Raw genomic sequence first — 55675 nt, 5'->3', positions numbered from 1 at the left:
GACATCGGCACGTCGGGGTCGAGTTGCTGTGCGTAGTAGATGCCGCGCTGCGCGGCGGTCATGCTCAGTCGGATGGCGTTGTCGATGGTCACGCGTCCCTCCCTCGTCTCGGCGTCGTGCCGGCCGGGTGGCCGGCGCAGGGCCGTCTGTGGGGTGCTTCGCGTGAGATCTGGCTGCAGATGGGTGCAGATCGTCGCCGGGTCGCGGATTTGGTTCCGACCTGCGCATTCGCCTACACTTGAACGGTTGCCTGCGGCATTGACGTGCCGCAAATCGGCTCACGAACCCACTGGGATGGCCGTCTTCCGACGAAAACCCCAGGCAGGCGTGTGTTCGGTGGCGACAGACCGTGTGCGTCGGGTCGGAAATCCGGCGTACATCTTTAAGCCAGGTCAAGGAGACTACGCACAGTGATTCAGCAGGAATCGCGCCTGCGCGTGGCCGACAACACCGGTGCCAAGGAGATCTTGTGCATCCGCGTGCTGGGCGGCTCGTCGCGGCGCTACGCCGGCATTGGTGACGTCATCGTCGCCACTGTCAAGGACGCCATCCCCGGCGGCAACGTCAAGAAGGGCGAGGTCGTCAAGGCGGTTGTCGTGCGCACCACCAAGGAGCGCCGCCGTCCGGACGGAAGCTACATCCGTTTCGACGAGAACGCCGCCGTCATCCTCAAGGGTGACAGTGACCCGCGCGGTACCCGCATCTTCGGCCCGGTCGGCCGTGAGCTGCGTGAGAAGCGCTTCATGAAGATCGTGTCGCTCGCACCGGAGGTGATCTGACATGAAGGTCCACAAGGGTGACACCGTGATCGTCATCTCGGGCAAGGACAAGGGCGCCAAGGGCAAGGTCATCCAGGCCTTCCCGAAGGAGCAGCGAGTTCTCGTCGAGGGCGTCAACCGCATCAAGAAGCACACCGCCGCATCGGCCAACGAGCGCGGCGCATCCTCCGGCGGCATCGTGACCCAGGAGGCCTCCATCCACGTCTCGAACGTGATGGTTGTCGACTCCGACGGAAATCCGACTCGCGTGGGCTACCGCGTCGACGAGGAGACCGGCAAGAAGGTCCGGATTTCCCGCAAGAACGGGAAGGACATCTGACATGACCACCACTGAAACCGCAGTGTCGGGCGGCTCCGCAAGCTCCGCCGCTGCTCAGCCGCGCCTGAAGACTCGCTACCGCGAGGAGATCAAGGACGCGCTCAACAAAGAGTTCGCCTACGACAACGTCATGCAGATCCCTGGCGTCGTCAAGGTCGTCGTCAACATGGGTGTCGGTGACGCCGCCCGCGACTCCAAGCTGATCAACGGCGCCGTCGAGGATCTCTCGAAGATCACCGGTCAGCGTCCGGAGATCCGTCGCGCCCGCAAGTCCATCGCACAGTTCAAGCTGCGCGAGGGCATGCCGATCGGTGCCCGCGCCACGCTGCGCGGCGACCGCATGTGGGAGTTCCTGGACCGCCTCGTGTCCATCGCCCTCCCGCGTATCCGCGACTTCCGCGGACTCTCGGACCGTCAGTTCGACGGCAACGGCAACTACACGTTCGGCCTGAACGAGCAGTCGATGTTCCACGAGATCAACATCGACAAGATCGACCGGCCGCGCGGTATGGACATCACCGTCGTCACCTCGGCCACCACCGACGAGGAAGGCCGCGCGCTGCTGCGTGCCCTGGGCTTCCCGTTCAAAGACAACTCCGTGAAGGACAACTGACATGGCAAAGAAGGCTCTGGTCAACAAGGCCAACAAGAAGCCCAAGTTCGCCGTGCGTGGCTACACCCGGTGCAACAAGTGCGGTCGCCCGCACTCGGTGTTCCGCAAGTTCGGCCTGTGCCGTGTGTGCCTGCGCGAGATGGCGCACGCCGGCGAGCTGCCGGGCGTGCAGAAGTCGAGCTGGTGACACTCAGCCTCGCTGGTTGAGTTCGACAGGCTCGATCCGCCGGAGCCGCCCATGGCGATAGCGAAGGGCGGGTCGAAACCACCTGAGGCGCAACAGCTTCACCCGAACAGCCCCACCTCCCACCTCGGGAGGTGGGGCTGTTCGCCATTGCGCCCGTGACACCGGCCGGTTCACACTATGGAGTTCTCAAGGTTCGTGCGCAGCCCCGACGAATCGGGGTGCGCGGAATGTGCTGCGCGTCAAAGGTTTTCTGGCTGCCTATGGTCTACCACGAGGCTCCGACAGTCGGATTCGAGTGATTCACGCGGCGATGCGGTCGTCCAGGGTCATGGTGCGCCGGTTGTACGCCGGTAGGGGTCTGCGACGGGGGTCGACGGATGCCGGCGGAACGAGCCACGGGTGACCGTCGGCGCCCATGGTGATGTCCCAGTCGGTGTTGTGGATCTGGGTGTGGCACGACGTGCAGAGCAGACACCCGTTGTCCAGATCCGTGAGGCCGCCCTCGCTCCACCAGACGATGTGGTGACACTGGGTGTGTCCCGCGGGGGCACCGCACTTGATGCAGCACACATCCCGGATGATGATCGCGCGGCGCTGAGCCGGGGTGAACAGGCGTTCTTTGGTGCCCATCTGCAGTGGCACGGTCTCCCCGTCGATGACGACCTCCGTGACGGTCGAGTCACACGCCAGCAGCTTGGCCGTCGTCGCCGTGATCGGTCCCAACCAGTCGAGGCCGGCCTTCTCCGGTGCGGTCGCCGGCAACGTCAGATAGACAAACGTCTTGGGTGGCGTGACCAGGCTGCTGTCGGCGACCGCGGCGGCGTCGAGAATGATCTCGAGGGCATCGGCGTTGCGGGCGCCGGCGGTGCGCGCGTCCGGGGAGCCGTCGGGCTCCGGACGTGGCATGTTCAGCGATTCGATTGCAGCGGTGAGCTTTTCCCCGATGACCGCGTCCAGATCGGCCTTCACCGACAGCCGTCCGTCCGGGGTCTTCGTCAGGGCGAGCTCGTTGATGCCGCGGTCTTCTGCGGCCGGTAGGCCACCGGTTTCGGCGGCGTACTCGTTGCCCAGGTCGCGCGCCTTCTTGCCGATCTCGGCAGGGGTGGCGCCGGACATGGCCTGGCCGATCAACATACGTTCGACCTCCAGTTCTTCTTCCCGACAGAGTCCGTCCGGCGCCCGATGCTCGACGTGACCGATCCCGGTCACGATGGCGTCCGCGTGCTCACCCGAGACCGCCCCGTCGGCGGTGTAGCCGGGAAGGCGCTGCAACCTCGGCAGTGCGGTGCCTATGCGGAGCCAGCGATGTGCGACCGCCGGCGCAGCGCCCATGGTCATCAACAGCTTCGCGGTCCTGCCGGCCGATTCGCGGGCGACACCCAACCGGTCGAGGGTCGCCGCACCGACGGCGGCGTGATGGTCGAGGATGGCGCGCAGCTCGATGATCAGTCCCATCGCGGACTGTGCTTGCAGGCCGCTCGGATCTGCAACCGGTGAGAGGTCCCACAGGGCGGCGCGGATCGCGGTCAACACCGCGACATAGTCCGCCGCGGCGTCGGGTGCGGGAGGTTCGGTCACCCCGGAGGTGGCCAAAGCAGTTGTGGTCATGACGAACACCTTCCGATCGACATCGTGAATCACGGTGCAGGGATTCTCGTCGTCGTTGGGCCGGCCGGTTCCAAACCTGTTGCCGGTGTTCGTCTTTCATCAGCCTGTCCTGCTATGAAGAACAGTACCCGGGGCCACCGACAAGATTCGTCGGGTCGTGCCCGAGAGGTCTACCCCTTCCGCGGGACGTGCGGGTCGGTCGTCGGCGGTCGGGAACCGATCGGTCACCCAGGATTCCGCGTCACTCAGTTGGGGCCGCAGGCCACCGCTCCGATGTGCCCGACGAGGCCGGGCGCATCGGCGTATGGCCCGCAGACACGGTCCTGGTTGACACAGAAGGGAATTGACCACACGGCTCCGAGCAGACCAGTGGCGCCGGATCACTCCCTGACGCGTCGGCGCCGGGCCGCTCGATTGGGTCCGTCGTTGCGCAGGATCATCCGCCGTCCCCGAATCCGCTCGCTGCCAGTCCCCGCGATGCCCTTGATCAGCTGGTCGCCCTGCTCGAGCGAATACTCCTCATCCCAGGGATACGACCCCGCGTCGTCGGGCCAGACCGCTTGCAGCGCAGGTGCATTCGGGAACAACTCGTTGGTGATCAGGAGATCGTCCTTGTCGATCACCTCGATCAGCCGGACCGGTGCCGTCAACGACTCGAGCGGCAGCGCCACCGCGCGATCGACGATATCGTGCCAGTCATAGCGGTGCAGGAGGTCCACGAGCTCGTTGAGCACGCCCCAACTCGTGCGCGCGTCGAGTCCGTAGACCACGAGTTCGGGAAGCGAGTGCAGGGTGGCACCGGTCGTGTAGGCGAACGAACAGTCCGGCGGCTCGCATTCGGCCGACCCGCACGTGCACAGTTCGCTGATCGCCGTCACCGCCCAGCCGCAGCGGCGGATGGTGGCGATCGTCTCCTGCACCAACGGATCGGGATGCCAGCGTCGAAGTCCCCGGATGGCGGAGTCGTGGTCCGACATGATTCGCTCCTTTGTTCGAAGGTGGCCTCAGTAGATCATCCGGGTCCGACAAGGTCCGTCCCCCGATCGGGGGATGCGCGACTCCACCCCTGCACCCACCGGATGGCGGATGGGGTGATGCCCTCGATCGCGGAAAACTCGAGTCATCGCAGACACAGCGCGACCAACCGGGTCGCCGGCGACGCAGGAAGGCACCACCATGGACACACGCACATCCGCAGAGAATCGCTACACCGTCGCCGACTATCTCCTCGACCGGCTCGTCGAGCTCGATGTCGGCACCGTCTTCGGCGTGCCCGGCGATTTCACCCTGGGTTTCCTCGACCATGTCGACGCGCACCCAGACCTCGAGTGGGTGGGCACCACCAACGAACTCGACGCAGGGTATGCCGCCGATGGATACGCCCGGATGCGGGGATTCGGCGTCGTCTGCACCACCTTCGGCGTCGGCGAACTCAGTGCGATCAACGCCATTGCCGGTGCCTATGCCGAGCATGTGCCGGTGCTGCACCTCGTCGGATCGCCCACCGAACGCGTCCAGGTCGCCGGACGACCGACCCACCACACGCTCGGCGACGGCGATTTCGACCACACGATCCGGATGGCCGCCGAGGTCACGGTGGCCCAGTCGATGCTCACCGCCGGTACCGCGACCGTGGAGATCGATCGCGTGCTCGCCATGATGATCGCGCGGAGCCAGCCCGGCTATCTGTCGCTGCCGGCCGATGTGGCCGAGGCGCCCTGTAGCCCGCCCGACGGGCCGCTGGCCGTGCAGACGGTGCGAACCGATCCCATGGTCCTGCGCCGGTTCGCCGGTGCGGCCCGTCGCCTCCTGGCCGGACGCTCCCCGGTGGTGCTGGCCGACATCTTCGTGCACCGGGCCGGCGCGCAGGAGGACCTCGACCGGCTGATCAAGGTCGGCGGCCTGAGGTACGCGTCGCTGCTCTGGGGTCGTCGGGTCGTCGACGAGTCGGGCCCGGGCTACCTCGGTGTCTATCTCGGTGCGGCCGGGAGTGACGACGTCCGGGCGGCCGTCGAGCAGGCGCCGGTGCTGGTCACCGTCGGCGTCTACTTCACGGACCTGATCTCCGGTCAGTTCAGCCAGCACCTCGATGCGAACGTGCGCATCGACATCCAGCCGCACACCGCGGTGGTCGGCGGAGAAGTCTTCACGCACATCGAGATGCGCGACGCGCTTGCCGCACTTGCCGATCTCGTACCGAACGGCGATCTCGTCGGACCATTCGTCCCGACACGGACGGCCCCCGCGATCGTCGACAACGACGGTCCCCTCACCCAGGAGGCGCTGTGGGGAAGCGTTGCGGCGTCGCTGACCTCGTCCGACACCGTGCTCGCCGATCAGGGCACGAGCTACTACGGGATGGCCGCTCACCGGCTGCCGCACGGCGCGGTCTTCATCGGCCAACCGCTGTGGGCGTCGATCGGGTACACGCTGCCCGCCATGCTCGGTGCCGCGCTCGCCGCACCACAACGACGCCCGGTCCTGCTCATCGGCGACGGAGCCGCCCAGATGACGGCCGCCGAACTCGGCACGATCATTCGACTCGGCATCCCGGCGGTGATCGTCGTGGTGAACAACAGCGGCTACACGGTCGAGCGCGCCATCCACGGTCCCGACAAGTCGTACAACGACATTGCTCCGTGGCGGTGGACCTTGCTGCCCTATGCGCTCGGCGGCACCGGGGCCACCGTGCGGGCCCACCGCGCGGCGACGGGCGCCGAACTCGCCGGCGCTCTGGCCGAGACGGTCACCCATCCCGACGCCCTGGTGATCATCGAGGCCCTCACCGCGGAGCAGGATGTGCCACCGGTCCTGGAGTCGGTGGCAAAGGCTGCGGCGCGGGCGAACTCGGCAGCCTAGCGCGTCATGAGCCCCTCGGAGGTGGGTCGGGACTCACCTCCGAGAGCTCCCTGCGGTGCGAGGCGCCGGCCGAGCCGGAAAAGGATCCCCGGCCGGGGTCAGTCGTGACGCTCACCTGGTGGACGGCCGGCGCTCGTCAGTTCACCGATCCAGTTCACCGGGTCGGAGAGTTCCCGCCCGCGATCGCGACGACCTCGCCCTCGGTCGGCGGGGGCTGTTCAGTTCACCGATTCAGTTTCGCCGGGTGCAGGGAGTTCCCGCCCGCGATCGCGACGACCTCGTCCTCGGTCGGCGGGCTCTTGGGGTGATACGACAGACAGAGCGGACTCTGCATCTTCGCGAAGGTGCCACCGTCGAGCGCCGCGTAGAAGACGCCGGTCGGCAGCCGACCGATGTCGGGGACCGAACTGCCCTTGGACCTCGCGATGTCGGTTGCCGCCGCGATCTGCGCCGGACTGTGCAACAACCCGTAGAACTGCGACGCCGCGTTGCCGGGGATCTTGTTGTCGAGCCCCTTCGGCGCCTGCGTGGCGAAGATCAGGCCGAGCCCGTACTTGCGCGCCTGCGAGGCGAGGGCGAGTGTGCTCTGGGTGCAGGCGGTGGTGCGGCCGGCCGGGGCGAAGTTCTGCGCCTCGTCAATGACGAACAGGCCACCGAGCGGACGGTCGCCGGCCGGATGGCGTTTGATCCACGCGAACAGCGCCATCTGCAGCTCGTTGACGAAGTTGTTCCGTTTGTCCTCGCTGCCCAACGCGGCGAGATTGATGACCGAGACCCGTGCACGGAACCCGGGCGACGGAGTCAGCAGTGCTCCCGGATCGGCCGGGGTGCCGTCGCCGCCGAACAGCGGGTCGTTGGCCTGGGCGGCCTTGAGGTTCTCGGCGATCTCCCGGGCGAACCTGCGTGCGTTCGTCAGGTCGCTGACACCGTCGGGCAGATCGGACAACAGGTCGATGAACTCGCCGATCGAGGTGCCGGCGCTCCGGCCGAAGTGCCGCAGCGCGTCGAGCAGCACTGCGCGTGACTGCACCGACTTCGCGGTCTTGCCTTCCACCATGGCGCGCGGGGCCAGACCGGCCGCCGCTGATTCGACTGCGGCGGTGAACTCGTCGGGGTCACCCGCGACCCCGACGAAGTCGGGGAGAGGTGGGAAGCTCAGGGGCCGCCCGTTGCTGCGACCCGGCGTGTAGACGACGACCTCGGTTTCGGCCAGGTAGGTGACCGCCTTGCGTTCGTCGCTGTCCGGCCAGTCCCGTGCACCCGACGGCCACGAAGTTCCGAGTCGCGCCAGGTCATTGTTCACGTCCAGCACGATCGACGAAACACCTTGTAACGCACACTCTTCGACGATTCGACGGATCAACACCGTCTTGCCGGAGCCGGATCCGGCAAAGATCGCGACGTGTTTGCGCAGCGCCTCGAGGCCGACGGTCACCGGCCGCTGCGAACCGGATGCCGTGCCGAGCGGGATCGATGTGGCGACCGGCGTCCGCGACGCGCCGAACATGACATCGGTCGCGGTCTTGCTCAGTCCGGGAACCGCGAAGCGGTCGCCGGCGCGAGCAGATCCGTTGGCGGGGTCGCGAGCGGTTCCAGTGGCGGGGTGAGCGTGCGGAGCGGGTGACAACGGTGGGGGCGCCGGTGGCGCGGTGAGCGCGGGTTCGAGGATGTCCTTGATGAAACCGACTCGGGCGGCAGGATTTCGGCGGGCGGTCCACTCGCTGAGGAACTCCGACCGCTCTGCACGCAGCCGGTCGAGCGCGGTCAGCACCCGGATGTCCGCATCGGTCCAGGCGACGACCTGACCGCCCCGCTCCTTCAGCTCGGTGACCATGTCCTGGGTTTTCGCGCCCGACGGCCACGGATCGCGGCGCAGGATGATCAGCGACCGGGAGGCGCTCCCGAGCGACAACCCGGCCGCCGTCGTCGCGTTCTTGAGCCGCGCCTGCACCGATCGCGCGTGCGTGGCAGATATGGCCCGGAAACTCCACGACTGCTCGGTGTCGGTGTCGGGATTCAGGATTCGTGTGACCCGGCCGTGCAGAACCGCTTTCGGGCTGGGCTTGGGGTCCTGGGCGACGGCGGCACCGGCGTCGCCGAGCGCCTCGATCCACGACGCGAAGCCGGCAGCCAGCAGCGGCGGCACCACGCGGTCCTCGTCCCCGGGCGTCAGTGCGGCCGCCGGATCCGCGGCGGCCGTCAGCTCGGCGAAACGTCGATCGAGTTGTGCCAGTTCGGGTTTCTCGCCACTGATCGGCTTCGGTTCGGCCTGTTGGTTGCCGGTCAACGATGTCATCTCGGTGAACACGTCGGACCGCAGGCATCCACCGATGTGGCGATCCACCGTCCGCATCAGTTCGCGCGGCGTGAAGTCGACCGCGGCGTCCAGCGCGTCGTCGGTAACCGGCCAGGTCGGGTACGGCGGTGTGAACCCGGCCTCGGCGAAGCACGGCGCGAAACGCTTGGCCAGCAAGGCCCGGCCGAAGTCGGCGGATGGCGGCCGTTCCAGTCGCGGGGGCTGGCGGAACCGGTCCATCGCCGACGCCATGACATTGGCTTCCAGGTATTCCCACGCCGCGGTGATGGACGACACCACCGCGGCCGTGCGGCTCATCGTCTCGCGGATCGACATCAGTCCGTGCGCGACCTTCTCGACCGAGTTCTCGTCGTGGCGGTTCTCCGACTTCGCCGCCTCGATCAGGGTGTCGATCTGGTCGACGGCGAGCACCGTCGCGTTGTCGAAAGCGATGATGCGAGAGATGTTCTCGACGATCTCCTGATATCCCAGACGCGCATTGCGGATACCCCAGGCGGCCAGCTCCTCGCCGTCGTCGACGTCGAGATGCAGGAAGGCCTCGCCGAGGTCCTTGGTCGCGAAATCGTCCGCTTCGGTCAGCACCAGCGCTCGCAGGATGTGCTGCGATCGACGGCGATGTCGGGAGTGTCTCGTGTACACCGCGGTCACGTAGCGGTCGAGAATCTCCGGCGTCACCGACACCTCGCCGGTGACGGCGGTCAGGTCGTCGGAGCCGACACCGGTTGCGCGGCCGAGCCGGTCGAGCAGCTGGGCGAGTTGGGATCGGTGTGTCGGCGTCGGGCGGCTGAGATCCTCGAGCATCGCGACGAGCACCGAACGCCAGAAGTCCTCGCCGTCGAGGAGCTTGACCAGAAAGAAGTAACCACCTCCGGCCTGCACGCGTTCGCGGACCTGACCCAGCAGATGCGTCTTCCCCGCCCCGGCCGGGCCGCGAACCGCGACGCCCAGCGGGCTGGCGGCCGCGCTCCGTTGCGCGTCGCGGAAGGCGCGAAGGATGTCGTCGACGGTGGACTCGTGCAGTCCGGGGACATGCAGGGGCGCCTGCGCACCCCACACATCATCGGGAGTGGCGGCCCAATCCAGCCGGATCGACTCCAGCGCTTGGCGTGTGCGGTCGTCCATCACCGTTCCTCGATTGCGAACAGATGGCATTCCTGAGTACCCACCACCACGGCCGCCGCACGTTCGGCATCATCGAGCAGCGCGCGGTCCTCCTGCGGGATCAGGCTCACGCCGGGGGTGCGTTGCAGCGCCACCAGCGACTCGTCGAGCGTTGCAGGGTCGACGTCGTCGAGCGTGCTGCGCAGTGCGCCGACGGGGACCCACGCGCCTGGCCGGCTTGCCAGTTCGGCGTAGGCGGCACGGATACGGGCGGCGATGTCGGCGACTGCGGCGCCGTCGGCGGCTTGCTGCTCACGCGGCGCCGCGGGGGGCCGGAACACCTCGTACAGGCGCAGGTCCTCGGTGTCGAGGTAGCGGCCGATACCGGCCATGATCGAGTAGAGCGCACGGATCGGCGGCTGCGCGCCTTTCGGTGCATCTGCGGTCAGTTCTTCTGTGCACCAGGCCCATCCGCTGTCGGTCAGGGCGTGCACGTAGCTGTTGCGCGGGCCTCTGGTCGACTCGAGGAGACCGAGGTCGTTCAGTGTTTCGCGGCTGTTCTTTGTGAGCTCGGGGGCGAGCCGTTTCAGTTCCGGGTTGGGCACCTCGCGGGCCTGTGACATCAGGACGAACAGCACCGCGCTCTGCGACGCGGTGAGCGACACGTGTTCCACCGTCACAGGCTCCTCGGAGGGATGGGTAGCGGGTGCCGCGGTGAACCGGGTGCATCAGGTGACACGGGTGCATCGCGATCGCCGGTCGTGACCGTCGGCGGTGGGGGAACAGCGTTCATCGGTGAGGAATATATCGGTAGTCACCGACAGCGGCTCGCCGGCGCGGGCCCGAGCCGAACCCACAATCGGTCAACCTGCCGATTCCGCCACCGCCGCCCGTTCTACCGTCAGCAGACTCTCCGCGTGATGTTCGGCGTGGTATGCCGCGCCGCCACCACGAATGCCGAAGAGTCGTTTGCTCCAGATGAGCCACGCCACCGCCGCGACATTGACGGCCAGGAGTGCCAGGCGCACCACGGTGACCCGCTCGGTCAGCTCGTAGATCTCGATCGGCAGGAACACGCTCGTCACGATCACCGCGAAGTACTCACCCCAGCGCTTCATGAACCACAGTCCCGTCGCTTCGACGAATTGACTTGCCGCGTAGGCGATCACCGCGATACCGATCAACAAGATGGTCGTCGACGACAGGGTGAACGACCGCTCGATCCACTGCACCATCTTGGAATCGTCGATGTTCCAGCCGATCTGGTCGGCCAGCGGTCGCAGCAGCGGCATCTCCGCGTCGAACTTGTCCTGCAGGGACTGCTGTGACGAGCGCAGTCCGATGATGACGATGCCGGCGGCCAACAGGAGCAGGCCGCGGATGAAGCGCTCGGCGGCGAGCAGCCGCATGATGACGAGATCGCGGAGCAGCCGGCCGCGGGGCACCTCGGGCGCATGATCGGCGGGACCCGAGCGGCGTGGGGCGCCGGGCACGAACGTCCCGCAGCGCAGGCACCGCCACGAGTCGCCCGCCGGCGTCGACACGTGCAACCGGTCGGCCAGCTCCGACTCGTCGGGCTCGTAGGTTTCGTGACCGCGCAGCCCGCACGACAGCAGTTCGGCATCCACGACCGAAGGGTAGACCGTACGGTCGGCACTGTGGGACACAAAGTGATGGCGGCGATCTGGGGTGGCGGCGTCCCGACGACCTTGCTCGACGGCGGCCTCGCCGACACTCTCCGCGCGGTCGGCGCCACCCGGGTTCAGGTGAACGTCAGCGACGACGCCGTCGCGGGTGCCATGCGCATCAGCGAACTCGACCCGCCCGTCGACGCCGTCGTGAGCCTGTGGTCGCCGGAGCCGGAAGCGGCGCTGGACGTCCTGGCGGATCGGTTGCCGAGGGTCGCCGTCTGGTCGGTCACCGAACGTGCCCCGCTCGATCCCGCGTTACCCGCGGACCGCGCTCGCATCGATGCCCTGTCCAATATCGCGTTCCTGCGACGTCCGGCCGACCTCGACCGCGACGCGTGGCTGCACATCTGGCTCGACGAGCACACGCAGGTCGCCATCGACACCCAGGCGACGTTCGGCTACTACCAGAACGTCGTCGACGAACCGCTGACCCCGGGTGCGCCGCATGTGGACGCGATCGTCGAGGAACTGTTCCCGATGGCGGCCGTCTCGGATGTGCACGCCTTCTACGGGAGTGGGGGAGACCGGGCCGAGCTGGAGCGCCGGATGAGGGCGATGTTGGCGAGCGTGGCGAGGTTCGGGGCGGACCGGAACCTGGATGTCGTGCCGACGTCGCGGTATGACTTCAGGCTCTGACGCGGTCTCGATACGCCTCCGCCTCGCTGCGCTCGGTGGTGGCTACTCGACCAGCGGGGACGGCGGTGGCTCGAACCAGCGGCGAGGGCGGTGGCTCGGACCAGCGGGGAGGGCGTGGCCGAGACCGGCGGGAGCGATTTGGGTCTGGCCAGCGAATTCTCTACACTTGAACGGTTGCCTGGGCTCATCCGGCTGCTCGTCGGTCGTCCGGGGACATAAGTGAATAGTCTCCCGTGCCGGTGAAAAGCCAAGGGCACGGGCGGCGAGAACCTTACACAACTATCCACTTCGTGGAAGGCCCACCGCAGGTCACGGGGTATTTCCCCGCCGATGTGCGCTGCATGGGAACCACTACGAGAAAGGTTGACGGTCAACCATGACCATGACTGACCCGATCGCAGACTTCTTGACACGTCTGCGTAACGCCAACTCGGCGTTCCATGACGAGGTGACTCTGCCCTCGTCGAAGATCAAGGTGAACATCGCCGAGATCCTCAAGCGTGAGGGCTACATCACCGAGTACCGCGTCGAGGACGCGGAGGTCGGCAAGAACCTCATCGTCACCCTCAAGTACGGCCCGAGCCGTGAGCGCAGCATCGCTGGTCTGCGCCGCGTGTCGAAGCCGGGTCTGCGGGTGTACGCGAAGTCCACCAACCTGCCCAAGGTGCTCGGCGGCCTCGGCGTGGCCATCATCTCCACGTCCTCGGGTCTCCTCACGGACCGCCAGGCAGCCAACCAGGGCGTGGGCGGCGAAGTCCTCGCTTACGTCTGGTAAGGGGAGGAAACAGAACATGTCGCGTATCGGAAAAAACCCGATCGAGATCCCTTCGGGCGTGACCGTCTCCATCGACGGCCAGGACATCACCGTCAAGGGACCCAAGGGTGAGCTCAAGCACACCGTCACCGAGCCCATCGCGGTCGCCCAGGAAGACAACAGCATCGTTGTCACCCGACCCAACGACGAGCGTCGCAGCCGCGCCCTGCACGGCCTGAACCGTTCGCTGGTCAGCAACCTCGTCGAGGGTGTGACCAAGGGCTACACCACCAAGATGGAAATCTTCGGTGTCGGCTACCGCGTCGCAGCGAAGGGCAAGGACCTGGAGTTCGCCCTCGGTTACAGCCATCCCGTGCCGATCGAGGCCCCCGAAGGAATCACCTTCGCCGTGGAGTCCCCGACCAAGTTCTCGGTCTCGGGTATCGACAAGCAGCAAGTCGGCCAGATCTCGGCGAACATCCGCCGCCTGCGTCGTCCGGACCCCTACAAGGGCAAGGGCATTCGCTACGAGGGTGAGCAGATCCGTCGCAAGGTCGGAAAGACGGGTAAGTAAGCCATGAGTGATACAGCAACCAAGAAGGTCCGTAAGCCGATCGGCAAGGACGTCTCGACGCGTCGTCGCACCGCGACCGTCAACCGCCACTTCCGCCTGCGCAAGAAGGTCAGTGGCACCCCGGAGCGTCCGCGTCTCGCGGTCAAGCGCTCCAGCCGCCACATCCACGTGCAGCTCATCGACGACCTGGCCGGCAAGACGCTGGCCGCCGCGTCGTCGATCGAGGCCGATGTGCGCGCCGCCGGTGGCGACAAGTCGGCGCAGGCCGCCAAGGTCGGCGAACTGATCGCCGCCCGCGCCAAGGCTGCCGGCGTCGAGACCGTCGTGTTCGACCGTGGTGGCAAGGACTACCACGGACGTATCGCCGCGCTCGCCGACGCCGCCCGCGAGGGAGGCCTGCAGTTCTGATGATGACCATCTACACCAGCACCAACATGACCGGAGGGAACCTCTGATGCCCGGACGTCAGCGTGACGGCGGAAACGGACCCGCCGGAAACGACAACAACAGCAATGCAGGCGGCAACGACCGCCGCGGCGGCCGCGGCCGTCGCGACGACCGTGGTGGCCGCGACCGCGACCAGGAGCGCAACCAGCTCGAGCGCGTCGTCGCCATCAACCGCGTCTCCAAGGTGGTCAAGGGTGGACGTCGGTTCTCCTTCACCGCTCTCGTGGTGGTCGGCGACGGCCAGGGCATGGTCGGCGTCGGCTACGGCAAGGCCAAGGAAGTTCCCGCGGCGATCCAGAAGGGCGTCGAAGAGGCTCGCAAGAACTTCTTCCGCGTTCCGCTGATCGGCGGCACCGTGACCCACCCGGTTCAGGGTGAGGCCGCCGCCGGTGTCGTGATGCTCCGCCCGGCCAGCCCCGGTACCGGTGTCATCGCCGGTGGCGCGGTGCGTGCCGTGCTGGAGTGTGCGGGCGTCCATGACGTCCTCGCCAAGAGCCTCGGCAGCGACAACGCGATCAACGTGGTGCATGCCACCGTTGCCGCGCTGAAGATGCTGCAGCGTCCGGAAGAGGTCGCCGCACGTCGTGGTCTGCCGATCGAAGATGTCGCACCCGCGGGCATGTTGCGTGCCCGCGCCGGCCAGGGAGTCTGATCGACATGGCAGAACTCAAGATCACCCAGATCAAGGGCACCATCGGTACCAAGCAGAACCAGCGGGACAGCCTGCGGACCCTCGGTCTGCGCGGCATCCGCAAGTCGGTCACCCGTGAGGACAACGCGGTCAACCGCGGCCTCATCAATGTGGTCCGGCACCTCGTGACAGTCGAAGAGGTTTAAGCAATGACCATCAAGCTCCATCACCTTCGCCCCGCTCCGGGCGCGAAGACCGACAAGACCCGCGTGGGTCGCGGTGAGGGCTCCAAGGGTAAGACCGCCGGTCGCGGCACCAAGGGCACCAAGGCACGTAAGAACGTGCCGGCCGCCTTCGAGGGTGGCCAGATGCCGATCCACATGCGGTTGCCGAAGCTCAAGGGCTTCACCAACCCGAACCGGGTCGAGTATCAGGTCGTCAACGTCGGCGACATCGCCAAGCTGTTCCCGCAGGGCGGCACCATCGGCGTCGACGAACTCGTCGCCGCGGGCGCGGTCCGTAAGAACAAGCTGGTGAAGGTCCTCGGCGACGGCGACCTGGGTGTCGCGGTCAACGTCACCGCCAACAAGTTCACGGCTGCGGCCAAGGACAAGATCGCCGCTGCCGGTGGCAGCGTCACCGAACTGTAGATCCATCAGTGTTTGCTCGTCGGCCGGGCAGATAGCAATTCGTCGCTGTCTGCTCGGCCGTCGCGCGCATGGGCTCCGGACAAAGCGGGCGATGCCTGCGGTCCGCGCGCACTGCGCTGACGAGCACCGATGGCGCGACTGTTAGAGTTTGCAGCGTTGTCTTCAAGACGCTTTGATCAACGTCGATTGCCGAGCACGTCGGGGACGGGAGTCCGTGCGCGTGGTCGTTCCTAGGAGGAGTTAGTGTTTTCCCCGCTCGTCGCGGCCTTCAGGACGCCCGATCTGAGGAAGAAGATCCTCTTCGTCATCGGCATCATCATCCTGTACCGCCTGGGCGCGACCATCCCGTCGCCCGGTGTCGACTACAAGGCCGTGCACGCCTGCATCGATGAGGTCTCGCATGGCAGCTCGGCCAACATCTACTCGCTGATCAGCATGTTCTCCGGCGGCGCACTGTTGCAGCTGTCGGTGTTCGCGATCGGCATCATGCCCTACATCACCGCGAGCATCATCGTGCAGCTGCTGACCGTGGTCATCCCGCGGTTCGAGCAGTTGCGCAAGGAGGGTCAGGCCGGCCAGGCCAAGATGACGCAGTACACGCGTTACCTGACGGTGGCGTTGGCACTGCTGCAGTCGACCGGCATCGTGGCACTGGCCAACCAGGGCAACCTGCTGCGGGACTGTTCGACCGGCGACCAGATCCTGTCCGACAAATCGATCTTCGGTCTGTCGGTGATCGTGCTGGTCATGACGGCCGGCGCCTGCGTGGTCATGTGGTTCGGTGAGCTCATCACCGAGCGCGGCATCGGCAACGGTATGTCGCTGCTGATCTTCGCCGGTATCGCCGCCCGCATCCCGTCCGAGGGCAAGATGATCCTCGACACCCGCGGTGGCCTGGTCTTCGGCCTCGTGTGTGTCGCGGCACTGCTGATCGTCGCCGGCGTGGTGTTCATCGAGCAGGGCCAGCGCCGCATCCCGGTGCAGTACGCCAAGCGCATGGTCGGCCGCAAGATGTACGGCGGATCGTCGACCTATCTCCCGTTGAAGGTGAACCAGGCCGGCGTCATCCCGGTGATCTTCGCCTCATCTCTGCTCTATCTGCCGCAGCTGATCCTGCAGTTGACGCAGGGCAGCGGCGAGCAATCAGGGTGGCAGCTGTGGATCAGTCAGAACCTGACCGACCCGTCGAGCCCGGTGTACATCTCGGTGTACTTCCTGATGATCATCTTCTTCACCTACTTCTACGTCGCCATCACCTTCAATCCGGAGGAGCGCGCCGACGACATGAAGAAGTACGGCGGCTTCATCCCGGGCATCCGTCCGGGCCAGCCGACGGCCGACTACCTCGGCTACGTGTTGAGCCGCATCACCCTGCCCGGTTCGATCTACCTGGGTATCATCGCGGTACTGCCAAACCTGTTCCTCGAGATCGGTAACAGCGGTGGTGTGCAGAACTTGCCATTTGGGGGCACGGCCGTGTTGATCATGGTCGGCGTGGGTCTGGACACGATGAAGCAAGTCAACAGTCAATTGATGCAACGCAAGTACGAAGGATTCCTGAAGTGAGACTCGTTCTTCTCGGCCCCCCCGGCGCTGGCAAAGGTACCCAGGCAGAACTGCTGTCGGAGGCCATCGGCATTCCGCACATCTCCACCGGCGACCTGTTCCGCGCCAACATCTCGCAGGGCACCGCCATCGGCATCGAGGCCAAGCGCTATCTCGACGCCGGTGACCTGGTCCCGCCGGAGATCACCATCGACATGGTGCGTGCCCGCGTCAGCGAGCCCGACGCGGTGAAGGGCTTCATCCTCGACGGGTTCCCCCGCTCCGTCGAGCAGGCCGACGCCCTCAAGGAGATCCTCGCCGGTCTCGACGCCCCGCTCGACGCGGTGCTCTCGTTCGTCGTCGACACCGACGTCGTGGTCGAGCGCATGCTCGCCCGCGGTCGCGCCGACGACAACGAAGACGTCATCCGCAACCGCATGGCGGTCTACACCAGCGAAACGGCACCGCTGCTCGAGTACTACGGCGATGCGGTGAAGACCGTCGACGCCGTCGGCGACGTCCAGGACGTGCACCAGCGCGTGCTGAGCGCACTCGGCGCCGGCGTCGCCTGACGCCACCGAGAGATCATCGGTAGCGGTCATGGCCTTTCGAAAACCCAAACCGGTTCCGTTCCGGAGCGCCGGTGAACTCGACGCCATGGCCGCGGCCGGTGCCATCGTCGGCGCCGCCCTCCTCGCGGTCCGCGATGCCGCCAAACCCGGGGTGAGCACCCTGGACCTCGACGAGGTTGCCGAATCGGTGATCCGCGAGGCCGGTGCCGTCCCGTCGTTCAAGGGCTATCACGGCTTCCCCGGCTCCATCTGCTCGTCGGTCAACGACGTCGTGGTGCACGGGATCCCGTCGGCCGACGTGGTCCTCGCCGACGGCGACCTCGTGTCCATCGACTGCGGTGCGATCCTCGACGGCTGGCACGGCGACTCGGCATGGACCTTCGGCGTCGGCGAGCTGTCCGACGCCGACGCCGACCTGTCCGAGGCCACCCGGCTCTCCATGGAGGCCGGCATCGCGGCGATGATCGACGGCGCCCGCCTCACCGACGTCTCCCACGCCATCGAACTCGGAACCCGCGCGGCCGAACAGAAGTTCGGCCGCGACTTCGGCATCGTCGACGGCTACGGCGGACACGGCATCGGTCGCGAGATGCACATGGAACCGTTCCTCCCGAACGAGGGCAAACCCAACCGTGGCCCACGCCTGGTGATCGGGTCGACGCTGGCGATCGAACCGATGCTGACGCTCGGCACCACCCAGACCGGTGTCCTCGACGATGACTGGACCGTGGTCACCGACGACGGCTCGCGGGCCGCCCACTGGGAACACACCGTCGCGGTGACCGCTGACGGGCCACGCGTCCTCACCCCTCGGCCGTCCTGAGGCCGGTAATGTCGGTCCGATGGAGCTGTCCATCGTCGACGGCTGGTTCCCGATCGCGCTGACGATCCTCGGTCTGCTCGCTTTCGGCTGGTTGGTCTTCTACCCACGTCCGCGGTATCTGTTCCTCGTCGTGCCGGTGTCCGTGGTCCTCGCCGTGTTCGGCACCCTGGCCGCCCGTTATGTCATCGAGGATGTGTGGCGGCCGTTCCCGGAACCGATCGAGAACGTCGTCTACGTCGCGGGCGGATTCATCCTGCTCGCCATCCTGCTGACGATCGCGCGTTTCATCGTCGGGCGCGGTGCGCTGCAGAAGGTGGTGACGGTTCTCGCCGGTGTCGTCGCCGTGACGCTCGGTGCCGCACAGATCAACATCTCATTCGCCGCCTATCCGACGGTCGCGGCACTCCTCGGCGACGAGGGTGGTGGCACGATCACGCTCGAGCAACTCGGTGACGCGAATCTGCATGTCGTGCCCATCGACCGATGGCATGCGCCGGCCGGCATGCCCGCCGACGGCAGCATCCTGACCGCACCGATCCCCGGCACCGTCTCGGGATTCGCGGCGCGCCCGGCCAAGATCTACCTGCCGCCGGCCGCGCTGACGTCGCCGGCACCGCGGCTGCCGGTACTCGTGCTGATGGCTGGACAGCCCGGTTCCCCGGAGGACTGGCTGCTCGGCGGACAGCTGGTCACCACCATGGACGACTTCGCCCGCAAACACCACGGGATGACACCGATCGTCGTCGTCGCCGACGCCACCGGAACCGAACTCGCCAACCCACTCTGCGTCGACTCCCACCTCGGTAACGTCGCCACCTACCTGACCAAGGACGTCCCCGCCTGGGTACATCAGAACCTGACCGTTGCCGATACCGCGCGGACGAAGTGGGCGGCCGCGGGCCTGTCCTACGGCGGCACTTGTTCGCTGCAGCTCGCCACCAACCACCCCAAGCTCTATCCGACGTTCCTGGACATCTCCGGGCAGCTCGAACCGACACTCGGTTCGCGGCAACGGACCATCGACATCGCGTTCGGTGGGGATGCCGCCGCATTCCGCGCAGTCAACCCGATGGACCTCATGGCGAGCCGGCAGTATCCCGACTCCGCGGGAGCCTTCGTCGTCGGATCGAGCGACACGGAGTACCGGGCGGGCGTGCGCGCCACCTACGAGGCGGCGAAACGTGCTGGGATGGACGTGCATTACACCGAGGTGCCGGGCGGCCACACCTTCGCGGTGTGGTCGGCCGGACTGCGTAAGGAACTGCCCTGGCTGGCCGAGCGATTGGGAATACCGGAATGAGCGCATCGACCGCTGACGCCGAGGACTCCGCCGAGAGCCCGGTGCAGGCTGCTCTCACGCGCGCGCGTGCCGCGCTTTCGACACTGCTGCGACTCCCGTTCACCGTCGGCCTGTGGCTGCTGGTCCTGGTGCTCGGTCTCGTCACCGGGTCGCTGTGGAGCCACTCGACCCAGAAGTCGTGGTACGTGGACGTCGCGTTCGGTCTGCCCGCGCTGCAGGAGGGGAAGTGGTGGACGATCGTCACGTCGACGGTGTTCGAGCCCAGCCCGGGCAAGTACCTCGTCGCGCTGATCCTGATCCCCATCGGCATCGGATGGGCGGAAACGCGACTGGGCACCGCCCGGGTCGCAACGGTGGCGATCGCCGGGAAGATCGGTGCCGAACTGCTCGCCGTTCTGTTCGTCTGGGTCTTCTCCGGTGGTCTGTTCTCCTGGGACTGGGCCGACCGGATGGCCCAGTCTCGCGGGACGGGCGTGCTCACGATGGTGGTCGCGGCGGTCGCGGTCGCGTCGGCGACCCTGCGCTCACCGTGGCGCCTACGCGTCAGGGCGCTGCTGAGCGCCGTCGTCGCGATCGTGTTCCTGTTCGAGGGCACGTTCGGCACGATTCAGTACGTCCTCGCGACGGTGATCTTGATACCGGTCGGCGAGACCTGGTTCAGCACCACCGAACGCGGATACCTGCCGCGCACCCGACGCGAGGTCCGGATGCTGGCGTCCGTCGGCGTCCTGGTGATCGCGGCGACCGACCTGCTCGTCTTCTTCTTTCCCAGCAGCGGTCCGCTGGGGCCCAGCGACAGCGAGGGCGAGTCGGCGACCGGTCTGCTCGTCGCCGTCGTCATCAACGTGTTGATCGCCAACGCGCTTCGGCACGGACGACGGTGGGCGTGGTGGGTGGCGGTCGTCCTCGGCGTCCTCAACGTCGGCATCACCGTCCTGGGCCTCGCCCTGATCTGGTTCACCGACTTCGACACCCAGGGCAACGTTACCGTCGGCACCACACTGTTGTGGGCGGTGCTCCTGGCGATCGTCATCCCCGGGCGCTTCGCCTTCCGGGTGCGCTGGCGCGTCAAGCAGTCCGGAGACCCGGGCAGCGACCCGGTCGCCCAGGTCAAGGACCTGCTCCACACCCACGGTGGCGGCACCATGTCCTGGATGATCACCTGGCCGGGCAACCGCTACCTGTTCACCGACGGCGGTCGCGGGGTGGTCGCCTACCAGAAGCACATGGGGACGCTGCTCGCGCTCGCCGACCCGGTCTGCGCGCCCGACGATCTGCGGGACGCCGTGCGCACCTTCGTCGACGCCGCCGAGCAGAGCGGGCGGACACCGTGCTGGTTCTCCGTCGGAGCCGAGACCGCCCACCTGGCCGAGCAATTGGGGTGGCGCAGCCTGCAGATCGCCGAGGACACCATCGTGGATCTGCCCGAGCTGGAGTTCAAGGGCAAACCGTGGCAGAACGTCCGGTCGGCGATCAACAAGTCCACGAAGGAGGGCATCACCTTCCGGCTGGTGACACTCGCCGACGAATCGTTCGCCATCCGCTCGCAGGTGCGCGCCATCTCCGAGGAATGGGTGGGGGACAAGGGGTTACCCGAGATGGGCTTCACTCTCGGCACCGTCGACGAGGCGATGGACCCGGAGGTTCGTGTCGCACTCGCCCTCGACGGGGGCGGCAGCGTGCACGGCGTGCTGTCGTGGCTGCCGGTGTATGACCCGACGCCCGACGACGCCCCGAACTCCGCACCCGTCGTCCGTGGTTGGACACTCGACGTGATGCGCAGGCGCACAGACGGATTCGGGCCGGTCATCGAGTATCTGATCGCGTCATCCGCGCTCGCCTTCAAAGAGGAAGGCGCACAGTTCATCTCGCTGTCCGGGGCGCCGCTGGCGCACGGGGACGACAACGTCGACCTCGAACGCATGGACCGCCTGCTCGACAGCCTCGGTGCCGCGATGGAACCGTTCTACGGCTTCCGCTCGCTGCACCACTTCAAGAAGAAGTTCAACCCCCGGTACGAGCCGGTCTACCTGTCGTTCCGTGACGAAAGTGATCTTCCCCGAATCGGATTGGCGATCTCACGGGCATACCTGCCGGACGCGTCGCCCTCTCAGCTGGTGCGGCTCGCGGCGTCCGGCAAGGGGGAGTGAGCCGCCTCGGTGACCCGCTCGGAATGGCTGTAGATCACCATCGAATCGCCCCGCGAGAAGCCGACGAGCGTGATGCCGCGCGCATCGGCGAGATCCGCCGCCAACGACGACGGCGCCGACACGGCCGCCAGCATCGGGATGCCGGCCATCGCCGCCTTCTGCACCAGCTCGAAGCTGGCCCGGCCGGACACCTGGAGAATGGTGTGCCGCAACGGAAGCCGATCGGCCAGCACCGCCCAGCCGATCACCTTGTCCACCGCGTTGTGCCGGCCGACGTCCTCGCGCAGCACCAGCAGCTCACCGGAGTCGCCGTCGAAGATCCCGGCCGCATGCAGTCCACCCGTCTTCGCGAAGACCGCCTGCCCGTCACGCAACCGGTCGGGGAGGGCGAGTACCTCGTCGACGTCGACCGACATGTCGTCGGCGGCCGGGTCGAACGCCGAGCGTGTGACGACGGTGTCGATGCTCGACTTGCCACACACGCCACAGGCGCTCGTGGTGGTGAAGTTGCGCGCGAGTTCGGGGTTCGGGGGCGCCACGTGCGGCGCGAGCGCGACGTCGAGCACGTTGTACGTGTTCGCGCCATCCTCGTCGACAACATCCATTGGGCCCGCTCGCTTCGCTCCCGGCGCCCCGCCATCGATTGGGCCCGCTCGCTTCGCTCCCGGCGCCCCGCCATCGATTGGGCCCGCTCGCTTCGCTCCCGGCGCCCCGCCGCAATACCGGGCCACATCGATGTCCGCCGCCCCGGTGATCACCCCCTCGGACACCAGGAAGCCGGCGGCGAGCTCCACGTCACTGCCGGGGGTGCGCATGGTGACGGCCAGCCGCGCCCCGTTCACCCGGATCTCCAGCGGCTCCTCGACCGCCAGCACATCGGCACGGGTCGACGCCTCGGCACCCCGGCGTACCCGGGTCACCTTGCGTCGCGCGGTGATACGTCCCACGTGCCCAGGGTAGTGCCCGCGGTGCCCCGCGCCGGTGTCAGACGTCGAGGATCAGCGTGACCGGGCCGTCGTTGACCAGCCGCACCTGCATGTGGGCGCCGAAGATCCCGGTCGCGACGGTCGCCCCCAACGCGCGCAGTGCGGCGACGACCTCGTCGACCAGCGGCTCGGCCACCGGCCCCGGGGCCGCGGCGTTCCACGACGGTCGGCGTCCCTTGGCCGTGTTCGCGTGCAGGGTGAACTGGCTGATCACCAGAATCGGGGCATCGACGTCGGCGGCCGAGCGTTCCGGACCGTCGTCGGCCCCGTCGAGAATGCGCAGGCGCCAGATCTTGTCGGCGAGTCTGGCGGCCAGGTCCGCGGTGTCCTCGTGGGTGACCCCGATCAACGCGACGAGACCGTGCGAGCCGGAGGGGATGTCGAGTGCCCCGACGACCTCGCCGTCGACGACGACGGATGCCTCGGTGACCCGCTGGACGACAGCTCGCATGGCGACAAGCCTGCCAAACGGCCGGCGTCAGCCGCGCGCCTGCCCGTAGAAGCGCGACGGGCGGACGGTCAGGACCTGCCGGTGGTCGGCGATCATCGCTCGCGTGTAGTCGTCCCAGTCCTCGTGCTCGCCGTTGATCGTCCGATACAGGTCGATCAATGCGGTCATCGCCGGATCGCCGGGTTCGGACGCGACCGGAGTGAGCTCCGCGGTCCCTTCGAGAACCGCGTAGCTCCAGAAATCCGGGCTGGTCACGTACAACGAGACGCGCGGGTCGCGCAGCGCGTTGCGGGTCTTGGCGCGGTCGGCGGTCACCGAGATCCGCGCCACCTGCTCGTCGGGGTACCAGCCGTGCATCACGTTGGACAACTGTGGTCGGCCGTCACGTTTCACCGTGACCAGCACCGACTTCGTGGTCGAGGCGAACAGGGCGCGCAGGGAATCGTCTGAGGTCATATCTGTAGGCATACACCCGTGCGTCATGTCGGGCCGTTGTGCCCTGTCTGGCGGGCCGCGCCCGGAGGACGATCGAGTCATGAGCAAGATCCTCGTCGCCTATGCGACCAAGCACCATTCCACCGCGGAGATCGCCGAGGCCGTGGCCGCCGAGCTGCGCACACACGGGCTGGAGGTCGACTGCGCCGAGGTCGGCGACGCGACCATCTCCGGCCACGACGCGGTCGTGCTGGGCAGCGCCGTCTACACCGGTCGCTGGCGTCGGGAGGCGGTGTCGTTCCTCAAACACCACCGCGACGAACTGAGCCGAATGCCGTTCTGGGTCTTCAGTTCCGGGCCCGTCGGGGACAACGTCGACCAGGACCTGACCGAGAACTCCAAGTGGCTCGAACCGCGGAAGGTCCTCGACCTCGCCGACTCGCTGGGAATGCGCGGACACACCGTGTTCGGCGGTCGGATGCCGACGGAGCCGCACGGGTTCATCGAGAAGTCGATGGTCAAGAGCACGCCCGAAGAACTGCGTGACGCTCGTGACTGGGACCAGATCCGGCAGTGGGCGGCCGGCGTGGCCGCCGAACTCACGTCAGCGCGTACGTGACGGTCACCGAGAACGTCAGGGTCTGCTGACCGGGTTCGATCGGCACCGGCGCCGCAGCCACTGCGGAGTCTCTTTGCACCGTCGTCGGCTGTTCGGCACCGCTGGTCTGCTCGGTGATCGTCTGCACCTTGCCCAGTGAATCACCGGCCAGCGAGGCGTACTGTTCGGCGCGGGATCGCGCGTCGTCGAACGCTGCCTCACGGGCCTGCTTCATCAGGTCGGAGTCGTCGTCGATGGCGAAGGCGACGTTGCTGATTCGTGTGTTGTCGCCGCCCGCGGTGGCCGCTGCCGCCAGGATGGCCGACGCCTTGTCGAGGTCGCGGATGGTCACCCGGATCGTGTTGGTCGCCTGATAGCCGGAGATCTCGCTGCTGCTGCCCGGTGCGGGGCTGGTGTACTGCGGCGTCAGGTTCACCTGCTGGGTCTGGATGTCCTTGCGGTCGACGCCGGCCGCGACCACCGCGTCGGTCACCTTCTTGACCTGTGCGCTGGACTCGTTCAGCGCGCTCGAGACGTCGGCCGCGGTGGCCTCGACGCCGATGTCGGCGCGCAGGGTGTCAGGTGTGCCGGTGACCTTCCCGGACCCGACGACGGTCACCGTGCGCGGCTTGTCGCCGCCGCCGTCGCTGCCGCACCCGGCGATCGCCAGCACCGCGAGCCCGGTGGCGATCAGAGCGAGCAGACGCCTCATCGGACCGGTTCCTTCAGCAACATGTCGATGCCCCATCCGACGATCGAGATGACGATGGCACCCCAGATGGCCGACCAGAAGAAGCTGTCGACCTGCAGTCCCCAGTGCGTGGTGTTTCGCGTGATCCACGCGGTGATCTCCAGCATGAAGGCGTTGATCGCGATGTGGATGAGCCCCAGGGTCAGGATGTAGAGCGGGATCGAGAGGATCTGCACGATCGGTTTGATGAAGCCGTTCACGAGGCCGAAGACGAGCGAGACGAAGACCACCACACCGATCTGCTCGAGCGTCGTCGGGTTGTCGCCGTACACGAAGTCGAGGCCCGGCACGATCAGGGTGGCGATCCACAGCGCGAAACCGGTGAACGCGGAACGAATCAGGAAGGCTCTCATGGGGTCAGTCTGCCACCGCTGCCGGAATTCGCCCTCCGGCCCGGAGACCGCAAGGGATAGTGGTGCCATGCCATTGTTGTTCCACAGTGATCAGCACGATGAGTTCGGTACCTGGGCGCTCGCTTACATTCCCTACGGCGGAGCCGATTTCGGGGAGATCGAAGCGGTGGCCAAGCAGGTCGGCGACGGCGACGACGCCGCGTTCTACCGGGCGTGGGTGGAGCTCGGCGATCGTCTCGGCGCGGACGCGGAAACCGCTGTCGCTGCCGGGCATACCGATTCGGCCCGCGAGTTGTACCTGCGTGCCAGTGCGTACTACGCGTCGGCGTATCACCCCCTGTACGGCGCGCCCACCGACCCGCGCCTCGTCGAGGCGTTCGACAAGCAGGTGGCCGCCTTCGACGCCGGGCTCGCGATCGGGCCGGGCGCCGTGTCGCCCATCCGAATCCCGTACGAGGACACCACGTTGCCGGCCTATGTGATCCCGGCGCCGGGGCACGAGACCGAGAAGCGTCCGACGATCATCTTCACCAACGGTTACGACGCGACGATCACCGACATGTACTTCGCATCGGCGGTCGCCGCGCTGCGCCGCGGCTACCACTGCGTGCTGTTCGACGGACCCGGGCAGGGGGAGTTGCTCTACAAGCAGGGGATTCCGATGCGGCCGGACTGGGAGGCGGTCGTGACACCGGTGGTCGATGTGGTTGCGGCGCAACCGATCGTCGACGCCGGGGCGATCGTGTTGTCCGGTTGGAGCCTCGGCGGCTTCCTCGCCCCGCGGGCCGCGTCGGCAGAGCGACGTCTGGCCGCGCTGATCGCCGACCCGGGCGCGTGGAGCGTCGCCGACAGCGTGAAGGCGTTTGCGGCCGGCATGGGGGCGCCACCCGATTCGCTCGACCATCCCGACGCGATACCCCAGGACGTCCTCGACTCCATGACCGGCATCGTCGAGTCGAACCCGTCGCTGCGCTGGCGCATCATCAACCGCGGGTTCTGGGTCAACGGCGTCACCGACATGCGGGGATTCGTCGTGGCCTCGCTGCAGTATCACCTTCCCGACGACGCCACCATCGACTGCCCGGTCCTGTCGACCTCCGCGGAGAACGACATCCTCGGGGCCGGCGCCGACTCGTTCGTCCAGCGGGTCGGCGAGCACGCCACGCTGATGCGGTTCACCGCGGCCGAGGGTGCGGGGGAGCACTGCGAGATGACCAACCGGACCCTGCTCAATCGTCGGGTGCTCGACTGGCTCGACGACACCCTCGGACGCAACGGATAGGTCAGCGAAGCAACTCGATCAGCGCCACCCAGGAGATCCACACCCCGGTGACGATCGCCGACAGCGATCCGACGGCCACCCAGTAGTAGCCGTTCTCATTCCCGGTGATCAGCACGACCGCGCCGACGACGAACATCACCGGCGGAATGACGCACAGGGCCGACTTGAACGGGCGCAGCGCTCGCGGCTGGGTGGTGTCCTGGTAGATCCGCCGCACGGCGATCGATGCCATCACACCGACCGATACCGCACCGACGAGCAGTTCGACGCCCAGCGCCCACGCCGGCTGCCCGGGCATCAGTCCCAGGCACGAGGCGATGATCGCCAGCACCAGCGACCCGATCGCGGTGGCGGCCCGCGACGCCACCCCGGTCGAGGCCAGCACGCGTTCGACGTTCACCGAGATCGCGACGATGAGCAGGCCCGCCAGCGCCCCCGACACGCCCGCCATCGCCACGTTGAAGTCCTTGAAGGACTCCAGCGTCGCGCTCACCCGCGTCCCGCGGTGTCGATCTGGTCGCGGCGGGCGGTGACCAGCGCGCGGATCGCGTCGTCGGGCAACGGTTTTCCCGGTGGAAACCGCACGGTGCCCTTGGCGTGCTCGAAGCCGTCGAGCATCGGAGCGGCCGCCGCCACCGGGTCCTGGCCGAACGGGTAGACGCCGAAATGCTTCTTCGCGCGCATCACCGACAGGAGCGGCTTGCCGTGATAGATGAGGGCGGGCATGCCGTAGCCCTTGCCCTGTTCGACGTCGGGGACCAGTTTGCGCGCGATCGTGTAGACCCGATCGATCTCGGTACGGTCGTCGGGGTCGAGTTGATCAAGATAGTCATCGATGGTGCCCATGACCGGCCTCTCGAGTCGTGTCTCGTGGTCGCACTGCGAGAACTGCATGCCCGCTCGCCCAAGCGCGCTCACATCGGTGTCATACGACAATAATCTCCTCGTCCGGCCGATCTCGGCGCGTTTGCGCGGAGTCATCCCTCCAGCCGCGCGCGGTGCCGGTCGGTCAGGTCGGTCATCCCTCGCAGAAGCGCGCTGAGCGCATCGAGTTGTTCGGCCGAATGGTCGTCGAACAGCGTTTGGCCCTCGGTCACCATCGGCCCGTAGCATTCCCAAACCCTTTGCCGCCCTTCGTCTGTCAGCTCGACGAGCACGCGGCGACGGTCGGCGGGGTCCGGCGTTCGTCGCACGAAGCCCTTCTCGGTGAGCCGGTCGATCAGGGCGGTCGTCGCGGCCGGTCGCAACCCGGTGGCGGTCGCGAGCTCGCCGGCCGTGCGGGATTCCTCGCTCAGCCAATCCAGACAGCGCAGATCGGCCGGTCCGACCCCGAGGTGACGTCCGACGGCGTCGTCGAAGGATTCCACGGTCCGTTGATACCGCTGCATGGCACGACCGATGTCGTCGATGGCGTCTTGACGGGAGCGTGACACCGTGCTTTCCTTTCGATATTCGAATAGTTCGAGAATCGAATCTTACGAGTATCGTACGGAAGGATGATCCCATGAAGGCAGTGATCGTCGGTGGGGGAATCGCCGGGCCGGCCACCGCGATGGCGTTGCAGGCCGTCGGCATCGACTGCGTCGTGCTCGAGGCGAAATCGGAGACCGACCGGAACGCCGGGTCGTGGTTCACGATCTCGCCGAACGGGCTGGCCGCGCTCGACGTCGTCGGCGCCCTCGACCCGGTACGGCATCTGGGTGTGTCCACGCGGCGCAACGTCATGGTCGGCGCCACCGGCCGGGAACTGGGTGTGCTGCCGCTGGGTGCTCCGCTGCCCGACGGCACCCCGGCGCTCTCGTTCAAACGTCCCCGGCTGGCCGCCGCACTCGCCGACGAGGTGCGCCGGCGGGGGATCGACCTGCGGGGCGGGTCTCGCGTGCGGTCGGTGACCGACCATGGTGACGGGGTGTCGGTGACGCTCGACGACGGATCGCACCTCGACGGCGACCTGGTCATCGGTGCCGACGGGATCGGTTCTGTCGTCCGGACCGCGATCGATCCGGCGGCTCCCCGTGGCCGCTATGTCGGGCTCACCAACTTCGGTGGGGTCACCGCCGGGTCGGCGACAACCGGCGAGCTGCCGTCGGAGTCCTGGTACTTCGTGTTCGGGCACCGCGCGTTCTTCGGCGCCCTGCCGACCCCGTCCGGTGACGTCGTCTGGTTCGTCAACGTGCCGCAGGACCCGATCAGCGAGTCAGCACGGGCGCAGACGACCGAGGCGCAATGGCGGGAACGCCTCGCCGCACTGGCCGAGGCCGACGCCGGCCCGTTCGCCGCCCTCATCCGCGACGGCATCCTGGAACTCGCCGCGGACAACACCTACGACCTGCCGACCGTGCCGGTCTGGCACCGCGGACGGCTCGGACTCGTCGGCGATGCCATCCATGCGCCGGCACCGAGCTCCGGCCAGGGCGCGTCGATGGCGCTCGAGGATGCCGTGGTGATGGCGTCGTCGCTGGCCGGGGCCACGACCGTCGAGGACGGTTTCGTCGGGTTCGAAACGGCCCGGCGCTCCCGGGTGGAGAAGATCGTCGCCGTCGGTGCGCGGTCGAGCAGCACCAAGACACCGAGCGGGCTCGGCCGTGTGCTCAACGACACCGTGATGCGGATGATCTTCCGCTACGTCGTCACCGAGCGCTCGCAGCGGTGGATGTTCGACCATCGCGTGGCCCTTGGGTGACCGGCGGTTTGGACTGTTCTCGCAGTTCGCGTAATATAGAACGTCGGTGTGCGTCGCACGCCGTTTTCGCCATGTCGTCTGGCATGGCCGAGGCGGTGCGCGTTGCCATCACCCTAACGGATAAACACGGTTTCAACCCGGCTTCGCATTCGCGATCCACCTGATCGCGGGGGATGAAGCCAGGATCGCGGAGGACATGGCGAAAAAAGACGGGGCCATCGAGGTCGAGGGACGAGTCATCGAACCCCTGCCCAATGCGATGTTTCGCATTGAGCTGGAGAACGGTCACAAGGTTCTCGCCCACATCAGCGGCAAGATGCGGCAGCACTACATCCGCATCCTGCCCGAGGACCGGGTCGTCGTGGAACTCTCGCCCTATGACCTGGGTCGTGGGCGCATCGTTTATCGGTACAAGTAGGACTTCCTTCCCCGAACACGGGTGAGGACAACTCGGGCGCGGCTTTGTCGTGCCCGGACATTCAAGGAGAAGCGGACGTGAAGGTTCAGCCGAGCGTCAAGCCGATCTGCGAGAAGTGCAAGGTGATCCGCCGCAACGGTCGGGTCATGGTGATCTGCGAGAACCTGCGTCACAAGCAGCGTCAGGGCTGATCACTCGCAACCCTCCGGGTCGCTTGAGAAACCCACAACTGAATATCGACAACCAGAGCTGAACAGAACTTTGTGAAGCCCTCCTGGCACCAGCACCGACATACGGGTCGGCGCCCACCTCCGGTTCAGAGGCCGGAGCCCTCCGCAGAGTGAGGGGCGGACCAGGAGCAGACCTCTGAGAAGTGAAGGAAATCCGCCACATGGCACGTGTTGCTGGTGTGGATCTCCCCCGCGAGAAGCGGCTGGAGATCGCACTGACCTACATCTATGGAGTTGGGCGTACCACCTCCAAGGAGATCCTCGACGCCACCGGGCTGAGCCCCGACCTGCGCGCCAAGGATCTCACCGACGCAGACGTTTCCAAGCTGCGTGAGTACATCGAGGCATCGGTGAAGGTCGAGGGTGACCTGCGCCGCGAGGTGCAGGCCGACATCCGTCGCAAGATCGAGATCGGCTGCTACCAGGGTCTGCGCCACCGTCGTGGCCTGCCCGTGCGTGGACAGCGCACCAAGACCAACGCCCGTACTCGTAAGGGCCCGAAGAAGACCATCGCCGGGAAGAAGAAGTAATGCCTCCGAAGTCACGTAGCGCAGGCCCGAAGAAGGGCGCACGCCGTCGCGATAAGAAGAACGTCCCGCACGGCAACGCACACATCAAGTCGACGTTCAACAACACCATCGTCTCGATCAGCGACCCCAACGGCAACGTCATCAGCTGGGCGTCGTCGGGTCACGTCGGTTTCAAGGGCTCGCGCAAGAGCACCCCGTTCGCGGCTCAGCTCGCGGCCGAGAACGCTGCGCGCAAGGCCCAGGAACACGGCGTCAAGAAGGTCGACGTGTTCGTCAAGGGACCGGGTTCGGGTCGTGAGACCGCCATCCGGTCGCTGCAGGCCGCCGGCCTCGAGGTCGGCACCATCTCCGATGTCACCCCCCAGCCGCACAACGGCTGCCGTCCGCCCAAGCGGCGTCGGGTCTAGCGGGAAGGTAAGGAACTAGAAACATGGCTCGTTATACCGGCCCCGCAACCAAGAAGTCCCGTCGTCTGCGCGTCGACCTCGTCGGCGGAGACCAGGCGTTCGAACGTCGCCCCTACCCGCCCGGCCAGCACGGCCGCGCGCGGATCAAGGAGAGCGAATACCTGCTCCAGCTGCAGGAGAAGCAGAAGGCCCGCTTCACCTACGGCGTGATGGAAAAGCAGTTCCGTCGCTACTACGAAGAGGCCAACCGTCGCACCGGCAAGACCGGTGACGAGTTGCTCCGCATCCTGGAGACCCGCCTCGACAACGTCGTGTACCGCGCCGGACTGGCCCGGACCCGTCGTCAGGCCCGCCAGATGGTCACCCACGGTCACCTCACCGTCAACGGTGTGCGTGTCGACGTGCCCAGCTACCGCGTGAGCCAGTACGACATCATCGACGTCCGTCCGAAGTCGCTGCAGACCGTGCCGTTCCAGATCGCCAAGGAGATCCAGGGCGACCGTCCGGTTCCGGGTTGGCTGCAGGTGGTTCCGTCGACACTGCGCATCCTCGTGCACAACGTGCCCGAGCGTGCCCAGATCGACGTGCCGCTGTCCGAGCAGCTCATCGTCGAGTTCTACTCGAAGTAATCGCCCGACCCGTCACAGCAAGACAAGCCAAGCAGCACAAGCTGTTTCGGTTCACCTCGAGGCCGTCAAATAGCGGGCGGCCAAAGGAGAAAAACACAGAATGCTCATCTCACAGCGACCCACCCTCACCGAGGAGATCATCGCCGACAACCGGTCGAAGTTCGTCATCGAACCGCTCGAGCCCGGCTTCGGTTACACCCTCGGCAACTCGCTGCGCCGTACCCTGCTCTCGTCGATCCCCGGAGCTGCGATCACCAGCATCCGCATCGACGGTGTCCTGCACGAGTTCACCACCGTACCCGGGGTCAAGGAAGACGTCACCGACATCATCCTGAACCTCAAGGGCCTCGTGGTCAGCTCCGAAGAGGACGAGCCGGTCACCATGTACGTGCGCAAGCAGGGTCCGGGCACCGTCACCGGCGCCGACATCGTGCCCCCGGCCGGTGTCACCGTGCACAACCCTGACCTGCACATCGCCACCCTGAACGACAAGGGCAAGCTCGAGATCGAGCTCGTCGTCGAGCGGGGCCGCGGCTATGTGCCGGCCGTGCAGAACAAGGCGTCGGGTGCCGAGATCGGCCGGATTCCGGTCGACTCGATCTACTCGCCGGTGCTCAAGGTGACCTACAAGGTCGAGGCCACCCGTGTCGAGCAGCGCACCGACTTCGATCGGCTCGTGCTCGATGTGGAGACCAAGAACTCGATCACCGCACGCGACGCGCTCGCTTCGGCGGGCAAGACCCTGGTCGAGCTGTTCGGGCTCGCCCGGGAGCTCAACGTCGAGGCGGAGGGTATCGAGATCGGTCCGTCGCCGGCCGAGGCCGACCACCTGCAGTCGTTCAGCCTGCCGATCGAGGATCTGGAGCTGACCGTTCGGTCCTACAACTGCCTGAAGCGCGAGGGTGTGCACACCGTCGGCGAGCTGGTGGCCCGGACCGAGTCGGATCTCCTCGACATCCGCAACTTCGGCCAGAAGTCGATCGACGAGGTGAAGGTCAAGTTGCACGCGCTGGGTCTGTCGCTCAAGGACAGCCCGGCCAGCTTCGACCCGTCGCAGGTTGCCGGTTACGACCCGGCCACCGGCACCTGGTCGGAGGATGCCGCATTCAGTGACGACGCCGGTGAGGACTACGCCGAGACCGAGCAGCTGTAAGGCTTGTCGACCCAAACCCTGACTTCCGGTCGTGAGATCGTGAGTTTCTTCTAGGAGAAGAGAAATGCCCAAGCCCACCAAGGGTGCCCGCCTCGGCGGGTCGGCCAGCCACCAGAAAGCGATGCTGGCGAACCTCGCCACGTCGCTCTTCGAGCACGGCCGTATCACCACCACCGAAGCGAAGGCGAAGCGGCTGCGCCCGTACGCCGAGAAGCTGATCACCCACGCGAAGGCCGGCTCGCTGGCCAATCGTCGTGAGGTGATGAAGGACATCCGCGACAAGGATGTCGTGCACACCCTGTTCGCCGAGATCGGTCCGTTCTTCGCGGATCGTCCGGGCGGCTACACCCGCATCATCAAGACGCTGCCGCGCAAGGGCGACAACGCCCCGATGGCCGTGATCGAGCTGGTGCGTGAGAACACCGCGTCGACCGAGGCCAACCGCGCGACCCGTGCGGCCGCGTCGAAGAAGGCCGCCGCCGAGGCTGCTGCCGTCGACGAGGCCGACGACACCAACGTCGTCGCCGAGGTCGAGGCCGAGGCTTCCGACGAGGCCGTCGCCAACGCGGACGCGGTCGCCGAGGCCGTCACCGACGAGTCGGCAGCCGTCGCGGCCGCCGACGAGGCGGAGGCTCCCGCAGCCGACGCCGACGGTGAGAAGAAGTCGGACGACTGAGTCCAGAACAGTTGACAGAACCCGCCGTCACCGATTCCGGTGACGGCGGGTTCTGCCGTCTGCGCCTCGACATCTCCTACGACGGCACCGATTTCGCCGGTTGGGCGCGGCAGATCGGTCAGCGGACGGTGTGCGAGACGCTGGAGACCACCCTTGCGACCGTGCTGCGGGTCCCGGTGCGGCTCACGGTCGCCGGACGCACCGATGCCGGCGTGCACGCCACCGGCCAGGTCGCGCACGCCGACGTCCCGGAATCGGCGTTGAACACCCGGTCGATCGCCGGCGACCCGTCGACGCTCGTGGGCCGGCTGGGCAAGATGTTGCCCGACGACGTCCGGGTGCGGGAGATCGTCCGGGTGAGCGGGCATTTCGACGCGCGGTTCTCCGCGCTGCGCCGCCACTACGTCTACCGGCTCACCGACGCGCGGTGGGGAGCCGAGCCCATCCACGCACGCGCCACCGCGGTGTGGCGGCGACCGTTGGACGTCGATGCGATGAACTCGGCGTCGTCGACGTTGTTGGGTCTCAACGATTTCGCCGCTTTCTGCCGCCGACGTGACGGAGCGACGACGATCCGCGATCTGCAACGCTTCGATTGGCGCCGCGACGACGAGGGGGTGCTCGTCGGCCGGGTCAGTGCGGATGCGTTCTGCTGGTCGATGGTGCGGTCGCTGGTCGGCGCGGTGGCCAGCGTGGGCGACGGACGCCGCGACATCGACTGGTGCCGTGGACTTCTCGAGGAGCGAGAACGCAATAGCAAGATCCCCGTCGCGGACGCCCGCGGGCTGTGCCTGACCGGCGTCGACTATCCCGCCGACGACGACCTCGCGGCCCGCAACGAGGTCACCCGCGACCTGCGCACCTCGACCGGTGGCTGCTGCGGGGGCTGACCCGCGCTGTCTCGGCAGCCGATCGGGCCGGCGCCGCTGCGCTATTCGACATCGGCGGTCCTCGCGAGCAGCGCCAGGTCGGGAGTTCTGATCGCCCGGACCGGAGCCGACTCCCGAAGGCCCACATGCTGATGCAGCCACGCCAGCGGTGCGGGCGCCCACCAGCTGAACCGGCCCAGCAGGCCCATCACCGCCGGCAGCAGTACCATCCGGACGAGCGTCGCGTCGACCAGAACCGCCAGTGGCAGGCCGACCCCGAAGACCCGCATGATGGAGACCTGGGCGCTGCCCATAGATCCGAAGGTCACCACCATCAGGAGTGCGGCGGCGGTGACCACACGCCCGGTATGGGCCAGGCCGCGGGCGATGGCCTCGGTGTTGTCGGCGCGGGTCTTCGCGGAACCCGCCCAATACTCGCGCATTCGTGACACGACGAAGAGCTGGTAGTCCATCGCCAGTCCGAAAGCCATGCAGAACAACAGCATCGGGACACTCGCCGACAACGTGCCGATGGTGGTGGTGCCGAAGCCGCCCAGGTGTCCGTCCTGGAAGATCCACACCAGCGCGCCGAACGCGGCCGTCAGCGACAGCACGTTGAGCAGCAGCGTCACCACCGGCAACACCAGGCTGCCGGTGAAGAGGAACACGATGACGAAGGTGACCGCGGCGATCAGTGAAACAACAAGTGGCAGTGTGGAAGTGACCGCCTCACCGCTGTCGCGATTGAGTTGGGCCCAACCGCCGAAGAGCACCTGCCGGCCGTCGGGCGGTGTGACGGCGTGCAGGTGGTCGAGCTGGTGCTCGGATGCCGGCGAGTACAGCGGGGCGACCGATCCGACGGTCAGGTAGGCGGCATCGCCACGGATCTCGGTCGGCAGGGCGGCCGGACCCACCCGATGGCCGCCGCGATACGTCCCGCTCGGCACCGACACCGCCGACACGTCGGCGACTCGTGAGAGATCGGCGGCGTACCCGTCGAGTGCGCCGACCGGCAGGCCGGCGACGTTCGGGACGGTGATCACCACCGAGTTGCCCACCGCGGCGGTGTCGAACTCCGAGCGCAATTGATCGCCGACCTGACGCACGTCGGCCGACGGCGGCAGCAGCCGGTCGTCGGGGAACCCGAACTTGATGCCGAGGAACGGTGCGCCGGCCGCGAGCAGGGCCACCGTGACGCCCAGCGCCACCGGGATGGCCCGCCGCATGACGCCCTTCGACCAGCGGTACCAGGCGGTCTGGTCGATGGGTGCCGGCGTCGGCGCCGGCCGACCGAGAACGCGCCGGATCAGTCGTCGGAGATCCCACGCGTCCAGCCGAGTACCGAGCAGCACCAGCACGGCCGGGGTCAGCACCAGTGCCGCGCCGGCCGCCAGCGCGACCACCGCCACGCCGGCATACGCGAACGACTTGAGGAAGTAGATGGGGAAGCACACCATCGTCGCCATCGCGAGTGCCACGGTGACCGCCGAGAACGCGACCGTCCGGCCCGCCGTGGACATGGTGATCAGCAGTGCGCGTTCGCGGTCCGGGTTCTCGGCGAGTTCGGTACGGAACCGGTTGACGATCAGCAGTGTGTAGTCGATTGCCAGCGCCAGCCCCATGGCCAGAACGAGATTGAGGGCGAAGATCGAGACATCGGTGACCGCGGCGATGCCGCGGAGCACGGCCATCGACCCGACGATGGCGAACATCCCGACGACCAACGGCAAAGCGGCGGCGAACACGCCGCCGAACACCCAGATCAGGATCACGAAGCTCAGCGGCATCGCGATCGTCTCCATGACGGCGAGGTCCTTCTTGGACTGATCGACGGTCGCGACCAGCGCGGCGCCGGCGCCACCGGTGCGGACGGTGACCCCGTCGAAGGTGGGCAGCATGGCCTGGATGTCGGCGGCGTGGCGCTGCGCGGTGGTCTCGTCGCCGGTCAGACCGGCCACCACCAGGCCGATCCTGCCGTCGCGGCTGATCAACGCGGTCGGCGACTGCGGCGGTGCGGCCCACGCCGACTGCAGGCCCGTCACATACGGCAGGCCGTCGAGCCTCCGGGTGATCTCGGTGCCGTCGGCACGCGCGGCGGGGCTCATCGCACCGTCGGCACGGTCCTCGACGGTGACCGCCAATTGTGTTCCGCCGATACCGAATTGGTGGGCCATCAAGTCTGAGGCGCGCGACGACTCGGCCGCGGGATCCTGGAATCCGCCGTTGGACAACTCATGTGCGACGGGCGCGCCGAACAGCCCGGTCGCCACCATCACCGCTAGTGCACCCGCGACGATCCACCACGGGCCGCGCAGGGCCCAACGTCCGATCACCGTCAGTGGCGCCACACCGGGACGTCGGTCGTGGCGCGTCGTCGTCGCAGCCATGTACGAAGTCTGCTGTCGACGAACTCGCAGGTCGCGCGTAGTGCACTACTCGATTACCGCGCGGCATCACCCGCCGCAACCTCGTGAGCGTCGGTGGCAAACTCGCGCGTGCCGATCTGGGAACCGGGCTGTGGACGACTATCCCGCCGACGACCATCCCGCCGACGCCGGGCTCAACGCGCCTGCTCGGGCGGCCTTCTTGGGTGGCGCGCTGGTGACCGGCTCCGGCACACGGCGATTCTTGACCGCGTCGGTGATCACATCGCCCACCGCGTTGAGGACCTGGTTGAAGCTCTCGGCGCCGGCCTTGCGGGCCAGGTCCGGGTTGCCGGTGGTGGCCAGGGTGTTCGCGGCCTTGTCGGCCGTGGCGGCACCGCCGATCAGCATCATCTCCGGCACCACATATCCCACGGTCCATCCGATGTTGACGGCGTTGACCGCAGCGGCCTGCGCCCTGGTCCGGGGAGTCGTGAGGTCCGGCGGGTTCAGCATCATCGGGGTCTTGACGGCCGCCAGAAGCCGGGTGCGCCCTGCGTCATAGGCTGCGCCGACCTGTTCGGGTGTGCCACCCGAACGTGCGGTGTCGATGACATTCATCGTCTCGATGGCTGCCACGCCCCACACGTTCTTGACCTTCGGCACCACCAGGAGGATGTCGTGACCGAACATGTCGGTGATCCCGGCGCTCGCCGGACCGGTCACCGATGCCAGCGCGGTGCCCTTTGCCCGGGCATCGGATCCGGTCTGCGCCAGCGTCGCGGAGTACACACCGGGAGCGCGCACCGTCGCGGTCGACACGTTGACCGCGAACTTGAGCATCGGCGGGCACAGGAGTACGCAGTAGTCCCACTGGTTTTTCACCATCCCCAAGATGATGGCTCCCGGTGGCGGGCCGGCGACCGGCCGTGGCACGAGGTCGACGGTCGGCTGGGGTACGAGGCCGAGGGTCGGCTGAGGCGCGAGGCTGACGGTCGGCGACAGCCTGATCTCGGCTGCCGACGCCAGACCCGGACTCCCCAGTGCCACACCGGTCGACGCCGCGAGAATGGCGACGATCGGCAGGATGCGAATACTTCTCAGCCACTTCATCGGGACTCCCAAAGTACGGTGCGTGCAGCAGGGGCAGTGTCTGCACGCTGTAGGTGATCAGCCTACGCATATCGGGCGAACCGGCAGTGCGCTTTGGGTGAAGAGGTTGCGGCGGCGGCACGTCGGCGGGAGTCCGCGCACGGTCGTCGATATCGGCCGGGTTCCGGGGTGCTCAGACGCGCGAAAGTTGTTGCCGTCGGCAGGGTTTCGGGTTCGGCCGGCGGCGCGCGATGGGGGTGTCGGGTCAGGCCGGGGGATCGGTGGCGTCCGTCGGGGCTGTCGCGGTCAGGTACGCGACGAGCATGTCGCCCAACATCTTTCGTTGCTGTGCTCGATGCCCGGCAGCGGTGAGATCGCGCCCGAACAGGGTCTTGAACGTGTAGCGATTGGCGACCCGGAAGACGCAGAAACTGCTGATGATCTGATGGACGTCGAGCGCGTCGACGTCGTCGCGGAACAGGCCTCGCGTGCGCCCGACCTCGAGGATGCGTCCGAGGATGTCGACGGCGGGGCTGCCCAGATTCTGGACCGCGTCCGACTGCTTGATGTGGGCGCCCTTGAGGATGTTCTCGTTCGCGACGATCCGGATGAAATCCGGGTTGCGGTCGTGGTGGTCGAAGGTGATCTCGGCGAGCTGCCGGATCGCGGTCACCGGATCGTCCTCGATGTGGGTGACGCGCTGTTCGAGGCGACGGATCTTGCCGTAGGACGCCTCGAGCACCGCCTGGTACAGACCTTCCTTGTCGCCGTAGTAGTAGTACAGCATCCGCTTGGTGGTGTGGGTCTTCGCGGCGATCTCGTCGACGCGTGCGCCCGCGAACCCCTTGTCGGCGAACTCCTTCGTCGCGACGGCGACGATGTTCGCCTTGGTGCGGTCGGCATCGCGCCGGCGGACGGCCTCGGTGGTCACGCCATGAACTCTATCGTTCGTTCATCGGGCCCGTGGTCACGCCGTTCGGCGCAGGCCGGCGTCTTCGGTGGCGATGAGCTCACCGATGTGGCGGGTCATCCGGTCGGCGTCCGGCTCGATGCCGGCGAACAGTGCCAGGGCGTCCACGGCCTGATGCACCGCCATACCGTCGCCGGTCAGGGTGCGGGCACCGATCGTGCGGGCGGTGGCGACGAGTTCGGTGACGACGGGACGATAGACCACCTCGGCCACCCACAGGTCGGGGCGCAGGGCGGAGGCGGGCACCGCCATCCCCGGATGCGCGGCCATGCCGATCGGGGTGGCGTGGACGAGTCCGTCGGCGTCGTCGATCCTTGCGGTCGCGCCCACCGTGCCGCCCGAGGTGATCTCGACGTCGTCGAACATCGGCCTTAGGGCGGCGGCCAGCGCGTCGGCCCGATGGGGATCGTGATCGACGATGTGGAAGTGGTCGACACCGCGGGTTGCCATCGCGTAGGCCACGGCAGAACCCGCACCACCGGCGCCGAGTTGCACCACGTTCGTGCGCGAGACCGGGTCGGAGCCACCGGCGCCGAAGTGGAGGTCGAAGTTGCGGGCGAACCCGGACCAGTCGGTGTTGTGGCCGACGGTCCGGCCGCCGGGTTCGAAGACCACGGTGTTGACCGCACCGAGCCGTCGGGCATCGGCCGACAGGTCGTCGAGGTGGCCGACGATCCGCTGCTTGAACGGGTGCGTGACGTTCAGGCCGCGCAGTCCGGCTCGGCGAGCGCGATCGAGTACCGCGGCGAGGTCGATGGTGTCGACCTCCGCCGCGGGCACGTCGAGGGTCAGGTAGGTGTAATCGATGCCCTGCGCGGCGGCCTCGCGCTCGTGCATCGGCGGGGTCAGCGACCGTCCGATGCCCTGTCCGATGAGGGCGCAGACCACGGCTCCGGAGTTGACTCGGGTTGTGGCGGTGGCGAATTCGGAGTCGAACATCTTCAGTCTCTCTCGGGTGGGGAGCGGTGGGCTCAGGCGGTGACGGCGGAGGTGCTCAGGTGCGAGGTCGCGGTCGGGGTGGCTGCGGTCTCGCCTCCCTTTTCGCCCAGCGACATCGTGTCGACCTTGTTGGTTTCCTTCGCGGTGGCCGCGGCGATGGCGGCGATCACGGAGAACGTGGCGACCACGACGGCGACCGGAACCCATCCCATCCGTCCCTCGCCGAGGATGGCCGAGGCGATCAGCGGCAGGAAGCCCGAGGCCATGAAGCCGATCTGGGTGCCGATGGCCACACCGGAGTAGCGGACACGCGCCGGGAACATCTCCGAGTAGAACGACGGCCAGATGGCGTTGGCGGCCGCGTAGATCACCGACTGGATGATCAGCGTGGCGAACAGGATGGCCCAGAACGACCCGGTGGTGATGATCGCGAGGTAGGGGAACGCGAGCACCGCGCAGCCGACGGCGCCACCGATGAAGATCGGCTTGCGTCCGATCCGGTCGGCCGCGATACCCCACAGCGGCTGGGTGAACAGCATGGTCAGGTTGGCGATGACGCTGATCAGCAGCATCGAGCTCTTGGACACCTCGAAGTCGCTGGTGGCGTACTTGAGGGCGAACGTGGAGAACAGGGTGCTCATCACCGACACGGTCGCGCAGAGGATCACGCGGACCAGCGAGCGCCAGTGGAAGCGGAGCAGGACGAGCAGCGGGATGTCGGAGATGGCATCGGCTTCCTTGGCCTGCTCGAAGACCGGCGTTTCCGGCAGGGTGCGGCGGATCAGGTAGGCGACGATCATGACCACGGCGGAGAACCAGAACGGCACGCGCCAGCCCCAGCTGAGCAGGATGTCCTCGGGCAGTGCGGCCACCGGGATGAAGGTTAGCGTGCCGACCAGCAGGCCGGCCTGGGTGCCGTTCAATGTCCAGCTGGCGTAGAAGGCGCGTTTGCCCTCCTCGGCATGCTCGACGGTCAGTGAGCTCGCGCCGGACTGCTCGCCGGCGGCGGACAGACCCTGCAGCAGGCGCAGCGTCACCAGCGCGATCGGGGCGGCGATGCCGATGGTGTGGTAGTCGGGCAGGCAGCCGATCAGGAAGGTGGCCAGGCCCATCAGGACCAGCGTGAAGACGAGCACGCGCTGCCGGCCGATGCGGTCACCGTAGTGGCCGAGGACCACCGCTCCGATCGGGCGGGCCACGTACGCCACACCGAAGGTGGCGAATGCGGCGAGCGTGCCTGCGCCCGAGCTGAACTCGGGGAAGAAGATCTTGTTGAACACCAGCGCGGACGCGGTGCCGAAGATGAAGAAGTCGTAGTACTCGACCAGGCTCCCCATGAAGCTGGCGAGGGCGGCCTTGCGCGGCTGTGCAGCCGGCGCGGCCTGGGGGGTGGTGGTCATCGGTCCTCCTGACGTGGTGGGGGCTGCCACATCTTCAACAGCGTGTGACTGAGACTACAAACCGAGTGTCGCCACGTCAAGACAACTAACCAGATAGTTCATAAATTCATCATCTATGCAGCTAGAGGCTTTGGAGTTTGTGTAAGTGTCCGCGCGCTCTGGCCTCACCAATGAACAGTTTGGTACATTAACGCCACTGTGTCGGGCGCCACACGAGGAGAATGCCATGACCCCGAGGACATCCATCGCCACCGTGTGTCTGTCCGGCACGCTCGCCGAGAAGCTCGACGCCGCGGCGGCCGCCGGGTTCGACGGTGTGGAGGTGTTCGAACCCGACTTCGTCGCGTCGCCGATGCGACCGGCGGACGTGGCGCACGCCGCCGCCGATCGAGGCCTCGGCATCGACCTCTATCAGCCGTTCCGCGATCTCGACCACGTGGACGCGGCCCGATTCGGCCGCAATCTCGTGCGTCTGGAGCGCAAGTTCGACGTGATGGACGAGCTCGGCTGCGACCTGCTGCTGGTGTGCTCGTCGCCCTCGCCGTCGGCCGTCGTCGACGACGCCCTGCTGATCGAGCAGCTCGGCACCGCCGCGGAGATCGCCGCCCGCCGGGGCAAGCGCATCGCCTATGAGGCACTCGCCTGGGGCACCGCGGTCAACGACTACCGTCACGCGGCGAGCATCGTCGCCGCGGTCGACAACCCGGTCCTGGGCACCTGCCTGGACAGCTTCCACATCCTGTCGCGAGGAGACGATCCGTCGGGCATCGCCGACCTGCCGGCCGAATCCATCTTCTTCCTGCAGCTTGCCGACGCGCCGCGGATGTCGATGGACATCTTGCAGTGGAGTCGCCACCACCGCTGCCTGCCCGGGCAGGGCAACTTCGATCTGCGGACCTTCATCCGCACCGTTGCGAAGTCCGGCTATGCGGGGCCGTGGTCACTGGAGATCTTCAGTGACACCTTTCGGCACGCCGACGCGTTCCGCACCGCGCGCGACGCACGGCGCTCGCTGCGGTACCTCGCGGAACTCGCCGACATCGGGGTGGGTTCCACCACGGAACTCTCGGCCGGGGACGTCGTGTCGGTCCGGGTGGCGGCGGGCCCGCAGATGGCACCGGAAGTGGCAAAGACGCTGTCGCACATCGGTTTCGATCTGCAAGGCGTGGGCAGTGACACCGGCCTGCGGCTGTATCGGGATGCCGATATCGCCGTCGTCGTGGACACCACGGCCGGCACGGTCTTCAGCGCCCCGGGCATCGCGCCCGACATGCCGACGATCGCCCAGATCGGTGTGCGCAGTGCGGATCCCGGTGCATGGGCGCAGCGCGCCGCCGCGTTCGACGTCCCGGTGGCGCCGGTGACCGCCCCGGGCGCACCGGCGGCCGAGACGGCCGCGGAGGTGGTGCGGCTCGACGTCTCCGAGACACTGTCGATCGATCTGCGGGCGGCGGAATCGGCGGCCGACTGGCAGCGTCGCTTCGACCTCGTGCCGCGGGACCTGCGGCCGGCGGCCGAGGAGTTCACCGGTGTCGACCACGTCGGTCTCGGGATCGGCACCGCCGAGTGGGAGGGTGCGATGTTGTTGCTGCGCTCGGTGTTCCGCATGGATGTCGACGACGGGCTCGACGTGCCCGACGCGGTGGGCACCATGCGCAGCCAGGCGTTGACCATGCCCACCGACTCGGGATCGACCGTGCGCATCGTCGCGTCCATGGTGCCCACCCAACTCGACGGACACGGCCCGCTGCGCCGGCGCGGAGGTCTGACACACGCCGCGTTCGCATGCGCCGACATCGTGGCGACCGCGGCGTCCTGCCGTGCGCGGGGACTCGTCGCCCTCGCCATACCCGACAACTACTACGACGACCTCGCCGCGCGATTCGACCTGCCCGCCGACCTCGTCGACCAGCTGCGCGCCTACGACATCCTCTACGACGCGGAACCCGGCGGGGGCGAGTTCTTCCACTTCTTCACGCCGACGATCGGGGAGGACCTGTTCTTCGAGATCGTCTGTCGCCGAGGCGGATATCGCGGGTACGGGGAAGTGAACTCACCGGTGCGGGTGGCCGCGGAGCTGGCGCGGACGGGCCGGCAGTAGGGCGTCCTCGGCGCAGTCCGGTCAGGTCGCGTTGCGCTCGTCCTCGATGGCGTCGAGGACCGCCTCGACGGTCTCGTCGTCGCCGGTGAACTCCTCGAGACGCTGTCCCTCCGACATCAGCCGACGCCAGTTGACGGGGTCGAACTCGACCGGCTCGTTGCGGTCCATGAAGTCCACGACCAGACGGACGAAGCGCTCCGGATCGTCGTGGAACGGGAAATGGCCTGCGCGGGGAAAGGTTTCGAGTTCCGAGTGTGGGATCGCCGCGTGCGCGAGCACCGCGTGATGGTAGGGGATGACGGTGTCGTGATCGCCCCAGATGAGCAGGACGGGCAGTCGTTCGGTGAGGTAGCAGCGATCCAGCATGGTGACCACCTGGCCTCGCCAGTCCACCACCGCGCGCAGGGTCCGCAGGAATGCCGCCGATGCCGTCGGATCGGCGAGGTCGCCGAGCACGCGCATCAGATCTTCGTGATCGTTGAGGAGTCGGCGCGGCGACACCGTGCCGGGCACGCCGGGGACGTGGGGAGCGGCCACCAGCGAGCGGGCCGCCAGCCGCAGCGCCGGCATCACACCCGGCACCCGCAGCAGCGTCAGGATCTCGTGGGCGACGGGCATGGACACGATCCGCAGCGCCGGGTTGACCTCGCGGGTGACGCCGCCGGCGGCGACCAGGATCAGACGCTCGGCGAAGCGTGGGAACTGGTAACAGAACTGCATGGCGATACCGCCGCCGAGCGAATGGCCGACCACGGTCACCTTGGGGATGCCGAGGACCACCAGCAGATCGCGCATCGCGTTGGCGAACGCGGGTACCGAGTAGTCGGCGCGCGGCTTGTCGGACTTGCCGTGGCCGAGCAGATCGGGCGCGATCACCGTGTAGTGCTGGGCGAGCGTCGGGATGACCTCTTCCCAGGTGGACGAGTTGTCGCCGATGCCGTGGATCAGCAACAGGGCCGGGCCGCTGCCCGCGATGCGGTAGGCGCGCCGGTAACCGTGGATGGTGTGGTACTCGAGGCGCACCTGCGTGTCGGACACCGGGCGCAGCACGGTCGAACCGCTACCCGGCTTCTTCCGGGCGCGCGACGTTGCCCGCGGGCCGGTGGCGGGCGGCTTCGTCGTTCCGGTCACGATGGCTCCTCAGGGTCACGGCGACGTGACGTGTCGGTTCTTCATGTCCGAGTAAACCCTACGTTGGGACGTGGCGCCCAATATGTTGCATTGAGTTAACGCGACGGCGGCACCGATTCTGCTGGTGGCCGCCCGGTCGACGACGTCGTCAGGGGTGGAACGGGCCGCCGAAGACCTGCTCCGAGTAGGCGGGATCGGTGGCCGCGGTCGCGAAGTCGTCGGCGACCGTGGCGGCCAGCTCGACGAACGCTCGACGTGCCGGTTTGCCGATCAGATCGAGGTCGATGTCGGCGCCCTCGGACAGGTGATCGTCGAACGGGATCTGCTGGACCGCCCGGCAGCGGGTCAGGAAGTGCTGTGCCAGCTGGTTGGTGTCGATGGTCGAGGCGCCGGGCCGCGACGAGCTCAGCACCACCACCGCGCTCGACACGAGATGTCCGTAGCCGTGCGCCTCGAGCCAGTCCAGCGTCGAGCCGGCGCTGCGGGCGCCGTCGAGCGCGGGTGAACTGACCAGGATGATCGAGTTCGCGAGGTCGAGGACACCGTTCATCGCCGAGTGGCTCAGGCCGGTGCCGCAGTCGGTGATGATGATGTTGTAGAACCGCTGCAGGATCTGGACGACCCCGCGGTACTCCTCTTCGCTGAACGCCTCGGCCATCGCCGGATCACGTTCGGAGGCGAGCACTTCCAGGCGGCTGGGGGCTTGCGAGGTGTGGGCGCGCACGTCCGAGTAGCGGTAGACGTTGCGGTCGGCGAGCAGGTCGCGCACGGTGGATCGGGTCTGCTGCGGGATGCGTTGCGCGAGGGTGCCGAGGTCCGGGTTGGCGTCGACGGCGATCACCCGGTCGCCGCGCAGCGACGCGAACGTCGACCCGAGCCCGACGGTCGTCGTGGTCTTGCCCACGCCGCCCTTGAGCGAGAGCACAGCGATCCGGTAGTCGCCCCGTACGGGTCGGTTGACGCGCTCGACGAGCCGCTTGTACTCGACGTCCGCCGACGATTCGCCGGGGTTGATCGTGCCTGCCGAGATCGTGTGCACCGCGCGGCGCCAGCCGCGGCTCGGGGCGCGTCGCGCCTTGCGGATCAGTGCCACCTCGTCGAGGGCCGGGCCGCCCTGGGGCGGCGGGCCGAATCCGGGCGGACCGGCCGGATGCGCGCCGTGGAACGGAGCGTCGGCCCCCGGTGCTCCCGGGATCTGCTGGGGCATCGGCGGCTGTTGCATCGGCTGGTGCGGCAGTGCGTGCGGTGGGCCCGCGGGCGCCATGTGGGGTGGCATCGGCGCTGGTTGACGGGGTGGCGCGAACGCCGGGGCGTCGGCCGGCCGCGGTTGTGCCGGCTGCGGTGTGGCGGTGCGTGGGGTGCCGGTATGCGGTTCGGCCAGACCCGCGACCGGTGTGGGCTCCTCGGTCGGCTCCGGGCCGAACTGCAGCCACGGCGGGGGTGCAGGCATCCCGGAGCGGTCCGCACCCGCGGAGTTGTCGTAGGTCATGCGAGATCGCCCCCCCTGAAAATTCTTTGCTGACGTGAACCACGCGGCAGTCCAAGTCTACCGACGCCGCATGCCAGACCGAAATCGCCGTATACCACAGGACGTCGGGGCCGGCGCCGACCGGTCATGGTCGACGAGACCCGGGGCCGGATCAGATGACGCCCTCGTCGGCGAGCGTCGCGAGCCGCTCGTCGGTCAGCCCGAGGAGCCCCTTGTACACCTCGTCGTTGTGGTGGCCAGGGCGCGGTGGCCCCGCCCAGGCCACCCGGCCCGGGGACTCGGAGAGCTTGGGCACGATGCCCGGGCCGAGGACGGACCGCCCCAGACGTTCGTCCTGATGCGGCACCATCATGTCGCGGGCCAGCATCTGCGGGTCGCGGATCACCTCGGCGACGGTGTTCACCGGGCCCACCACGACGCCCGCCGCGCCGAGTTTCTCGATGAGCTCGTCGCTGGTGTGGAGTTTCGCCCATGCCGCGATGAGGTCGTCGAGTTCGTCCTGATTCACGCCTCGCGCGTGGTGGTCGACGAAGCGGGGATCGGTCGCCAGTTCCGGCCGGTCCATGGCCGTGCACAGCCGCCGGAACACGGTGTCCTGATTGGCGGCGATGACCACCCGCAACCCGTCGGCGGCCAGGTAGAGATTCGACGGCGCGATCCCGTCGAGTCGTGTGCCCGAGGGGCCGCGGACGACGCCGGCGAGGTCGTAGTCGGCGATCGTCGACTCCTGGACGGCGAGGCATGCCTCGGTGAGCGCGGTGTCGACCACCTGGCCGCGGCCGGTCACGGTCCGTCGATACAGCGCCGCCAACGCACCCTGGGTGGCGAACATCCCGGCGAGAGTGTCACCCAGAGACAACGCCAGACGCGGCGGTGCCTCGCCGGGATAGCCGTTCAGATAGCGCAATCCGCTCTCCGCCTCGGCGACCGACGCGTAGCCGGCGCGACCGGCCTGCGGTCCGGTCTGCCCGTAGCCCGACACCCGCACCAGGATCAGCCCCGGGTTGCGGGCCGACAGCACGTCGTAGCCGAGGTTCCAGCGCTCCAGCGTGCCCGGCCGGAAGTTCTCCACCACCATGTCGGAGCGGTCGATGAGCGACAGGAAGATCTCCCGGCCCGCATCCGACCTCAGATCCAGCGTGATCGCCTTCTTGTTCCGCGCGTGCACCGTCCAGTAGGCACGCTCGCCGTCCACTTCGGCCTGACCCCAGGTGCGGATCGGGTCGGGGGCGCCCGGTGCCTCGATCTTGATGATCTCGGCGCCCATGTCGCCGAGAAGACGCCCGGCGAACGGGCCGGCGATGAGCGTGCCGAGTTCGAGGACGCGGATGCCGTCGAGCGCGCCGGCGGGTGAATCGTCGGTGAGGGTCACCCAGACAGCATCGCCGATCATCTCCCGACCCGGAAGGTCGGGACCCGTCGTGGTGGGTGGAACCGGATTCGGGGGTGCGTGCGTCCAATGTTCTGAAGGGGGTCTGGGTGACTGACAACTCTGCACGGGACGGCTGCCACCACGACGGATGCGACATCGGTCCGCGTGGCAATCCGCCACCGTACGAAGCGATCTCGGCGACGTCGGAGGCGCGGTCGCGATCCGGGGCACTCGCCGTGATCACCACGCCGCAGGGGCTGCCGCTGTCGGTGCGCATCGCCGACTCGGCGCTGTACAAGCACCCTTCCGCGCTCGGCGACGAGATCCTCCGCCTGTGCCGGCAAGCGTCCATGGCGGCCGGCATCCGGTTGCGCGAGCACCTGATCGGCTCCGGTGTCGAGCGCGGTGTGGTCGACGCGATGAAGTTGCCGACGGCCGACGACCTGGCCCGCGTCGAGCAAGCCGACGACGACGCGCTCGACGCGCCGCCGTCGTGGCTGCGGCGGATCTGAGGGCCGAGATGAGTTGGGCGATGGATGAACTCGAGGCCCGGGCGCGGGCGCAACTGAATCGTCTGCACGAGCTCGACGAGTCGCTCTCGGGGATCGAGGTGCGGGAGACCTCTGTCGACGATCTGGTCGCCGTCGAGGTCGACGGAGTCGGCGCGCTGACCGGATTGTGGCTGGCGCCCGGCGCCAACGAGCTCGGCGGCACGCGGCTTGGTGACCTGATCGTGGCAACCGCCGCCCGCGCGGCGCAGCGGGCGTTCGCCGTGCGGGCGGCGGTCACCGAAGAGTTCGCCGAGTCGTTCGCCGAGCTGAACTCGCCCAACGGATGACGTTGGCGAACAACGGAACCGGATCGTCGCGCGATGCGTCTGATCTGTTGAACGGGAGGGAGACCCGATGGGTGATGTGACCGTGGTGCCCGACGCCGTCGGAGCGTTCGGGGCGACGAGTGCGGCCATGGCGACCGCTGTCGGTGCAGCCGGATCGATCGACGCGGCCGCGAACACCGCCGTGATGATCCCGGTGTTCGGGCTCATCGGGCAGGAGTTCCTGGCGGCGTTCATCGCCGCACAAACCAATCATCTTGTCGCAGTGGGCCACCTGGCCACGGTGCATGCCGGTACCGCCGCGGCGACGTTTGCCGGTCTCGCGGGCATGCAGGCTGCGGACTCGGCATCGGGCGCCGCGATCCGTGCGGTCCGGTGACCCATCCGCCGATGACCGCCGAGACCCGAGCGGCCGATGTTCCCGCTCTGAGCGAGATGTCGATCCGCGAGATGATCGACGCGACACCGCTGGGCCCGATCCTCGACCGGCCGGTCGGCGAGGTACTCGCCGGCCTGGGGCTGCCGCCCCTCCCGCACGTGCCCGCGCTGCCCCCGATGCCGGGGCTGCCACCGCTGCCGCCGTTGGACCTCGGGCTGCTCGTCAAGCCGCTCACCGACCTGCTGGGCGGTTTCGGCACCGGTGATCTGTCCGGCTCCGACGTCGATCCGTCGGCGATCCTCCAAGGTCTCTGCACGGTTCTCGAGACCTCCGTGTCGCTCGCGTCGAGCGCGGCCAAGGCGCTCGACAAGACCTGGACCGGAACGGCTTCGGCAGCGGCGGTCGGCAAGTCGGCGCAGACGACCGCCGACACGGGCCGCGTCGCGACGCAGGGGATCGGCATCTCGATCGACATCCAGGCCGCGGCCGCCATCGTGGGTGCCGGTCTGGCAACACTGCAGGGCATCATCGCCGCCACGATCGGCAAGATCGCCGGCACCGTCCCGATCCTCGCGACCCCGGCCGGTCAGAGCCTCGCCGTCGGATTCGCCGGCGAGGGACTCGCCGAGGCCACCGCGGCGGTCGCGACGACACGCACCCAACTGCTGGGACCGACGTCGACGATGACCACCAACGGGGCCCCGGTATCGATCACCCATGCGCCGTCGCCCGGTGCGAGCACGCCGTCACCGTTCGCCGTCGCGGGTGCGGTTCTCGACGCGATCGGCCCGGCGGTGTCGGCGATGTCGGCGATGGCCCGACCTCCGTCGACGACCACACCGGACCGGACCCTGTCGACGGCCGTGACGACCCCGACCGCCCCGACCCCGACCGCGGACCCACCCACTCACGTGGTCACCGGGCTCCCGGCAGCCCTGTCGGGGGCGGGCCCGATTGCCGGCGGTGGCGGGGGAGTCGGCGAACGGTCGGATGCGGGCGGCGTCCCGACAGCGGGTGTCGGCCCCACCGAGACGATCCCGACATCGCTGTCGGCTCCACGGACGAGTTCGACACCCGTGCCCGGCCCGTCCGAGCCGACGGGGCCGAGTGCACAACCGGCTCCACGACCAGCCGGGGTTCCGGCCGCCGGCGTCCCGGCCCCGATGGCGCCCATGTCCGCCGCGGGAGCCTGGCGCGCCGCCGGTGCGTCCACCGATCAGCACGCGACCCCCGGTTTCCTGGTGACCGGGCACAACGGAACGCGGCTCGTCGGTGCGGTCGCCGAGGTCGCCCCCGCCGTGCTCGGCCACGACGAACCCGATATACCGCCGGACGTCGAGTTGCGAATCGGTCCGCGGTGAGCGGCCAGTTTTCCTGGGCAGCAACAATTTTCGGCACCGGTAGGCGTCGATGATCGGCCGTCCGGGCAAGTCAGGGTATCGGCGGCCTCGGCGCAGATACCACCGCGGCATCGTCGCACGGTGCCTCAACACAGGAGGAAACGAGCATGACCGGGTTGAATCTCGACGTGGCCGCCGCGCAGGCGTCCTCGAAATCCATCAGCGGCATCGTGGATGCGATGCACGGCATCCTGCGGCAGATCCAGGTCTCATCGCAGACGGGGATGACGACGTGGAACGGTCAGGCATCGAAGTCGTTCGACGCCACCCAGACCGACTGGAGCGGCACCGCCGCCAAGCTGCAGGCCGCCCTCGACGACATCGAGGCCAAGCTGACCACCGGCTTCACGGGCTACGACGATCACGACGCCGGCAACGCGTCCGCGATCGCGTCGAGCACCGGCGGCACCCTCAACCTCTGACCACCACACCGAAGGAGATCACCATGTCCGACATGATCAAGTACGACTTCGCCGGCCTCGCGTCGCTCTCGGGTGACCTCGGCCGTCACTTCCACGCCCTCGAACAGTTGTCGGGTCAACTCAAGAGCGAGGTCACCCGACTCGGCGCCAACTGGACGAGCCAGAACGGTGCCGACGCCTACCAGTCGGCACAGGCCCACTGGGACAAGCTGTTCGCGCAGGCTCGCACCCAGCTCAACGGACTGTCGCGCGGCGTGCGCGACGCCGCCGACACCATGTCGAGCACCGACCGGGCCGTCGGGCGGAGTTTCCTGGCCTGACGTCGTCGCAGCACGGGGTTTCGTCGACAAGCCGAACTCTTGTCGACGTGTCCTCGTGCATGCGCGGGATCGGTGTCGCGAGACGTAGAGTCACCACACGAGAACGGATGAGACGGCTGCGACACCCGAGACCGGGCCGGAGGGGGAGCGAACGTGTCAGCTGAGGGATCCAAGCGGGCGATCGTCGCGGCGCTGGCGGCCAACGCGGGCATCGCGGTGGCCAAGTTCGTCGGATTCCTCGTGACCGGGTCGTCGTCGATGCTCGCGGAATCCGTCCACTCGGTCGCCGACACATCCAATCAGGGACTGCTGCTGTTCGGGCAGAACCGCGCGGCGAGGAAAGCGGATCGGCTGCACCCGTTCGGGTACGGACGCAGCCGATACTTCTACTCGTTCGTGGTCGCCCTGGTCATCTTCAGCCTCGGCTCGCTGTTCGCGATCTACGAGGGAATCGAGAAGATCCGGCACGCACATGACCACGGCCTCGAGTCGCCGATGGTCGCGGTCGTCATCCTGCTGGTCGCGATGGCCCTCGAGAGTTACAGCTTCGCCACCGCCTACCGCGAGTCGAAACCCCTCAAGGGCGATGCGAGCTGGTGGCGGTTCATCCGCAACACCCGGTCGCCGGAGCTGCCGGTCGTTCTGCTCGAGGACACCGGAGCACTCATCGGCCTGGTGCTCGCCCTGGGCGGTGTGGGGCTGACCATGCTCACCGGCGACGCGATCTGGGACGGGATCGGCACCCTGTGCATCGGCGTGCTGCTGGGCGTCATCGCCGTCATCCTCATCGTCGAGATGCAGAGCCTGCTGATCGGGGAGGGCGCCACCGACACCGAGGAGAAGGCCCTGCTGGCGGCGCTCGAATCGGACGGCGTGGACCGCGTCATCCACATGAAGACCCAGTACCTCGGCCCCGAGGAGCTACTCGTCGCCGCCAAGATCGCCATCCCACCGGGCACCGATGTCGCCACCGTCGCCTCGACCATCGACGCCGCCGAGGTGCGCGTGCGGTCGGCGGTGCCGCAGGCGCGGGTCATCTACCTCGAGCCGGACATCGATCGGGGTTCGACCACAGCCGATTGACCGGACGTTCGCGGGCGACGTGTCGGTTACGATCCACCTCGTGTGGTTCGGTGCGCATCTGCCGCTGATCGACATCGACGGTGGAGCGCCCGCGTCGCCGCCGAGCTCGTCGCTGTCCGGCTACGTCGACGCCGCGCGCCACGCGGGATTCCGCGCGATCGGCGCCAACGACCACCTCGTCTTCGCGAGGCCGTGGCTCGACGGTCTGGTGGCGCTGTCGAGCATCGTGGGGCGCAGTGCCGACCTGACGCTGGCGACCACGGTCGCGCTTCCGGTGATCCGCGGACCCGCGACGATGGCGAAGACCGCTGCGGCAGTGGACGAGATCTCCGGCGGGCGATTCGTTCTCGGGGTCGGCCCGGGCTCCTCGGCCGCCGACTACGCCGCGGCCGGGATTGCGTTCGACGAGCGATGGCCGCGGTTCGACGAGTCGGTGAGCGTGCTGCGTGCCGCGCTCACCGGCACCCCGCAACCCGGGCCGAGCCGTTTCTACGACGTGCCCACGTTGGAACCGGTGCCGCCGCGACCGATCCCGATCTGGATCGGCAGCTGGGGTTCGGTCGCGGGCCTGCGCCGGGTCGTGCGCCTCGGCGACGGTTGGCTCGCCTCGGCCTACAACACCACTCCCGACCGGATCTCCGCCGGGCGCACGATCATCCACGATGCTCTGCACGAGCGGGGCCGATCCGTCGACGGATTCCCGATCGTCCTCGCGACGATGTGGACATATGTGACCGACTCCCGCACGCACGCGCGTGAGAGGCTCGAGGTGCTGGCGCGGATGCTCCACCGAGATCCCGGCATTCTCGCAGGTCAGGTCCTGATCGGACCGGCGGAGGAGTGCGCGGCCACGCTGACTCGCTACGCCGACGCCGGGGTGGACGGGGTGTTCGTGTGGCCCGTCGCCGACCCGATCGATCAGCTGATCGTGTTCGGTGCGTCGGTCGCTTCGTCTGTCCTCTCGGCGCGCGATGGTCAGTCCTGACAAAGTAGCTCGCGGGGCGAATGGTTCCGATAGCGTTTTGGGAACGCTCACCCACACGTTCACGAACTGAGCCGGGCGGTGATCCCGACCCGGCTGGGGAACACCCGGGAGGATTCACGCATGGCAAATCCGCTCACCCGCACCAAGTCCGTCGAACAATCGATGGCCGACACCGACGAACCGGAACACCAACTCCGGAAAGAACTCGGAGTCTTCGACCTCATCGTCTTCGGCGTCGCCGTCGTCATCGGCGCCGGTATCTTCACCATCACCGTGTCGACCGCCGGTGACAAGGCGGGACCCGCGATCTCGGTGTCCTTCGTGATGGCCGCCATCGCGTGCGCGCTCGCCGCACTGTGCTACGCCGAGTTCGCGTCCACGGTCCCGGTTGCCGGCTCGGCCTACACGTTCGGCTACGCGACATTCGGCGAGTTTCTCGCCTGGATTCTCGGCTGGGACCTCATCCTGGAGTTCGCTGTCGGTGCCGCGGTCGTGTCCAAGGGGTGGTCGAGCTATCTGGCCAACGTCTTCGGGTTCCACGGTGCCGGCGGCGACAAGTCCGCGACCTTCGCCATCGGCACGCACACCGTCGACTGGGGTGCTCTGCTCATCGTCGCGGTCGTCACCACCCTGCTCGTCATCGGCACCAAACTCTCATCGCGGGTCAGCGCGATCATCACCGCCATCAAGGTGGCCGTGGTCCTGCTCGTCATCGTCGTCGGCTTCTTCTACATCAAGACCGACAACTACCATCCGTTCGTGCCGCCCGCGGAAACCGGCAAGGGCGCCGAAGCATCCGTCGACTCGACATTGTTCTCGCTGATCACCGGCCACGGCGACACCTCGTACGGCTGGTTCGGCGTGCTGGCCGCCGCATCGATCGTCTTCTTCGCCTTCATCGGCTTCGACGTCGTCGCGACCACCGCCGAGGAGACCCGCAACCCCAAGCGCGACGTCCCGCGCGGCATCCTCGGCTCACTGGCCATCGTCACCGTGCTGTATGTCCTGGTCACCATCGTCGTGACCGGCATGGTCAGCTACAAGCAACTCGCCACCGGCGACGGCGATGCGAAGAATCTGGCCGACGTGTTCGCGATCAACGGGGTGACCTGGGCGGAGAAGGTCATCGCCATCGGCGCTCTCGCCGGCCTGACGACCGTGGTGATGGTGCTGATGCTCGGCCAGTCACGCGTGCTGTTCGCCATGTGCCGTGACGGACTGCTCCCGCGCGGCATGTCCAAGACCAGCCCGCGATTCGGTACCCCGGCCCGCCTGACCATCCTGATCGGGGTGGTCGTCGCGCTGGTCGCCGGATTCTTCCCGATCAACAAGCTCGAGGAGATGGTCAACGTCGGCACGCTGTTCGCGTTCATCGTCGTGGCCGGCGGCGTGATGGTCCTGCGGCGCACGCGACCCGACCTCGAACGCGGATTCGTCGTCCCGGGTGGTCCCGTCATTCCGGTATTCGCGATCGCCGCCTGCCTGTGGCTGATGCTGAACCTCTCGGCCCTCACATGGATTCGGTTCGTCATCTGGATGATCATCGGCGTGGCGATCTACTTCCTGTACGGCCAACGGCATTCGATGGTCGGCAAGCGCGAGCGCGGCGAAGTCGCGTCGGTCGATTCCGCCGGCTGATCGTCGCGCGCGTCGATTCGATGTGAGGTCGTCGACCACGGTCCGATAGCCTGAGTCGAACGCATTCCGCGCTGCGCCGATGCAGCGCCCATCGTGAACGACAAGGGGATCAGATGACGACTGCGCAGGGTTCCGCGCCGCAGGCAGACAGCAAGAACGGGATCGATTTCAAGGTGGCCGACCTGTCCCTCGCGGATTTCGGCCGCAAGGAGATCGAGCTCGCCGAACACGAGATGCCCGGACTGATGTCGCTGCGCCGCGAATACGCCGATGTCGCCCCGCTGCAGGGTGCGCGGGTCTCCGGGTCCCTGCACATGACCGTGCAGACCGCGGTTCTCATCGAGACCCTCGTCTCGCTGGGCGCGGAGGTCCGCTGGGCGTCGTGCAACATCTTCTCCACCCAGGATCACGCGGCGGCGGCGATCGTCGTCGGACCGCACGGCACCCCGGACGAGCCCAAGGGCGTTCCGGTGTTCGCGTGGAAGGGGGAGACCCTCGAGGAGTACTGGTGGGCGGCCGAGCAGATGCTCACCTGGCCCGAGGCCGACAAGCCGGCGAACATGATCCTCGACGACGGCGGCGACGCCACCATGCTGGTGCTGCGTGGCGCGCAGTTCGAGAAGGCCGGCGTGGTCCCGCCCACCGAGGACGACGACTCCGCCGAGTACAAGGTCTTCCTCGAGCTGCTGCGCAACAGTTTTGAGCAGGACAAGGGCAAGTGGACGGCGATCGCCGAATCGGTACAGGGCGTCACCGAGGAGACCACCACCGGTGTGCTGCGCCTCTACCAGTTCGCGGCCGCCGGTGAGCTCACCTTCCCGGCGATCAACGTGAACGATTCGGTCACGAAGTCGAAGTTCGACAACAAGTACGGCACCCGTCACTCGCTGATCGACGGCATCAACCGCGGCACCGACGTCCTCATCGGCGGCAAGAAGGTGCTGATCTGCGGTTACGGCGACGTCGGCAAGGGCTGCGCCGAATCGCTGGCCGGCCAGGGCGCGCGCGTCCAGGTCACCGAGATCGACCCGATCAACGCCCTGCAGGCGCTGATGGACGGCTTCGACGTGGTCACCGTCGAGCAGGCCATCGGCGACGCCGACATCGTGATCACGTCGACCGGCAACAAGGACATCATCCTGCTCGACCACATGAAGCAGATGAAGCACCAGGCCATCCTCGGCAACATCGGCCACTTCGACAACGAGATCGACATGGCCGGCCTCGAGCGTTCCGGCGCCAAGCGGATCAACATCAAGCCGCAGGTCGATCAGTGGATCTTCGACGACGGCCACGCGATCCTCGTGCTGTCCGAAGGCCGCCTGCTCAACCTGGGCAACGCCACCGGCCACCCGTCGTTCGTCATGAGCAACAGCTTCTCCAACCAGGTCATCGCGCAGATCGAGCTGTGGACGAAGAACGACGAATACGACAACGAGGTCTACCGCCTGCCCAAGCACCTCGACGAGAAGGTGGCGCGCATCCACGTCGAGGCACTCGGCGGCACCCTCACCAAGCTCACCAAGGAGCAGGCCGAGTACATCAACGTCGACGTCGACGGCCCCTTCAAGCCCGAGCACTATCGCTACTGACCCAGCTCGGCAAGCACCTTTCGGGTCGAGTGGGCGCCGTTTTCGGTCGAGTGGGCGCAGAACGGTAATTGCCATACTTGGTGTGAGTCACTCCTGATAGAAAATGGAGCACACGAGGATGTCACCGGGATTCACGGTTGAGGAGATGACCGAGTAC

61 protein-coding genes (1 of these 61 cut by a window edge) are annotated in these 55675 nt (G+C 67.6%); 39 read left to right on the top strand and 22 right to left on the bottom strand.

What is annotated here, in order from left to right; genetic code table 11:
- Positions 1 to 62, bottom strand: the start of a protein-coding gene (locus tag ACWDTI_RS24585; protein ID WP_449740761.1) for an amino acid adenylation domain-containing protein. 13525 nt of this gene lie to the left of the window's left edge; the window shows 62 of its 13587 coding nt (coding positions 1–62); it begins with the start codon at positions 60 to 62; its stop codon lies beyond the left edge, outside the window.
- 348 nt (positions 63 to 410) lie between these two features.
- Between ACWDTI_RS24585 and rplN the strand changes: the two genes are divergently transcribed.
- From rplN to ACWDTI_RS24565, 4 genes are read left to right on the top strand one after another with little or no spacing between them, the layout of a single operon-like run.
- Positions 411 to 779, top strand: a complete 369-nt coding sequence (gene rplN / locus ACWDTI_RS24580; protein WP_449740748.1) for a 50S ribosomal protein L14 — start codon at positions 411 to 413, stop codon at positions 777 to 779.
- A gap of 1 nt (position 780) precedes the next feature.
- Positions 781 to 1098, top strand: a complete 318-nt coding sequence (gene rplX / locus ACWDTI_RS24575) for a 50S ribosomal protein L24 (RefSeq protein WP_449740747.1) — start codon at positions 781 to 783, stop codon at positions 1096 to 1098.
- 1 nt (position 1099) lies between these two features.
- On the top strand, positions 1100 to 1711 hold the full coding sequence (gene rplE / locus ACWDTI_RS24570; RefSeq protein WP_449740746.1) for a 50S ribosomal protein L5: 612 nt from the start codon (positions 1100 to 1102) through the stop codon (positions 1709 to 1711).
- A gap of 1 nt (position 1712) precedes the next feature.
- Positions 1713 to 1898 (top strand): type Z 30S ribosomal protein S14, encoded by a 186-nt coding sequence (locus ACWDTI_RS24565; RefSeq protein WP_006338055.1) that lies wholly within the window; start codon positions 1713 to 1715, stop codon positions 1896 to 1898.
- A gap of 300 nt (positions 1899 to 2198) precedes the next feature.
- Here ACWDTI_RS24565 and ACWDTI_RS24560 read toward each other — a convergent pair whose 3' ends face one another.
- Positions 2199 to 3506, bottom strand: a complete 1308-nt coding sequence (locus ACWDTI_RS24560; RefSeq protein ID WP_449740745.1) for a DUF222 domain-containing protein — start codon at positions 3504 to 3506, stop codon at positions 2199 to 2201.
- A 380-nt stretch (positions 3507 to 3886) separates the two neighbouring features.
- A complete protein-coding gene (locus ACWDTI_RS24555; protein ID WP_449740744.1) occupies positions 3887 to 4483 on the bottom strand; it encodes a DUF4262 domain-containing protein in 597 nt (198 codons plus the stop codon).
- A 199-nt stretch (positions 4484 to 4682) separates the two neighbouring features.
- Here ACWDTI_RS24555 and ACWDTI_RS24550 point away from each other — a divergent pair, with 199 nt between their 5' ends.
- Positions 4683 to 6365 carry an alpha-keto acid decarboxylase family protein gene (locus ACWDTI_RS24550; RefSeq protein WP_449740743.1) on the top strand — a complete coding sequence of 561 codons (1683 nt, stop codon included), beginning with the start codon at positions 4683 to 4685 and terminating at the stop codon, positions 6363 to 6365.
- A gap of 223 nt (positions 6366 to 6588) precedes the next feature.
- Here the strand turns inward: ACWDTI_RS24550 and ACWDTI_RS24545 are convergent, their stop codons facing one another.
- From ACWDTI_RS24545 to ACWDTI_RS24535, 3 genes are all read right to left on the bottom strand, one after another.
- On the bottom strand, positions 6589 to 9804 hold the full coding sequence (locus tag ACWDTI_RS24545; protein ID WP_449740742.1) for a helicase HerA domain-containing protein: 3216 nt from the start codon (positions 9802 to 9804) through the stop codon (positions 6589 to 6591).
- Positions 9804 to 10457 carry a MarR family transcriptional regulator gene (locus tag ACWDTI_RS24540; protein ID WP_449740741.1) on the bottom strand — a complete coding sequence of 218 codons (654 nt, stop codon included), beginning with the start codon at positions 10455 to 10457 and terminating at the stop codon, positions 9804 to 9806. The genes ACWDTI_RS24545 and ACWDTI_RS24540 overlap by 1 nt, the downstream gene beginning before the upstream one ends.
- A gap of 189 nt (positions 10458 to 10646) precedes the next feature.
- On the bottom strand, positions 10647 to 11411 hold the full coding sequence (locus ACWDTI_RS24535; RefSeq protein WP_449740740.1) for a DUF2127 domain-containing protein: 765 nt from the start codon (positions 11409 to 11411) through the stop codon (positions 10647 to 10649).
- A gap of 45 nt (positions 11412 to 11456) precedes the next feature.
- Here ACWDTI_RS24535 and ACWDTI_RS24530 point away from each other — a divergent pair, with 45 nt between their 5' ends.
- From ACWDTI_RS24530 to ACWDTI_RS24475, 12 genes are all read left to right on the top strand, one after another.
- On the top strand, positions 11457 to 12110 hold the full coding sequence (locus ACWDTI_RS24530) for a hypothetical protein (RefSeq protein WP_449740760.1): 654 nt from the start codon (positions 11457 to 11459) through the stop codon (positions 12108 to 12110).
- A 376-nt stretch (positions 12111 to 12486) separates the two neighbouring features.
- Positions 12487 to 12885, top strand: coding sequence for a 30S ribosomal protein S8 (gene rpsH, locus ACWDTI_RS24525; RefSeq protein WP_449740739.1), 399 nt, complete (start codon positions 12487 to 12489; stop codon positions 12883 to 12885).
- 16 nt (positions 12886 to 12901) lie between these two features.
- The gene (gene rplF / locus ACWDTI_RS24520; protein ID WP_449740738.1) at positions 12902 to 13438 is read left to right on the top strand and encodes a 50S ribosomal protein L6; all 537 of its coding nucleotides are present in this window, start codon (positions 12902 to 12904) and stop codon (positions 13436 to 13438) included.
- Between the two features lie 3 nt (positions 13439 to 13441).
- Complete coding sequence (gene rplR, locus ACWDTI_RS24515; protein ID WP_449740737.1) at positions 13442 to 13846, top strand: 50S ribosomal protein L18; 405 nt, start codon at positions 13442 to 13444, stop codon at positions 13844 to 13846.
- A 46-nt stretch (positions 13847 to 13892) separates the two neighbouring features.
- Complete coding sequence (gene rpsE / locus ACWDTI_RS24510) at positions 13893 to 14537, top strand: 30S ribosomal protein S5 (protein ID WP_449740736.1); 645 nt, start codon at positions 13893 to 13895, stop codon at positions 14535 to 14537.
- Positions 14538 to 14542: 5 nt separating this feature from the next.
- A complete protein-coding gene (rpmD, locus tag ACWDTI_RS24505) occupies positions 14543 to 14722 on the top strand; it encodes a 50S ribosomal protein L30 (protein ID WP_449740735.1) in 180 nt (59 codons plus the stop codon).
- Positions 14723 to 14725: 3 nt separating this feature from the next.
- Positions 14726 to 15166: a 50S ribosomal protein L15 gene (rplO, locus tag ACWDTI_RS24500; protein WP_449740734.1), complete on the top strand. Its 441-nt coding sequence runs from the start codon at positions 14726 to 14728 to the stop codon at positions 15164 to 15166.
- Positions 15167 to 15409: 243 nt separating this feature from the next.
- Complete coding sequence (gene secY / locus ACWDTI_RS24495; protein ID WP_449740733.1) at positions 15410 to 16732, top strand: preprotein translocase subunit SecY; 1323 nt, start codon at positions 15410 to 15412, stop codon at positions 16730 to 16732.
- The gene (locus ACWDTI_RS24490; RefSeq protein ID WP_449740732.1) at positions 16729 to 17283 is read left to right on the top strand and encodes an adenylate kinase; all 555 of its coding nucleotides are present in this window, start codon (positions 16729 to 16731) and stop codon (positions 17281 to 17283) included. Before secY ends, ACWDTI_RS24490 begins: the two co-directional genes overlap by 4 nt.
- A gap of 28 nt (positions 17284 to 17311) precedes the next feature.
- Positions 17312 to 18106, top strand: a complete 795-nt coding sequence (gene map / locus ACWDTI_RS24485) for a type I methionyl aminopeptidase (RefSeq protein WP_449740731.1) — start codon at positions 17312 to 17314, stop codon at positions 18104 to 18106.
- 19 nt (positions 18107 to 18125) lie between these two features.
- Complete coding sequence (locus ACWDTI_RS24480; RefSeq protein ID WP_449740730.1) at positions 18126 to 19406, top strand: alpha/beta hydrolase; 1281 nt, start codon at positions 18126 to 18128, stop codon at positions 19404 to 19406.
- A complete protein-coding gene (locus ACWDTI_RS24475; protein ID WP_449740729.1) occupies positions 19403 to 21556 on the top strand; it encodes a bifunctional lysylphosphatidylglycerol flippase/synthetase MprF in 2154 nt (717 codons plus the stop codon). Before ACWDTI_RS24480 ends, ACWDTI_RS24475 begins: the two co-directional genes overlap by 4 nt.
- Here ACWDTI_RS24475 and fdhD read toward each other — a convergent pair.
- From fdhD to ACWDTI_RS24460, 3 genes are read right to left on the bottom strand one after another with little or no spacing between them, the layout of a single operon-like run.
- Entirely contained in the window at positions 21517 to 22503 is a 987-nt protein-coding gene (fdhD, locus tag ACWDTI_RS24470; protein WP_449740728.1) for a formate dehydrogenase accessory sulfurtransferase FdhD, read from the bottom strand. The genes ACWDTI_RS24475 and fdhD overlap by 40 nt on opposite strands.
- 37 nt (positions 22504 to 22540) lie before the next feature.
- On the bottom strand, positions 22541 to 22993 hold the full coding sequence (gene dtd, locus ACWDTI_RS24465) for a D-aminoacyl-tRNA deacylase (RefSeq protein WP_449740727.1): 453 nt from the start codon (positions 22991 to 22993) through the stop codon (positions 22541 to 22543).
- Between the two features lie 27 nt (positions 22994 to 23020).
- Positions 23021 to 23449, bottom strand: a complete 429-nt coding sequence (locus ACWDTI_RS24460) for a PPOX class F420-dependent oxidoreductase (RefSeq protein WP_449740726.1) — start codon at positions 23447 to 23449, stop codon at positions 23021 to 23023.
- 79 nt (positions 23450 to 23528) lie between these two features.
- Between ACWDTI_RS24460 and ACWDTI_RS24455 the strand changes: the two genes are divergently transcribed.
- Positions 23529 to 24047 (top strand): flavodoxin domain-containing protein, encoded by a 519-nt coding sequence (locus ACWDTI_RS24455; RefSeq protein ID WP_449740725.1) that lies wholly within the window; start codon positions 23529 to 23531, stop codon positions 24045 to 24047.
- On the opposite strand, the gene ACWDTI_RS24450 is transcribed toward ACWDTI_RS24455, so the two are convergent.
- Together ACWDTI_RS24450 and ACWDTI_RS24445 are read right to left on the bottom strand one after the other, a co-directional pair.
- Positions 24028 to 24738: an SIMPL domain-containing protein gene (locus ACWDTI_RS24450; protein WP_449740724.1), complete on the bottom strand. Its 711-nt coding sequence runs from the start codon at positions 24736 to 24738 to the stop codon at positions 24028 to 24030. The two genes, ACWDTI_RS24455 and ACWDTI_RS24450, sit on opposite strands and share 20 nt — an antisense overlap.
- Positions 24735 to 25130, bottom strand: a complete 396-nt coding sequence (locus tag ACWDTI_RS24445; RefSeq protein WP_449740723.1) for a phage holin family protein — start codon at positions 25128 to 25130, stop codon at positions 24735 to 24737. Before ACWDTI_RS24445 ends, ACWDTI_RS24450 begins: the two co-directional genes overlap by 4 nt.
- 67 nt (positions 25131 to 25197) lie before the next feature.
- Here ACWDTI_RS24445 and ACWDTI_RS24440 point away from each other — a divergent pair, with 67 nt between their 5' ends.
- The gene (locus ACWDTI_RS24440) at positions 25198 to 26412 is read left to right on the top strand and encodes an alpha/beta hydrolase family protein (RefSeq protein WP_449740722.1); all 1215 of its coding nucleotides are present in this window, start codon (positions 25198 to 25200) and stop codon (positions 26410 to 26412) included.
- A gap of 1 nt (position 26413) precedes the next feature.
- On the opposite strand, the gene ACWDTI_RS24435 is transcribed toward ACWDTI_RS24440, so the two are convergent.
- The 3 genes from ACWDTI_RS24435 to ACWDTI_RS24425 form a co-directional block, all read right to left on the bottom strand.
- Positions 26414 to 26905 (bottom strand): hypothetical protein, encoded by a 492-nt coding sequence (locus ACWDTI_RS24435; protein ID WP_449740721.1) that lies wholly within the window; start codon positions 26903 to 26905, stop codon positions 26414 to 26416.
- The gene (locus tag ACWDTI_RS24430) at positions 26902 to 27258 is read right to left on the bottom strand and encodes an iron chaperone (RefSeq protein ID WP_449740720.1); all 357 of its coding nucleotides are present in this window, start codon (positions 27256 to 27258) and stop codon (positions 26902 to 26904) included. The genes ACWDTI_RS24435 and ACWDTI_RS24430 overlap by 4 nt, the downstream gene beginning before the upstream one ends.
- Before the next feature lie 131 nt (positions 27259 to 27389).
- Positions 27390 to 27845: a MarR family winged helix-turn-helix transcriptional regulator gene (locus ACWDTI_RS24425; RefSeq protein ID WP_449740719.1), complete on the bottom strand. Its 456-nt coding sequence runs from the start codon at positions 27843 to 27845 to the stop codon at positions 27390 to 27392.
- A 71-nt stretch (positions 27846 to 27916) separates the two neighbouring features.
- On the opposite strand from ACWDTI_RS24425, the gene ACWDTI_RS24420 reads away from it, so the two are divergent.
- The 9 genes from ACWDTI_RS24420 (at position 27917) to truA (ending at position 34028) form a co-directional block, all read left to right on the top strand.
- Positions 27917 to 29095, top strand: a complete 1179-nt coding sequence (locus ACWDTI_RS24420) for an FAD-dependent monooxygenase (RefSeq protein ID WP_449740718.1) — start codon at positions 27917 to 27919, stop codon at positions 29093 to 29095.
- Between the two features lie 196 nt (positions 29096 to 29291).
- A complete protein-coding gene (gene infA, locus ACWDTI_RS24415; protein ID WP_005170487.1) occupies positions 29292 to 29513 on the top strand; it encodes a translation initiation factor IF-1 in 222 nt (73 codons plus the stop codon).
- 77 nt (positions 29514 to 29590) lie between these two features.
- Positions 29591 to 29704 (top strand): 50S ribosomal protein L36, encoded by a 114-nt coding sequence (gene rpmJ, locus ACWDTI_RS24410; protein WP_005207978.1) that lies wholly within the window; start codon positions 29591 to 29593, stop codon positions 29702 to 29704.
- Between the two features lie 200 nt (positions 29705 to 29904).
- Complete coding sequence (rpsM, locus tag ACWDTI_RS24405) at positions 29905 to 30273, top strand: 30S ribosomal protein S13 (RefSeq protein WP_449740717.1); 369 nt, start codon at positions 29905 to 29907, stop codon at positions 30271 to 30273.
- Entirely contained in the window at positions 30273 to 30680 is a 408-nt protein-coding gene (gene rpsK, locus ACWDTI_RS24400) for a 30S ribosomal protein S11 (protein ID WP_124710627.1), read from the top strand. Before rpsM ends, rpsK begins: the two co-directional genes overlap by 1 nt.
- A gap of 23 nt (positions 30681 to 30703) precedes the next feature.
- On the top strand, positions 30704 to 31309 hold the full coding sequence (rpsD, locus tag ACWDTI_RS24395) for a 30S ribosomal protein S4 (RefSeq protein WP_449740716.1): 606 nt from the start codon (positions 30704 to 30706) through the stop codon (positions 31307 to 31309).
- A gap of 100 nt (positions 31310 to 31409) precedes the next feature.
- Positions 31410 to 32462 carry a DNA-directed RNA polymerase subunit alpha gene (locus ACWDTI_RS24390; protein WP_449740715.1) on the top strand — a complete coding sequence of 351 codons (1053 nt, stop codon included), beginning with the start codon at positions 31410 to 31412 and terminating at the stop codon, positions 32460 to 32462.
- Between the two features lie 64 nt (positions 32463 to 32526).
- Positions 32527 to 33138, top strand: coding sequence for a 50S ribosomal protein L17 (rplQ, locus tag ACWDTI_RS24385; protein ID WP_449740714.1), 612 nt, complete (start codon positions 32527 to 32529; stop codon positions 33136 to 33138).
- A gap of 11 nt (positions 33139 to 33149) precedes the next feature.
- Positions 33150 to 34028 carry a tRNA pseudouridine(38-40) synthase TruA gene (gene truA, locus ACWDTI_RS24380; RefSeq protein WP_449740713.1) on the top strand — a complete coding sequence of 293 codons (879 nt, stop codon included), beginning with the start codon at positions 33150 to 33152 and terminating at the stop codon, positions 34026 to 34028.
- Between the two features lie 41 nt (positions 34029 to 34069).
- Here truA and ACWDTI_RS24375 read toward each other — a convergent pair whose 3' ends face one another.
- The 5 genes from ACWDTI_RS24375 to ACWDTI_RS24355 all read right to left on the bottom strand — a co-directional run bounded on the left by ACWDTI_RS24375 (position 34070) and on the right by ACWDTI_RS24355 (position 40771).
- The gene (locus tag ACWDTI_RS24375; RefSeq protein ID WP_449740712.1) at positions 34070 to 36394 is read right to left on the bottom strand and encodes an MMPL family transporter; all 2325 of its coding nucleotides are present in this window, start codon (positions 36392 to 36394) and stop codon (positions 34070 to 34072) included.
- 138 nt (positions 36395 to 36532) lie between these two features.
- Positions 36533 to 37483: a hypothetical protein gene (locus ACWDTI_RS24370; RefSeq protein WP_449740711.1), complete on the bottom strand. Its 951-nt coding sequence runs from the start codon at positions 37481 to 37483 to the stop codon at positions 36533 to 36535.
- Between the two features lie 244 nt (positions 37484 to 37727).
- On the bottom strand, positions 37728 to 38393 hold the full coding sequence (locus ACWDTI_RS24365; protein WP_449740710.1) for a TetR/AcrR family transcriptional regulator: 666 nt from the start codon (positions 38391 to 38393) through the stop codon (positions 37728 to 37730).
- A 36-nt stretch (positions 38394 to 38429) separates the two neighbouring features.
- Positions 38430 to 39371: a shikimate dehydrogenase gene (locus ACWDTI_RS24360; RefSeq protein WP_449740709.1), complete on the bottom strand. Its 942-nt coding sequence runs from the start codon at positions 39369 to 39371 to the stop codon at positions 38430 to 38432.
- A gap of 32 nt (positions 39372 to 39403) precedes the next feature.
- Positions 39404 to 40771, bottom strand: a complete 1368-nt coding sequence (locus ACWDTI_RS24355; RefSeq protein ID WP_449740708.1) for an MFS transporter — start codon at positions 40769 to 40771, stop codon at positions 39404 to 39406.
- A gap of 226 nt (positions 40772 to 40997) precedes the next feature.
- On the opposite strand from ACWDTI_RS24355, the gene ACWDTI_RS24350 reads away from it, so the two are divergent.
- Complete coding sequence (locus ACWDTI_RS24350) at positions 40998 to 42872, top strand: TIM barrel protein (RefSeq protein ID WP_449740707.1); 1875 nt, start codon at positions 40998 to 41000, stop codon at positions 42870 to 42872.
- Between the two features lie 21 nt (positions 42873 to 42893).
- On the opposite strand, the gene ACWDTI_RS24345 is transcribed toward ACWDTI_RS24350, so the two are convergent.
- The 3 genes from ACWDTI_RS24345 to ACWDTI_RS24335 form a co-directional block, all read right to left on the bottom strand.
- Entirely contained in the window at positions 42894 to 43922 is a 1029-nt protein-coding gene (locus ACWDTI_RS24345; RefSeq protein ID WP_449740759.1) for an alpha/beta fold hydrolase, read from the bottom strand.
- A 229-nt stretch (positions 43923 to 44151) separates the two neighbouring features.
- Positions 44152 to 45492: a MinD/ParA family ATP-binding protein gene (locus ACWDTI_RS24340; protein ID WP_449740706.1), complete on the bottom strand. Its 1341-nt coding sequence runs from the start codon at positions 45490 to 45492 to the stop codon at positions 44152 to 44154.
- Between the two features lie 151 nt (positions 45493 to 45643).
- A complete protein-coding gene (locus ACWDTI_RS24335) occupies positions 45644 to 46885 on the bottom strand; it encodes a CaiB/BaiF CoA transferase family protein (protein ID WP_449740705.1) in 1242 nt (413 codons plus the stop codon).
- 86 nt (positions 46886 to 46971) lie between these two features.
- On the opposite strand from ACWDTI_RS24335, the gene ACWDTI_RS24330 reads away from it, so the two are divergent.
- From ACWDTI_RS24330 to ahcY, 10 genes are all read left to right on the top strand, one after another.
- Entirely contained in the window at positions 46972 to 47376 is a 405-nt protein-coding gene (locus ACWDTI_RS24330) for a hypothetical protein (RefSeq protein WP_449740704.1), read from the top strand.
- Positions 47377 to 47396: 20 nt separating this feature from the next.
- Positions 47397 to 47702, top strand: coding sequence for a YbaB/EbfC family nucleoid-associated protein (locus tag ACWDTI_RS24325; RefSeq protein WP_449740703.1), 306 nt, complete (start codon positions 47397 to 47399; stop codon positions 47700 to 47702).
- A 67-nt stretch (positions 47703 to 47769) separates the two neighbouring features.
- Positions 47770 to 48078 carry a type VII secretion target gene (locus tag ACWDTI_RS24320; RefSeq protein ID WP_449740702.1) on the top strand — a complete coding sequence of 103 codons (309 nt, stop codon included), beginning with the start codon at positions 47770 to 47772 and terminating at the stop codon, positions 48076 to 48078.
- A gap of 11 nt (positions 48079 to 48089) precedes the next feature.
- The gene (locus ACWDTI_RS24315) at positions 48090 to 49439 is read left to right on the top strand and encodes a hypothetical protein (protein ID WP_449740701.1); all 1350 of its coding nucleotides are present in this window, start codon (positions 48090 to 48092) and stop codon (positions 49437 to 49439) included.
- 146 nt (positions 49440 to 49585) lie between these two features.
- Entirely contained in the window at positions 49586 to 49900 is a 315-nt protein-coding gene (locus ACWDTI_RS24310) for a WXG100 family type VII secretion target (protein ID WP_449740700.1), read from the top strand.
- A 23-nt stretch (positions 49901 to 49923) separates the two neighbouring features.
- The gene (locus tag ACWDTI_RS24305) at positions 49924 to 50220 is read left to right on the top strand and encodes a WXG100 family type VII secretion target (protein ID WP_449740699.1); all 297 of its coding nucleotides are present in this window, start codon (positions 49924 to 49926) and stop codon (positions 50218 to 50220) included.
- 153 nt (positions 50221 to 50373) lie between these two features.
- The gene (locus tag ACWDTI_RS24300) at positions 50374 to 51303 is read left to right on the top strand and encodes a cation diffusion facilitator family transporter (RefSeq protein WP_449740698.1); all 930 of its coding nucleotides are present in this window, start codon (positions 50374 to 50376) and stop codon (positions 51301 to 51303) included.
- 40 nt (positions 51304 to 51343) lie between these two features.
- Positions 51344 to 52288, top strand: a complete 945-nt coding sequence (locus ACWDTI_RS24295) for an LLM class flavin-dependent oxidoreductase (RefSeq protein ID WP_449740697.1) — start codon at positions 51344 to 51346, stop codon at positions 52286 to 52288.
- A 120-nt stretch (positions 52289 to 52408) separates the two neighbouring features.
- Positions 52409 to 53926: an amino acid permease gene (locus ACWDTI_RS24290; RefSeq protein WP_449740696.1), complete on the top strand. Its 1518-nt coding sequence runs from the start codon at positions 52409 to 52411 to the stop codon at positions 53924 to 53926.
- 113 nt (positions 53927 to 54039) lie between these two features.
- Entirely contained in the window at positions 54040 to 55518 is a 1479-nt protein-coding gene (gene ahcY, locus ACWDTI_RS24285) for an adenosylhomocysteinase (protein WP_449740695.1), read from the top strand.
- Positions 55519 to 55675 lie beyond the last annotated feature (157 nt).

The organism is Gordonia sp. NPDC003424, from assembly GCF_053588655.1.
The sequence above is the reverse complement of the archived record's forward strand: the minus strand, read 5'-3'. Positions and strand labels throughout refer to the sequence as shown.

Bases quoted from the DNA above. Each gene is read 5' to 3' on its own strand.
- rplX (WP_449740747.1), top strand. From the start codon at position 781: ATGAAGGTCCACAAGGGTGACACCGTGATCGTCATCTCGGGCAAGGAC.
- rplE (WP_449740746.1), top strand. From the start codon at position 1,100: ATGACCACCACTGAAACCGCAGTGTCGGGCGGCTCCGCAAGCTCCGCC.
- ACWDTI_RS24565 (WP_006338055.1), top strand. From the start codon at position 1,713: ATGGCAAAGAAGGCTCTGGTCAACAAGGCCAACAAGAAGCCCAAGTTC.
- ACWDTI_RS24560 (WP_449740745.1), bottom strand. From the start codon at position 3,506: ATGACCACAACTGCTTTGGCCACCTCCGGGGTGACCGAACCTCCCGCA.
- ACWDTI_RS24555 (WP_449740744.1), bottom strand. From the start codon at position 4,483: ATGTCGGACCACGACTCCGCCATCCGGGGACTTCGACGCTGGCATCCC.
- ACWDTI_RS24550 (WP_449740743.1), top strand. From the start codon at position 4,683: ATGGACACACGCACATCCGCAGAGAATCGCTACACCGTCGCCGACTAT.
- ACWDTI_RS24545 (WP_449740742.1), bottom strand. From the start codon at position 9,804: ATGGACGACCGCACACGCCAAGCGCTGGAGTCGATCCGGCTGGATTGG.
- ACWDTI_RS24530 (WP_449740760.1), top strand. From the start codon at position 11,457: ATGGCGGCGATCTGGGGTGGCGGCGTCCCGACGACCTTGCTCGACGGC.
- rpsH (WP_449740739.1), top strand. From the start codon at position 12,487: ATGACCATGACTGACCCGATCGCAGACTTCTTGACACGTCTGCGTAAC.
- rplF (WP_449740738.1), top strand. From the start codon at position 12,902: ATGTCGCGTATCGGAAAAAACCCGATCGAGATCCCTTCGGGCGTGACC.
- rplR (WP_449740737.1), top strand. From the start codon at position 13,442: ATGAGTGATACAGCAACCAAGAAGGTCCGTAAGCCGATCGGCAAGGAC.
- rpsE (WP_449740736.1), top strand. From the start codon at position 13,893: ATGCCCGGACGTCAGCGTGACGGCGGAAACGGACCCGCCGGAAACGAC.
- rpmD (WP_449740735.1), top strand. From the start codon at position 14,543: ATGGCAGAACTCAAGATCACCCAGATCAAGGGCACCATCGGTACCAAG.
- rplO (WP_449740734.1), top strand. From the start codon at position 14,726: ATGACCATCAAGCTCCATCACCTTCGCCCCGCTCCGGGCGCGAAGACC.
- map (WP_449740731.1), top strand. From the start codon at position 17,312: ATGGCCTTTCGAAAACCCAAACCGGTTCCGTTCCGGAGCGCCGGTGAA.
- ACWDTI_RS24480 (WP_449740730.1), top strand. From the start codon at position 18,126: ATGGAGCTGTCCATCGTCGACGGCTGGTTCCCGATCGCGCTGACGATC.
- ACWDTI_RS24475 (WP_449740729.1), top strand. From the start codon at position 19,403: ATGAGCGCATCGACCGCTGACGCCGAGGACTCCGCCGAGAGCCCGGTG.
- dtd (WP_449740727.1), bottom strand. From the start codon at position 22,993: ATGCGAGCTGTCGTCCAGCGGGTCACCGAGGCATCCGTCGTCGTCGAC.
- ACWDTI_RS24460 (WP_449740726.1), bottom strand. From the start codon at position 23,449: ATGACCTCAGACGATTCCCTGCGCGCCCTGTTCGCCTCGACCACGAAG.
- ACWDTI_RS24455 (WP_449740725.1), top strand. From the start codon at position 23,529: ATGAGCAAGATCCTCGTCGCCTATGCGACCAAGCACCATTCCACCGCG.
- ACWDTI_RS24450 (WP_449740724.1), bottom strand. From the start codon at position 24,738: ATGAGGCGTCTGCTCGCTCTGATCGCCACCGGGCTCGCGGTGCTGGCG.
- ACWDTI_RS24445 (WP_449740723.1), bottom strand. From the start codon at position 25,130: ATGAGAGCCTTCCTGATTCGTTCCGCGTTCACCGGTTTCGCGCTGTGG.
- ACWDTI_RS24440 (WP_449740722.1), top strand. From the start codon at position 25,198: ATGCCATTGTTGTTCCACAGTGATCAGCACGATGAGTTCGGTACCTGG.
- ACWDTI_RS24430 (WP_449740720.1), bottom strand. From the start codon at position 27,258: ATGGGCACCATCGATGACTATCTTGATCAACTCGACCCCGACGACCGT.
- ACWDTI_RS24420 (WP_449740718.1), top strand. From the start codon at position 27,917: ATGAAGGCAGTGATCGTCGGTGGGGGAATCGCCGGGCCGGCCACCGCG.
- infA (WP_005170487.1), top strand. From the start codon at position 29,292: ATGGCGAAAAAAGACGGGGCCATCGAGGTCGAGGGACGAGTCATCGAA.
- rpsM (WP_449740717.1), top strand. From the start codon at position 29,905: ATGGCACGTGTTGCTGGTGTGGATCTCCCCCGCGAGAAGCGGCTGGAG.
- rpsK (WP_124710627.1), top strand. From the start codon at position 30,273: ATGCCTCCGAAGTCACGTAGCGCAGGCCCGAAGAAGGGCGCACGCCGT.
- rpsD (WP_449740716.1), top strand. From the start codon at position 30,704: ATGGCTCGTTATACCGGCCCCGCAACCAAGAAGTCCCGTCGTCTGCGC.
- ACWDTI_RS24390 (WP_449740715.1), top strand. From the start codon at position 31,410: ATGCTCATCTCACAGCGACCCACCCTCACCGAGGAGATCATCGCCGAC.
- rplQ (WP_449740714.1), top strand. From the start codon at position 32,527: ATGCCCAAGCCCACCAAGGGTGCCCGCCTCGGCGGGTCGGCCAGCCAC.
- ACWDTI_RS24375 (WP_449740712.1), bottom strand. From the start codon at position 36,394: ATGGCTGCGACGACGACGCGCCACGACCGACGTCCCGGTGTGGCGCCA.
- ACWDTI_RS24370 (WP_449740711.1), bottom strand. From the start codon at position 37,483: ATGAAGTGGCTGAGAAGTATTCGCATCCTGCCGATCGTCGCCATTCTC.
- ACWDTI_RS24360 (WP_449740709.1), bottom strand. From the start codon at position 39,371: ATGTTCGACTCCGAATTCGCCACCGCCACAACCCGAGTCAACTCCGGA.
- ACWDTI_RS24355 (WP_449740708.1), bottom strand. From the start codon at position 40,771: ATGACCACCACCCCCCAGGCCGCGCCGGCTGCACAGCCGCGCAAGGCC.
- ACWDTI_RS24350 (WP_449740707.1), top strand. From the start codon at position 40,998: ATGACCCCGAGGACATCCATCGCCACCGTGTGTCTGTCCGGCACGCTC.
- ACWDTI_RS24340 (WP_449740706.1), bottom strand. From the start codon at position 45,492: ATGACCTACGACAACTCCGCGGGTGCGGACCGCTCCGGGATGCCTGCA.
- ACWDTI_RS24335 (WP_449740705.1), bottom strand. From the start codon at position 46,885: ATGATCGGCGATGCTGTCTGGGTGACCCTCACCGACGATTCACCCGCC.
- ACWDTI_RS24325 (WP_449740703.1), top strand. From the start codon at position 47,397: ATGGATGAACTCGAGGCCCGGGCGCGGGCGCAACTGAATCGTCTGCAC.
- ACWDTI_RS24320 (WP_449740702.1), top strand. From the start codon at position 47,770: ATGGGTGATGTGACCGTGGTGCCCGACGCCGTCGGAGCGTTCGGGGCG.
- ACWDTI_RS24315 (WP_449740701.1), top strand. From the start codon at position 48,090: ATGACCGCCGAGACCCGAGCGGCCGATGTTCCCGCTCTGAGCGAGATG.
- ACWDTI_RS24310 (WP_449740700.1), top strand. From the start codon at position 49,586: ATGACCGGGTTGAATCTCGACGTGGCCGCCGCGCAGGCGTCCTCGAAA.
- ACWDTI_RS24305 (WP_449740699.1), top strand. From the start codon at position 49,924: ATGTCCGACATGATCAAGTACGACTTCGCCGGCCTCGCGTCGCTCTCG.
- ACWDTI_RS24290 (WP_449740696.1), top strand. From the start codon at position 52,409: ATGGCAAATCCGCTCACCCGCACCAAGTCCGTCGAACAATCGATGGCC.
- ahcY (WP_449740695.1), top strand. From the start codon at position 54,040: ATGACGACTGCGCAGGGTTCCGCGCCGCAGGCAGACAGCAAGAACGGG.